General features: G+C 70.7%; 60 protein-coding genes and 1 pseudogene (2 of these 61 only partly in view). 31 read left to right on the plus strand and 30 right to left on the minus strand.

Features of this window, described 5'->3' with window-relative positions; all coding sequences use genetic code 11:
- Window positions 1–106, plus strand: partial view of a DUF302 domain-containing protein gene (locus EXE46_RS01745; protein ID WP_137686781.1) — the 3' portion only. 359 nt of this gene lie to the left of the window's left edge; only the last 106 of its 465 coding nucleotides appear in the window; the start codon falls outside the window, past its left edge; its stop codon occupies window positions 104–106.
- A 39-nt stretch (window positions 107–145) separates the two neighbouring features.
- On the opposite strand, the gene EXE46_RS01750 is transcribed toward EXE46_RS01745, so the two are convergent.
- The gene (locus EXE46_RS01750) at window positions 146–376 is read right to left on the minus strand and encodes a hypothetical protein (RefSeq protein WP_137686782.1); all 231 of its coding nucleotides are present in this window, start codon (window positions 374–376) and stop codon (window positions 146–148) included.
- Window positions 377–490: 114 nt separating this feature from the next.
- On the opposite strand from EXE46_RS01750, the gene EXE46_RS01755 reads away from it, so the two are divergent.
- Together EXE46_RS01755 and EXE46_RS01760 are read left to right on the plus strand one after the other, a co-directional pair.
- A complete protein-coding gene (locus EXE46_RS01755; RefSeq protein WP_137686783.1) occupies window positions 491–2386 on the plus strand; it encodes a helicase C-terminal domain-containing protein in 1896 nt (631 codons plus the stop codon).
- A gap of 278 nt (window positions 2387–2664) precedes the next feature.
- Window positions 2665–2856, plus strand: a complete 192-nt coding sequence (locus EXE46_RS01760) for a UPF0175 family protein (protein ID WP_121562855.1) — start codon at window positions 2665–2667, stop codon at window positions 2854–2856.
- A gap of 175 nt (window positions 2857–3031) precedes the next feature.
- Here the strand turns inward: EXE46_RS01760 and EXE46_RS01765 are convergent, their stop codons facing one another.
- Entirely contained in the window at window positions 3032–4177 is a 1146-nt protein-coding gene (locus tag EXE46_RS01765; protein WP_137686784.1) for a 60S ribosomal export protein NMD3, read from the minus strand.
- A gap of 140 nt (window positions 4178–4317) precedes the next feature.
- Here EXE46_RS01765 and EXE46_RS01770 point away from each other — a divergent pair, with 140 nt between their 5' ends.
- The 5 genes from EXE46_RS01770 (at window position 4318) to EXE46_RS01790 (ending at window position 8378) form a co-directional block, all read left to right on the plus strand.
- The gene (locus EXE46_RS01770; RefSeq protein ID WP_137686785.1) at window positions 4318–4671 is read left to right on the plus strand and encodes a DNA-binding protein; all 354 of its coding nucleotides are present in this window, start codon (window positions 4318–4320) and stop codon (window positions 4669–4671) included.
- The gene (locus EXE46_RS01775; RefSeq protein WP_137686786.1) at window positions 4672–5265 is read left to right on the plus strand and encodes an asparagine synthase-related protein; all 594 of its coding nucleotides are present in this window, start codon (window positions 4672–4674) and stop codon (window positions 5263–5265) included. It begins immediately after the preceding gene.
- A gap of 48 nt (window positions 5266–5313) precedes the next feature.
- Complete coding sequence (locus tag EXE46_RS01780) at window positions 5314–5769, plus strand: DUF892 family protein (protein ID WP_137686787.1); 456 nt, start codon at window positions 5314–5316, stop codon at window positions 5767–5769.
- 128 nt (window positions 5770–5897) lie between these two features.
- Window positions 5898–7220 carry a histidine--tRNA ligase gene (hisS, locus tag EXE46_RS01785; protein ID WP_137686788.1) on the plus strand — a complete coding sequence of 441 codons (1323 nt, stop codon included), beginning with the start codon at window positions 5898–5900 and terminating at the stop codon, window positions 7218–7220.
- A gap of 81 nt (window positions 7221–7301) precedes the next feature.
- A complete protein-coding gene (locus EXE46_RS01790; RefSeq protein WP_137686789.1) occupies window positions 7302–8378 on the plus strand; it encodes a CNNM domain-containing protein in 1077 nt (358 codons plus the stop codon).
- Window positions 8379–8925: 547 nt separating this feature from the next.
- Here the strand turns inward: EXE46_RS01790 and EXE46_RS01795 are convergent.
- From EXE46_RS01795 to EXE46_RS16745, 5 genes are all read right to left on the minus strand, one after another.
- Window positions 8926–9345, minus strand: coding sequence for a DoxX family protein (locus EXE46_RS01795; RefSeq protein WP_137686790.1), 420 nt, complete (start codon window positions 9343–9345; stop codon window positions 8926–8928).
- Between the two features lie 69 nt (window positions 9346–9414).
- Window positions 9415–10200: a hypothetical protein gene (locus tag EXE46_RS01800; protein WP_137686791.1), complete on the minus strand. Its 786-nt coding sequence runs from the start codon at window positions 10198–10200 to the stop codon at window positions 9415–9417.
- A 45-nt stretch (window positions 10201–10245) separates the two neighbouring features.
- On the minus strand, window positions 10246–10815 hold the full coding sequence (locus tag EXE46_RS01805; RefSeq protein WP_137686792.1) for a DJ-1/PfpI family protein: 570 nt from the start codon (window positions 10813–10815) through the stop codon (window positions 10246–10248).
- Between the two features lie 402 nt (window positions 10816–11217).
- Window positions 11218–12153: an acyltransferase gene (locus tag EXE46_RS01810; RefSeq protein ID WP_137686793.1), complete on the minus strand. Its 936-nt coding sequence runs from the start codon at window positions 12151–12153 to the stop codon at window positions 11218–11220.
- A 65-nt stretch (window positions 12154–12218) separates the two neighbouring features.
- Window positions 12219–12395, minus strand: coding sequence for a hypothetical protein (locus tag EXE46_RS16745; RefSeq protein ID WP_158413919.1), 177 nt, complete (start codon window positions 12393–12395; stop codon window positions 12219–12221).
- Between the two features lie 146 nt (window positions 12396–12541).
- On the opposite strand from EXE46_RS16745, the gene EXE46_RS01815 reads away from it, so the two are divergent.
- From EXE46_RS01815 to EXE46_RS01825, 3 genes and pseudogenes are all read left to right on the plus strand, one after another.
- The gene (locus tag EXE46_RS01815; RefSeq protein ID WP_137686794.1) at window positions 12542–13615 is read left to right on the plus strand and encodes an aldo/keto reductase; all 1074 of its coding nucleotides are present in this window, start codon (window positions 12542–12544) and stop codon (window positions 13613–13615) included.
- Window positions 13616–13932: 317 nt separating this feature from the next.
- Window positions 13933–14664 (plus strand): annotated as a pseudogene (locus EXE46_RS01820) (helix-turn-helix domain-containing protein).
- 67 nt (window positions 14665–14731) lie between these two features.
- On the plus strand, window positions 14732–14923 hold the full coding sequence (locus tag EXE46_RS01825; RefSeq protein ID WP_137686795.1) for a hypothetical protein: 192 nt from the start codon (window positions 14732–14734) through the stop codon (window positions 14921–14923).
- Between the two features lie 177 nt (window positions 14924–15100).
- Here EXE46_RS01825 and EXE46_RS01830 read toward each other — a convergent pair whose 3' ends face one another.
- The 4 genes from EXE46_RS01830 to EXE46_RS01845 all read right to left on the minus strand — a co-directional run bounded on the left by EXE46_RS01830 (window position 15101) and on the right by EXE46_RS01845 (window position 18085).
- Window positions 15101–15367, minus strand: coding sequence for a hypothetical protein (locus EXE46_RS01830; protein ID WP_137686796.1), 267 nt, complete (start codon window positions 15365–15367; stop codon window positions 15101–15103).
- Window positions 15368–15528: 161 nt separating this feature from the next.
- Complete coding sequence (locus EXE46_RS01835; protein ID WP_137686797.1) at window positions 15529–16905, minus strand: M28 family peptidase; 1377 nt, start codon at window positions 16903–16905, stop codon at window positions 15529–15531.
- An 82-nt stretch (window positions 16906–16987) separates the two neighbouring features.
- Window positions 16988–17695 carry a DUF2270 domain-containing protein gene (locus EXE46_RS01840; protein WP_137686798.1) on the minus strand — a complete coding sequence of 236 codons (708 nt, stop codon included), beginning with the start codon at window positions 17693–17695 and terminating at the stop codon, window positions 16988–16990.
- 54 nt (window positions 17696–17749) lie between these two features.
- Window positions 17750–18085 (minus strand): hypothetical protein, encoded by a 336-nt coding sequence (locus tag EXE46_RS01845; protein ID WP_137686799.1) that lies wholly within the window; start codon window positions 18083–18085, stop codon window positions 17750–17752.
- Between the two features lie 113 nt (window positions 18086–18198).
- Here EXE46_RS01845 and EXE46_RS01850 point away from each other — a divergent pair, with 113 nt between their 5' ends.
- Window positions 18199–20076 carry an ATP-binding protein gene (locus tag EXE46_RS01850; protein WP_137686800.1) on the plus strand — a complete coding sequence of 626 codons (1878 nt, stop codon included), beginning with the start codon at window positions 18199–18201 and terminating at the stop codon, window positions 20074–20076.
- Between the two features lie 93 nt (window positions 20077–20169).
- Window positions 20170–20631: a universal stress protein gene (locus tag EXE46_RS01855; RefSeq protein WP_137686801.1), complete on the plus strand. Its 462-nt coding sequence runs from the start codon at window positions 20170–20172 to the stop codon at window positions 20629–20631.
- A 28-nt stretch (window positions 20632–20659) separates the two neighbouring features.
- Here the strand turns inward: EXE46_RS01855 and EXE46_RS01860 are convergent, their stop codons facing one another.
- Entirely contained in the window at window positions 20660–20947 is a 288-nt protein-coding gene (locus tag EXE46_RS01860; protein WP_137686802.1) for a transcriptional regulator, read from the minus strand.
- Between the two features lie 144 nt (window positions 20948–21091).
- Here EXE46_RS01860 and EXE46_RS01865 point away from each other — a divergent pair, with 144 nt between their 5' ends.
- Window positions 21092–21823 carry a DUF4013 domain-containing protein gene (locus tag EXE46_RS01865; protein WP_137686803.1) on the plus strand — a complete coding sequence of 244 codons (732 nt, stop codon included), beginning with the start codon at window positions 21092–21094 and terminating at the stop codon, window positions 21821–21823.
- Between the two features lie 53 nt (window positions 21824–21876).
- Here EXE46_RS01865 and EXE46_RS01870 read toward each other — a convergent pair whose 3' ends face one another.
- The 4 genes from EXE46_RS01870 to EXE46_RS01885 all read right to left on the minus strand — a co-directional run bounded on the left by EXE46_RS01870 (window position 21877) and on the right by EXE46_RS01885 (window position 25027).
- Window positions 21877–22353: a 50S ribosomal protein L11 gene (locus EXE46_RS01870; protein ID WP_004596863.1), complete on the minus strand. Its 477-nt coding sequence runs from the start codon at window positions 22351–22353 to the stop codon at window positions 21877–21879.
- A 332-nt stretch (window positions 22354–22685) separates the two neighbouring features.
- On the minus strand, window positions 22686–23966 hold the full coding sequence (locus tag EXE46_RS01875) for an MFS transporter (protein ID WP_137686804.1): 1281 nt from the start codon (window positions 23964–23966) through the stop codon (window positions 22686–22688).
- Window positions 23963–24661: a TetR/AcrR family transcriptional regulator gene (locus EXE46_RS01880; protein WP_137686805.1), complete on the minus strand. Its 699-nt coding sequence runs from the start codon at window positions 24659–24661 to the stop codon at window positions 23963–23965. Before EXE46_RS01880 ends, EXE46_RS01875 begins: the two co-directional genes overlap by 4 nt.
- Window positions 24662–24832: 171 nt before the next feature.
- A complete protein-coding gene (locus EXE46_RS01885; protein WP_004596869.1) occupies window positions 24833–25027 on the minus strand; it encodes a cold-shock protein in 195 nt (64 codons plus the stop codon).
- Between the two features lie 282 nt (window positions 25028–25309).
- On the opposite strand from EXE46_RS01885, the gene sdhC reads away from it, so the two are divergent.
- The 6 genes from sdhC to EXE46_RS01915 all read left to right on the plus strand — a co-directional run bounded on the left by sdhC (window position 25310) and on the right by EXE46_RS01915 (window position 30105).
- Window positions 25310–25735, plus strand: a complete 426-nt coding sequence (sdhC, locus tag EXE46_RS01890) for a succinate dehydrogenase, cytochrome b556 subunit (RefSeq protein WP_137686806.1) — start codon at window positions 25310–25312, stop codon at window positions 25733–25735.
- Between the two features lies 1 nt (window position 25736).
- Complete coding sequence (locus EXE46_RS01895; protein WP_004596874.1) at window positions 25737–26108, plus strand: succinate dehydrogenase hydrophobic membrane anchor subunit; 372 nt, start codon at window positions 25737–25739, stop codon at window positions 26106–26108.
- 7 nt (window positions 26109–26115) lie between these two features.
- The gene (locus tag EXE46_RS01900; protein WP_137686807.1) at window positions 26116–27006 is read left to right on the plus strand and encodes a succinate dehydrogenase/fumarate reductase iron-sulfur subunit; all 891 of its coding nucleotides are present in this window, start codon (window positions 26116–26118) and stop codon (window positions 27004–27006) included.
- A gap of 53 nt (window positions 27007–27059) precedes the next feature.
- Window positions 27060–28889, plus strand: coding sequence for an FAD-binding protein (locus EXE46_RS01905; protein ID WP_137686808.1), 1830 nt, complete (start codon window positions 27060–27062; stop codon window positions 28887–28889).
- 237 nt (window positions 28890–29126) lie between these two features.
- Window positions 29127–29354, plus strand: a complete 228-nt coding sequence (locus tag EXE46_RS01910; protein WP_137686809.1) for a helix-turn-helix domain-containing protein — start codon at window positions 29127–29129, stop codon at window positions 29352–29354.
- Between the two features lie 115 nt (window positions 29355–29469).
- Window positions 29470–30105 carry a uracil-DNA glycosylase family protein gene (locus EXE46_RS01915; RefSeq protein ID WP_137686810.1) on the plus strand — a complete coding sequence of 212 codons (636 nt, stop codon included), beginning with the start codon at window positions 29470–29472 and terminating at the stop codon, window positions 30103–30105.
- A gap of 53 nt (window positions 30106–30158) precedes the next feature.
- On the opposite strand, the gene EXE46_RS01920 is transcribed toward EXE46_RS01915, so the two are convergent.
- Window positions 30159–31334 carry an NAD-binding protein gene (locus tag EXE46_RS01920; protein ID WP_137686811.1) on the minus strand — a complete coding sequence of 392 codons (1176 nt, stop codon included), beginning with the start codon at window positions 31332–31334 and terminating at the stop codon, window positions 30159–30161.
- A 119-nt stretch (window positions 31335–31453) separates the two neighbouring features.
- On the opposite strand from EXE46_RS01920, the gene EXE46_RS01925 reads away from it, so the two are divergent.
- From EXE46_RS01925 to EXE46_RS01940, 4 genes are all read left to right on the plus strand, one after another.
- The gene (locus tag EXE46_RS01925) at window positions 31454–32728 is read left to right on the plus strand and encodes a potassium channel family protein (protein WP_137686812.1); all 1275 of its coding nucleotides are present in this window, start codon (window positions 31454–31456) and stop codon (window positions 32726–32728) included.
- Window positions 32725–34077 carry a TrkA C-terminal domain-containing protein gene (locus tag EXE46_RS01930; RefSeq protein ID WP_137686813.1) on the plus strand — a complete coding sequence of 451 codons (1353 nt, stop codon included), beginning with the start codon at window positions 32725–32727 and terminating at the stop codon, window positions 34075–34077. Before EXE46_RS01925 ends, EXE46_RS01930 begins: the two co-directional genes overlap by 4 nt.
- 22 nt (window positions 34078–34099) lie before the next feature.
- Window positions 34100–34372, plus strand: coding sequence for a ubiquitin-like small modifier protein 1 (locus tag EXE46_RS01935; protein WP_137686814.1), 273 nt, complete (start codon window positions 34100–34102; stop codon window positions 34370–34372).
- 73 nt (window positions 34373–34445) lie between these two features.
- A complete protein-coding gene (locus EXE46_RS01940; protein ID WP_137686815.1) occupies window positions 34446–35531 on the plus strand; it encodes a deoxyhypusine synthase in 1086 nt (361 codons plus the stop codon).
- A gap of 355 nt (window positions 35532–35886) precedes the next feature.
- On the opposite strand, the gene EXE46_RS01945 is transcribed toward EXE46_RS01940, so the two are convergent.
- The 5 genes from EXE46_RS01945 to EXE46_RS01965 all read right to left on the minus strand — a co-directional run bounded on the left by EXE46_RS01945 (window position 35887) and on the right by EXE46_RS01965 (window position 39614).
- Window positions 35887–36921 carry an LLM class flavin-dependent oxidoreductase gene (locus EXE46_RS01945; RefSeq protein WP_137686816.1) on the minus strand — a complete coding sequence of 345 codons (1035 nt, stop codon included), beginning with the start codon at window positions 36919–36921 and terminating at the stop codon, window positions 35887–35889.
- Between the two features lie 127 nt (window positions 36922–37048).
- Complete coding sequence (locus EXE46_RS01950; RefSeq protein ID WP_006112801.1) at window positions 37049–37225, minus strand: 50S ribosomal protein L37e; 177 nt, start codon at window positions 37223–37225, stop codon at window positions 37049–37051.
- The gene (locus EXE46_RS01955) at window positions 37222–37464 is read right to left on the minus strand and encodes an LSM domain-containing protein (RefSeq protein ID WP_137686817.1); all 243 of its coding nucleotides are present in this window, start codon (window positions 37462–37464) and stop codon (window positions 37222–37224) included. The genes EXE46_RS01950 and EXE46_RS01955 overlap by 4 nt, the downstream gene beginning before the upstream one ends.
- Before the next feature lie 168 nt (window positions 37465–37632).
- On the minus strand, window positions 37633–38961 hold the full coding sequence (locus EXE46_RS01960; RefSeq protein WP_137686818.1) for a hypothetical protein: 1329 nt from the start codon (window positions 38959–38961) through the stop codon (window positions 37633–37635).
- A complete protein-coding gene (locus tag EXE46_RS01965; RefSeq protein WP_137686819.1) occupies window positions 38958–39614 on the minus strand; it encodes a hypothetical protein in 657 nt (218 codons plus the stop codon). Before EXE46_RS01965 ends, EXE46_RS01960 begins: the two co-directional genes overlap by 4 nt.
- A gap of 275 nt (window positions 39615–39889) precedes the next feature.
- Here EXE46_RS01965 and EXE46_RS01970 point away from each other — a divergent pair, with 275 nt between their 5' ends.
- The 3 genes from EXE46_RS01970 (at window position 39890) to EXE46_RS01980 (ending at window position 43362) form a co-directional block, all read left to right on the plus strand.
- The gene (locus EXE46_RS01970; protein WP_137686865.1) at window positions 39890–41242 is read left to right on the plus strand and encodes a ribonuclease J; all 1353 of its coding nucleotides are present in this window, start codon (window positions 39890–39892) and stop codon (window positions 41240–41242) included.
- The gene (idsA3, locus tag EXE46_RS01975; RefSeq protein WP_137686820.1) at window positions 41239–42285 is read left to right on the plus strand and encodes a geranylfarnesyl diphosphate synthase; all 1047 of its coding nucleotides are present in this window, start codon (window positions 41239–41241) and stop codon (window positions 42283–42285) included. Before EXE46_RS01970 ends, idsA3 begins: the two co-directional genes overlap by 4 nt.
- A gap of 162 nt (window positions 42286–42447) precedes the next feature.
- On the plus strand, window positions 42448–43362 hold the full coding sequence (locus EXE46_RS01980; protein WP_137686821.1) for a DMT family transporter: 915 nt from the start codon (window positions 42448–42450) through the stop codon (window positions 43360–43362).
- 45 nt (window positions 43363–43407) lie between these two features.
- Here the strand turns inward: EXE46_RS01980 and EXE46_RS01985 are convergent, their stop codons facing one another.
- The 4 genes from EXE46_RS01985 to EXE46_RS02000 form a co-directional block, all read right to left on the minus strand.
- On the minus strand, window positions 43408–44454 hold the full coding sequence (locus EXE46_RS01985) for a hypothetical protein (RefSeq protein WP_137686822.1): 1047 nt from the start codon (window positions 44452–44454) through the stop codon (window positions 43408–43410).
- Window positions 44451–45629, minus strand: coding sequence for a S49 family peptidase (locus EXE46_RS01990; RefSeq protein WP_241981483.1), 1179 nt, complete (start codon window positions 45627–45629; stop codon window positions 44451–44453). Before EXE46_RS01990 ends, EXE46_RS01985 begins: the two co-directional genes overlap by 4 nt.
- A gap of 136 nt (window positions 45630–45765) precedes the next feature.
- Window positions 45766–46899, minus strand: a complete 1134-nt coding sequence (locus EXE46_RS01995) for a hypothetical protein (RefSeq protein ID WP_137686824.1) — start codon at window positions 46897–46899, stop codon at window positions 45766–45768.
- A gap of 117 nt (window positions 46900–47016) precedes the next feature.
- The gene (locus tag EXE46_RS02000; protein WP_137686825.1) at window positions 47017–47484 is read right to left on the minus strand and encodes a peroxiredoxin; all 468 of its coding nucleotides are present in this window, start codon (window positions 47482–47484) and stop codon (window positions 47017–47019) included.
- A gap of 74 nt (window positions 47485–47558) precedes the next feature.
- Here EXE46_RS02000 and EXE46_RS02005 point away from each other — a divergent pair, with 74 nt between their 5' ends.
- Window positions 47559–49619, plus strand: a complete 2061-nt coding sequence (locus EXE46_RS02005) for a histidine kinase N-terminal 7TM domain-containing protein (RefSeq protein WP_137686826.1) — start codon at window positions 47559–47561, stop codon at window positions 49617–49619.
- A 7-nt stretch (window positions 49620–49626) separates the two neighbouring features.
- Here EXE46_RS02005 and EXE46_RS02010 read toward each other — a convergent pair whose 3' ends face one another.
- The gene (locus EXE46_RS02010; RefSeq protein WP_137686827.1) at window positions 49627–49944 is read right to left on the minus strand and encodes a CGCGG family rSAM-modified RiPP protein; all 318 of its coding nucleotides are present in this window, start codon (window positions 49942–49944) and stop codon (window positions 49627–49629) included.
- Between the two features lie 130 nt (window positions 49945–50074).
- Between EXE46_RS02010 and EXE46_RS02015 the strand changes: the two genes are divergently transcribed.
- The 3 genes from EXE46_RS02015 to EXE46_RS02025 all read left to right on the plus strand — a co-directional run bounded on the left by EXE46_RS02015 (window position 50075) and on the right by EXE46_RS02025 (window position 51914).
- Window positions 50075–50311, plus strand: a complete 237-nt coding sequence (locus EXE46_RS02015) for a DUF2249 domain-containing protein (protein WP_137686828.1) — start codon at window positions 50075–50077, stop codon at window positions 50309–50311.
- Window positions 50312–50454: 143 nt separating this feature from the next.
- A complete protein-coding gene (map, locus tag EXE46_RS02020; RefSeq protein WP_137686829.1) occupies window positions 50455–51363 on the plus strand; it encodes a type II methionyl aminopeptidase in 909 nt (302 codons plus the stop codon).
- The gene (locus tag EXE46_RS02025) at window positions 51363–51914 is read left to right on the plus strand and encodes an HIT domain-containing protein (RefSeq protein WP_137686830.1); all 552 of its coding nucleotides are present in this window, start codon (window positions 51363–51365) and stop codon (window positions 51912–51914) included. Before map ends, EXE46_RS02025 begins: the two co-directional genes overlap by 1 nt.
- A gap of 409 nt (window positions 51915–52323) precedes the next feature.
- On the opposite strand, the gene EXE46_RS02030 is transcribed toward EXE46_RS02025, so the two are convergent.
- The 3 genes in view from EXE46_RS02030 to EXE46_RS02040 are tightly spaced (at most 2 nt apart) and all read right to left on the minus strand, a layout consistent with a single transcriptional unit that may run on beyond the window.
- On the minus strand, window positions 52324–53073 hold the full coding sequence (locus EXE46_RS02030) for a phosphate ABC transporter ATP-binding protein (RefSeq protein ID WP_137686831.1): 750 nt from the start codon (window positions 53071–53073) through the stop codon (window positions 52324–52326).
- Complete coding sequence (locus EXE46_RS02035) at window positions 53073–53822, minus strand: ABC transporter permease (RefSeq protein WP_199234091.1); 750 nt, start codon at window positions 53820–53822, stop codon at window positions 53073–53075. The genes EXE46_RS02030 and EXE46_RS02035 overlap by 1 nt, the downstream gene beginning before the upstream one ends.
- A 2-nt stretch (window positions 53823–53824) precedes the next feature.
- Window positions 53825–54014: the 3' portion of a substrate-binding domain-containing protein gene (locus EXE46_RS02040; RefSeq protein ID WP_137686833.1), read on the minus strand. The gene runs 806 nt beyond the window's last position; the window shows 190 of its 996 coding nt (coding positions 807–996); the start codon falls outside the window, past its right edge; it ends in the stop codon at window positions 53825–53827.

Raw genomic sequence — 54014 nt, forward strand, 5'->3', positions numbered from 1 at the left:
GTCGGCGGCCGGGGTCGACGAGGACGCCGTCGAGGACCTCGTGGCGAAGACCGGCGAGCTGATGGCGATCGTCTGGGAGAACATCGAAACGCACGGGCAGGAGTGAGGTCCGCGCCGGACGCGCCCGCGCCGACGATCGGTGTCCTCACCGGCCCAGCCGCCAGCGGACGACCGCGGCGGCGACGAGAACCGTCCCGAACGTGACGGCGCCGGAGACGAGCGCGCCGCGGGCGCTCGTCGCCCCGGTCGCGAACGCGCTCGCCGAGGCGGAGCCGCCGATCACCGCCGCGCCGCCCGCTAGCCCGCCGAACCCGATACAACAGAGGCTCAGCAGGCCGACGGCGGACAGCGAGCCGAGAATGCCGTCGTCGCTCATCGCTTGGGGCTCTCTTCCGGCTCGGGCTACCAATAGCTGGCGGGGTCGGGCGCTCCGAGCGCGACACCGCCGCCCAAGCGAGGGTTTAATTCCGCCAGCGCGCGAGGGCGTCGTGTGGACCCGAGCCGGATCCCCGCCGAGTTCCCCGCGCCGAGCTTCCGCGGGGCGCAAGCGCAGGCCCTCGACGACATCCGCGACGCGTTCGCGGCGGGCAACCGGGTCGTGCTGGTGCGCGCGCCGACGGGCAGCGGGAAGTCGCTGCTCGCCCGCGCGATCATGGGCGCGGCCGCGACGGTGGACGAGACCGCCCCCAGCGAGGCGACCGGCGCCTACTACACGACCCCGCAGGTGTCGCAGATCGACGACGTGGAGGCCGACGACCTGCTCGACGATCTCGCGGTGATCCGCGGGAAGTCGAACTACGACTGCGTCCTCCCGGGAGAACACGACACGCCCGTAAACCGCGCCCCCTGCGCCCGCCAGCAGGGGTTCGACTGCTCGATCCGGCACCGCTGTCCGTACTTCTCCGACCGCGCCATCGCCTCCGGCAACCGCTTCGCCGCCATGACGCTCGCGTACTTCATGCGCACCGCCGGCTCCGAGGTGTTCCGGAAGCGCGACGTCGTCGTGATCGACGAGGCGCACGGGCTCGCGGAGTGGGCCGAGATGTACGCCACCATCGAGATCTCGCCCGAGCGCGTCCCGGTGTGGGACGACGTCGGCGTCCCGGACGTGGCGGCCGACGCCGGGCCCGAGGAGGACGCGCTCGACCGGACCGCGCGGTTCGTCGAGACGCTCCGCGACGCCGCGAACCGAGCGAAAGACGAGCTGGTGGGACGCCCGGAACTCGACCGCGAGGAGGTCGCCCGCCGCGACCGGCTCCAAGAGCTGATAAGCGAGCTCGGCTGGTTCCTCGAAGACTACCGCGACCCGGAGTCGCCGACCACGTGGGTCGTCGACCAGCCGGGCGGCGAGGGGTCGGCGCTCGACGTCAAGCCGCTCGACCCGGCGCGGTATCTCAAACACACCGTGTGGGACCGCGGGAACCGGTTCGCGCTGCTGTCCGCCACGATCCTCTCGAAGGAGGCGTTCTGTCGCGGCGTCGGCCTCGACCCCGCCGACGTCGCCCTCGTCGACGTCGAACACACGTTCCCGCTCGCGAACCGCCCGCTGTACGACGTGACGCAGGGGTCGATGACCTACGAACACCGCGACGAGACGGTGCCGAAGATCGCCCGACTGATCGTCCGACTGATGGCCGAACACCCCGACGAGAAGGGGCTGATCCACGCGCACTCGTACGACATCGCGGAGCGGCTCACCGAGCGCCTCGGCGAGTTCGGCGTCGCCGCGCGCGTCAGGCGCCACGACCGACGGAACCGCGACGCCGAGCTGGAGGCGTGGAAGGCGAGCCCGGACCCGGAGGTGTTCGTCTCCGTGAAGATGGAGGAGGCGCTGGACCTGAAGGGCGACCTGTGCCGCTGGCAGGTGGTGTGTAAGGCGCCGTACCGGAACACGAACGACTCGCGGGTCGCGCGCCGCCTCGAAGACGGCCAGTGGGCGTGGTACCATCGGACGGCGCTGCGCACCGTGATTCAGGCCTGCGGGCGGGTCGTCCGCGCGCCAGACGACTACGGTGCGACGTACCTCGCGGACGACTCCCTGCTCGACCTCTTCGAGCGCGCGAAGGCGGACACGCCCTCGTGGTTCCGGGATCAGGTCGACGCGATGACGGTCCCGTCGCTGCCGGCGGTCGACCCCGAGGCCGCGCTCGCGGGGATCGACGCGTCGCCGCCGAGCGGCGCGGGGGCCGGACGCCGACGGAGCCGTCGCTCGGACGGCTCGGAAAGCGCGGCGGACCGGTCGGATCGCGGTTCCGCCGGTCGCGACACCGGCGACGCGAGCGCCGACAGCGGACCGACCGGCGACGAGTCGGTTCAGACGCGCTCCGAGCGGGACGCGGAGCAACGACAGAACCACCCGCTGTCGGACGTGTGGGGCGACGGCTGACGAGGAGCTATCGCGCCGCGGCCGTCACAGCAGCGAGACGCCGTACGCGACCATGGAACTCACCATGAGAAACGCGAAGAACAGCGCCATGAGCTGTTGTCTGTCCATGTCGGCGTGTCGACTACAGAGCGGTATAACTCCTGCGGGCGAGCGCGGATCGCGTGCGGCTCATATTATCTCCCCCGCACCGATCATCCGTCAATATATATCGTATAAGGTGTATCAGGCCCCTGAATGAAGTAGTAACCTTCATAATCCCTCACGCGCCTACTGGATGTATGGCCACGAACGGGCTGTCGAGTGCGCTGACGCTGTACGGTGCGCGAACCCTGACACTGTCGCAGGCGGCCGCACAGGCGGGGCTCAGCGAAGCCGAATTCATCGATCAACTCGAACGCCGCGGCATCGAGGTAACCGAGTCCGAACGCGCCGCGGCGCTCGGCCGCGAACAGCCCGCTCGCGCCGACTGAGGTGTAACCCCTTTCCGCTGACGCTTTCCGACGAACGATCAGTTCCTCCGCCCGTCAGCTCCTCCGCCCGTCAGCTCCTCCGTCCCTCTGGTTCCCTCCTCTCTATCTCACAGTCTCCCGCCTTTCTTTCCGCCCCGCCGTCCTTCGAACGGTCCGCCTCGGACGCGGAGTGCCGTCAGTCCCGCTGTTCCGACGCCGCCACGGTCGGGTCCGTTCCCGCCTCCGGCACGAGGTGGACGTCACCGCCGTGTTCGAACGCGAGGACCGAGTCGGCGTCGTCGTCGACGAAGGCGGGGTTCGGCACGGTCTTCGCCTCGTAGGTGACTGGGTCGAGCACCTGGATCGCGTTCTCGTCTTCGACCGTCACCACGGTCGTCTCTGCCGCGTCCGCGCGGGTGCCGAGCCGGGTCGCGTCGGGCGCCTCGCCGTCCGCGAACGCGGACGCGTACGGCGCGCCGCTCGCGAGGCGCACCCCTTGGAGGCGGCCGGAGACGCCGGTGACGAGGACCGGCCCGTCGCCGTCCTCGGGGTCGACGATCTCGCCCTCCGCGTACTTCGGGAGCCGAACCGCGAACGTGACGCGGTACACCTCGTTGCCGTCGCCGTCCTCCGTGACCAAGGTCGGGTACGACTCGAAGCTCCCGCCGAGCGACTCCGTGATCCGCGTCGCGACGTTCTGCGCGAGGCGGTTCGAGGAGAGCTTGACGTCCGGGCCGTCGTCGGTCTCTTTGACCTCCGTGATGAACGCCTCCCGGTCGCCGTCGGCCTCTTGGTCGGCCACGTACGACTCCGCGATGTCGAGCGCCTCGGCGCGCTCCGCCGGGGTGAGGTCGCGCTCGTCGGCGCGGACCTGAACGATCCCGGCGTAGTAGCCGCCGGCGATGCGTCCGCAGCGGTCGCAGGTCCCCCGCGATATCTTCACGGGGACCGTCACCTCGGCGGAGCGGAGGGTGCCGCGCACCACGCCGGAGAAGCGGCAGTGCATCCGGACCGTGTTCTCGTCGACCTGCTCGGGCTCGACGCCCCACTCGACGTCCTCGGCGTCGACGTGGACCCCGAGCGCCTCCGCGACCTCGTCGACCGCGACGTCGGTGTAGTCGCGCGCGCCGACGTCGCGCCACGACTCGCCGCGCCTGACGGCGCCGCAGCCGGAACAGACCAGCACCTCGATCCGGTCGGGCGCGTCGACTAAGTCGAAGTCCTCGAAGTAGCAGTCGTCACAGAGCAGCGCGTCTCGCCCGCGCGGCTCGCCCGGAAGGGGGTCGCGCCGCTCGGGGACCGGGTCGCCGCAGCGCGGACAGAACTCCCGCGAATCGCTCATTGGCCGCCGCTACGCCGAGGATCCGTTTAAACGGCGCGGACCGTCCCGTCGACGTCGGCGGGCGTGAGACCTCGTCCGGCCGCTCCGCGCGGGTCCCGACCTCCGAAATGGTTTTTCGCGCGGACCGAGAACGGGCGGGTATGAGCGGCAACCCCGACGACGAACGGCTCGAGGAACTGCGCGAACAGAAGATGGAGGAGCTCCGCGAGCGACAGGGCGGCGAGGGCGACGCCGCCGAGGCCCAACAGGAGGCCCAAGAGCGCGCCGAGGCCCAGCAGGAGGCGGTGTTGAAACAGTACCTCACCGACGGCGCGCGCCAGCGGCTCAACGCGGTCGAGATGTCTAAGCCCCAGTTCGGCGAGAAGGTGAAAAAACAGGTCGCCGCGCTGGCACAGAGCGGCCGGATTCAGGGCCAGATCGACGAAGACCAGATGCGAGACCTGCTCAAAGAGCTCCAGCCCGAACAGAAGAGCTTCGACATCCGGCGGCGGTAGATGGAGCTCGCGCTGCTGTACAGCGGGGGGAAAGACTCCTCGCTCGCCGCCCACCTGCTCGACCGGTTCTACGACGTCCGCTGTGTCACCGGGAGCTTCGGGCTCACGGACGACTGGGAACACGCCGAGCGCGCGGCCGCCGAACTCGGGTTCCCGTTCGAGCGCGTCGAGCTCGACCGCGAGGTGGCAGAGAGCGCGGCCGAAACGATGGTCGCGGACGGCTACCCGCGGAACGGGATCCAGCGCGTCCACGAGCACGCCCTAGAGACGATCGCCGCGCTCGACGTCGACGCCATCGCGGACGGCACCCGCCGCGACGACCGCGTTCCGACGGTGTCGCGGGCGCAGGCGCAGAGCCTCGAAGACCGCAACGGCGTCGACTACATCTCCCCGCTCTCCGGGTTCGGTCGCCACGCCGTCGACCAGCTCGTCGACGCCACCTTCGACGTTCAGCAGGGGCCCAGCGAGGAGGTCCCGAAGGCGGACTACGAGGACGAGCTCCGAACGCTCATCGCCGACGAGTACGGCGACGCGACCGTCGGCGACGTGTTCCCCGACCACGACCAGACGTACGTTCACGGCCGGACCGACTGACCGGGCGCCGCCGGAACGCCTTTCGACCCCGGGGGCGTAGCACCGGGCATGTCATCCGACCGCGTCGTCGAGCTGCTCCGAACGGCGTACGCCGACGAGATCGAGACCGTGATGAACTACCAGACCAACGCGATCGTCCTCGACGGCGTCCGCGCCGAGGAGATCAAAGAGAGCCTCAAACAGGACGTCCAAGAGGAGCTCGGCCACGCCGAACAGCTCGGACAGCGGCTCAAACAGCTCGACGCGCGGCCGCCCGGGTCCGCCGAGTTCACCGCCGGACAGGAGTCGCTCCAGCCGCCCGAGGACTCGACGGACGTGTTGGCCGTCATCAACGGCGTGCTCGACGCCGAGGAGGACGCGATCGCGACGTACCGAGACCTCATCGACGCCGCCGAGGCGGCCGACGACCCGGTCACCGAGGACCTCGCCGTGACGCTGCTCTCCGACGAGGAGGCCCACCGGACCGAGTTCCGCGGGTTCCAGAAGGAATACCAGCGCGACTGAGCGGGTCGAAGGGTCGCCTCCCCTCGACCGCCGCTGCGCGTCGAGCCCGCAACCGTCGCTGCGCGTCGAGCCCTCGATCTCCGCCCCGAAAGGATGCTTTCAAGCGGGGGCTCGTCGAAGCGACACGCATGTACGACGGCCTCAAGGGATTCCGCGACTTCTACCCCGGCGAGCAGTCCGCCCGCCGCGAGGTGACCGACGCGATCGAGGACGCGGCGGCCGGACACGGCTTCCGCGAGATCGCGACGCCCGCCTTAGAGCGGACGGAGATGTACGTCGACAAGTCGGGCGAGGAGATCGTCGAGGAGCTGTACGCCTTCGAGGACAAGGGCGGCCGCGGCGTCGCGATGACGCCCGAACTCACGCCGACGGTCGCCCGGATGGTCGTCGCGAAGGGACAGGAGCTGTCGAAGCCGATCAAGTGGGTGTCCACCCGCCCGTTCTGGCGCTACGAGCAGGTTCAGCAGGGCCGGTTCCGCGAGTTCTACCAGACGAACATCGACGTGTTCGGCTCGTCGGCGCCCGAGGCTGACGCCGAGGTGCTCGCGGTCGCCGCCGACGCCCTGACGGATCTCGGTCTCACCGGCGACGACTTCGAGTTCCGCGTCTCGCACCGCGACATCCTCGGCGGCCTCGTCCGGTCGCTCGCGGCCGACCCCGACGCGGTCGACACGGCCGCCGCGATCCGCGCGGTCGACAAGCGCGCGAAGGTCGACGACGGCGAGTACGTCGGGCTGCTCTCCGACGCGGGCCTCGCGCGCGACACCGCCCGCGAGTTCGACGACCTCATCGCCGACGTGGAGACGGTCGACGACCTCGACGCGGTCGCCGAGGCGGGCGACGAGGACGTCGAGGCCGCCGTCGAGAACCTCCGGAACGTGCTCGCGGCGGCCGACGACTTCGGCGCGGGCGAGTTCTGTGAGGTGTCGCTGACGACCGCCCGCGGGCTCGACTACTACACCGGCGTCGTCTTCGAGTGTTTCGACTCCACCGGAGAGGTGTCCCGCTCCGTCTTCGGCGGCGGGCGCTACGACGACCTCATCGAGAGCTTCGGCGGCCAGCCCACCCCCGCGGTCGGGGTCGCGCCTGGGCACGCGACGCTCAAGCTGCTCTGTCAGCGCGCCGGCGTCTGGCCGGACGAGAAGCTCTCGACCGACTACTACGTCCTCTCGGTCGGCGACACGCGGAGCGAGGCGGCCGCGCTCGCGAGCGATCTCCGTGCGCTCGGCGACGACGTGGTCGTCGAGCAGGACGTCTCCGACCGCTCGTTCGGCGCGCAGCTCGGCTACGCCGACTCGATCAACGCCGAGACGGTCGTCGTCGTCGGCGAGCGCGACTTGGAGAACGGCGAGTACACCGTGAAGGACATGGCGAGCGGCGACGAGACGACGGTCCCGGTCGAGGAGTTCCCGCCTGAATCGGGGCTGCCGACGTACGAGGACTACGAGTAGCGACCTCCGACCCCTTCCCTCCGTCTGACCGCCCGCCGATCCCTCAACGCTTTTCAGTCGCGCGCCGGGACGCTGGGAACGATGATCCCGCTTTCGACGGCGATGCCTCCGACCGAGGTCGCCCTCCGCGTGGCCGCGGGCGTCGGCCTCATCCTGATCAACGCCTACTTCGTGGCGATCGAGTTCGGCCTGACGCGCCTCCGGCAGTACCCGGAGTCGGAGATGGACACCCCCGGACTGCGGCGCGCGTGGGAGATGACCGACGACCTGGAGTTCTACCTCACCACCTGTCAGGTGTGGATCTCCGGGACGTCGATCGCGCTCGGTATCGTCGCGGAGCCGGGGCTCGCGGCGCTTTTCGCCCCGCTCTTCGAGAACACGGCGCTCGCGTCCGCGGGCGCCGGCTCGCTGCTCGGCTTCTTCCTCATCAACATGGTCCACCTGACGCACGGCGAGCAGACGCCGACGTACCTCGGCGTCGAGCGCTCGAAGCAGGTCGCCGCGTACGGCGCTCGACCCCTCTACTGGTTCGCGTGGCTCATCTCGCCGCTGATCAAGGTGGGCGACTGGGTGGCGAAGGCGACGCTCGGGCTCTTCGGCGTCGAGATGACCGGCTCGTGGACCGAGGCCGAAGAGGAGGTGTTGGAGACGCGCGCGGAGCTCCGGAACCGCCTCGGCTCGATGATGGAGGAGGTCGAGCTTCCCGAGGAGCGCCGCGAGGAGGTGCTGAACGCGCTCGACGTCGACGAGCTCACCGTCCGTGAGGTGTTGACCCCGGTCGACGAGATAATCTCGCTGTCGACGACCGCCACCGCCGCGGAGAACCTCGACCGGATCCGCGACACCCCGCACAGCCGCTTCCCGCTCGTCGGCGACGATCCGAACGAGTTCGAGGGGATCGTGTACGCGCCCTCGATCGTGAGCCGCTTCGACGAGCTCCGCGACGGCGACCTGACGTTCGCGGACGTCGCGGCCCCGCCGATGACGATCTCGGCGGACGCGAGCGTCAGCGACGCCTACGACCGGTTCCAGGCGGAGTCGCAGGAGCTCGCCCTGGTCATCGAGGACGGCGAGGTCGTCGGGCTGCTCACCGCGACCGACGCCATGGAATCCGTGATGGGGCAGCTGGAGGACCCGCTCGACGCCGGGAATTTATAAACAAAGATTGGCGGTGGCGCGTGCCTGCGAGCGGCGCGAAGCGCCGTGAGACAGCACGCGCGAGGGAGTCGCTGGCGGTCGAGCAAAGCGAGGACCGCCAGCGACGAGGCTGGGGAGGCGTGAGGTGCGGTGCTGTGCGGGGCGGGACTCGAAGGGGCAGCCGTGAGGCGGCCGCAGACGACGTAAGCACTGGAAGGAGCGAGCAACGCGAGCGACTGAAGCGCGCAACGAGGGTGCGGCCGCCTCACGGCTGGGGCTTCGGCGGCGTTCGTGTCGATCAGCTATTTATAAGCAGAAACGACCTTGTACAGCCGAGCGACTGGGGCTTCGGGAGTGTCCGTGTCGATCGGCTATTTATAAGCAGAAACGACCTTGTACAGCCGAGCGACTGGGGCTTCGGGAGTGTCCGTGTCGATCGGCTATTTATAAGCAGAAACGACCTTGTACAGCCGAGCGACTGGGGCTTCGGCGGCGTTCGTCGTCGCTCCGCTCGCAACGGCTTATAAATAACCGACTGCGGCGCCGGAACCGTCCTCCCCGCCCCCGTTCACTTCTTATACGCCTCGCGCAGGAACACCAGCGCGCCGCCCAACATCGCGAGGTTGCCGAAGAAGGCGAGCCGCTCGCCGCTCTTGTCGTCCTCGTCGGCGTTCCAGAAGTCGTGCATCGTCCCGGTGACGACGGTCAGGAACGCGACCGCGGCCCCTGTCGCGATCCGGGGGAGCCGCCAGAGCGCGATCCCGGCCCCGGCGACCACCATCATGCCGGAGGCGAACGGCGCGGCGAGCTCCGGCAGCGGGACGCCCGCCGACTCGGCGTACTCGATCGTGTCGTCCATGTCGCGGAAGTCCTCGGAGGCCTGCGCGGCGAGGCCGACGCCGAGCAGGACGCGGCCGAGCCGGGAGGGCGCGCCGCGACCGCCGTCGCCGTCCGACGCTTCGGTCGTCGCTGTGTCTTCGTCGCTCATACCGCACGCAACGGCGGCGCGCCTCATAAATCGCGGTGGCGGGGCGACCCCGCCAGCCCCTCGGCTTCCTCACTCCCACTCGATCCGTGCCAGCACCCGGCTCGTCGCCGCCTCGTCGAAGGCCATCGGGCGGCGCCACCACGGTCCCTTTCCGGAGTCGCTCGACAGGTCGGTCACCAGCGAGTTGGCCTCGGTCCCGGCGTCGGGCGCGCTCAGCGGGACGACGCGGTCGAAGAGCCCGGAGGCGTCCGCGTCCCCGACCGCGATCACGCGGGCGTCGAAGGGGTCGCGTTTCAGGTGCGCGTTCGTCGGCGCCGCGTCGGCGGCGGCCGCGCGGTCGACGACGCCGTCGCCGTCCTCGGCCGCCGAGAGCACCCGCTCGACCCGCATCCCGGCGAAGAGGTACGCGCCCCAGTCGGGCGCGAGGTCGGCGTCGGCGCGCACGCCCCCCTTATCCCCATCCGATCCCTGGCTAGGGCCCGCCCAGGCGTGCGGTCGCAGCGACAGCGTCGCGTAGAAGAGCAGCCAGTCGCCCGGCCCGAGCGCAGCTATCCGACCGGCCTTCACGCCGTGGGGGTCGCCGTAGCTCGCGCGGTCGCGGCCGTGGACGCCGGGGAACTCGGGGTCGGCGTGGACCGGCGTCTCACGCAGGTCGTCGGGGACCGCGAAGGGGAGGTCGAGGTCGGCGTACGTCGGCAGCGGCTCGTCGGCGGGGAACCGGTCGCGAGGGAGCGTCGCGGCCGACTCGGGTATCGGGACGTACGCGAAGGAGCCGTCGGGGAAGACGGGGCCGCGGAACCCCGGCTCGTTCGTGTTCGCGGCGACGTTGATCGCGACGGCGCGGGGGTCGCTCACGGAGACCGAATCACGAACGGGTCAGTCCGCCGCCGCGGCGGGCCCCTAGTGTTCGATCTCCGTCCCGAGCAGGTCGAGGAACTGCGCGATCCACTCGGGGTGGTCGGGCCACGCCTGCCCGGTGACGAGGTTCCCGTCGGTCGTCACGCCGTCGACCCACGAGCAGCCGGCGGCCTCGACCTCGGGTCTGACCGCGGGGTACGCGGTGATCTCGTAACCGTCGAGCACGCCCGCCGCGGCGAGGATCTGCGGCCCGTGACAGATCGACGCGACCGGCTTGTCGGCCTCGAAGAAGTGTCTGACCGCGTCGAGCACCTCGTCGTACCCGCGGAGGTACTCCGGGGCGCGCCCGCCGGGGACGACGAGGGCGTCGTAGTCCGCGGGGTCGACGTCGTCGAACCCGTGGGTGAGCTCGAAGTCGTGGCCGCGCTCCTCCAAGTACGTCTGGTCGCCGCGGAAGTCGTGGATCGCGGTCTTGACCGTCTCGCCGCCCTCTCGCTCCGGGCACACCGCGTGGACCTCGTGGCCGACCGCTTGGAGCGCCTGGAACGGCACCATTATCTCGTAATCCTCGCCGAAGTCGCCGACGATCATCAGTATCCGTTGTCCTGTCATGTGTACGACACCGCGTGGTCGTACGTGTCGCAATCGCATAACGATACTGGCGAGCGGTGACATACCACGAGCTATCCGCGACAATCGACCTCGGCCGCGGTTCGCGGCGGCGCGCGCCTCCGAGGCCGCACCGCGGCCGAGGAGCGCGTGCGAGGGAGCGGCGACCGGAGGGAGCCGCGAGGTTGGGGAGGCGTGAGGGCGGGGCGGTGCTGTGCGGAGTGGGACTCGAAGGGGCAGCCGCGAGGCGGTCGTGTTCTCGAAGCGAGTCGCGTTGTAGTAAGCGGCTGGGGCTCCGGCGGTCGCGACCCACGCCGTAACTACGTAGCGCCGAACGGCCGACGGTTCGGCGACGGACGCGACACGCCGACCGCAGTCAGCGGTCCCGAAACCGGAGAGCTCGTCTCACCGCTCCGACGAGGGCGGCGAGGGGTTCTCGACGTCCGGGGGTCGCAGGTCCCGCTGGAACTCGTCGAACTGCTCCAAGTCGTCCGGTAGCTCGTACTCGATCTCGCGGTCGTCCTGATTGTCGGGGAGCCGCCCGTCCTCCAGCTCCTCGGCCGCGGACTCCCACCCCGGCTTCACCCGGACGGAGCGCGCCGGCGAGCCGACGACGACGTGGTGGTCGGGCACGTCGCCCTGAACCACGGAGCGCGCGCCGACGACGCTGTTCTCGCCGACCCGGCAGCCCGCCCTGACCATCGCGTCGTAGGTAACGCGCGCGTCGTCCTCGACGATCGTGTGGAAGTTCCGGACCTCGGTCTGGTCGACGATGTCGTGGTCGTGGCTGTAGAGGTGGACGCCGTCGGAGATCGACGCGCGGTCGCCGATCGTCAGCTTCCCGCGGTCGTCGAGGTGGACGTCGTCGTGGATCACGACGTTGTCGCCGACCTCGATGTTGTGGCCGTAGGTGACGGAGATTCCCTTGAAAAAGCGGCAGCCGTCCCCGCACTCGGCGAAGAGGTGGTTGCCGAGCATCTGGCGGAAGCGGAGCGCGAACTCGACGTTGTCGGCCATCGGGGTGGCGTCGAACTGCCGCCAGAGCCACTGGAGATGTTTCGAGCGCTGGAAGCGCTCCTCGTCCTTCTCGGCGTAGTACTCCGACTCCAGCGTCGCGTTACACGGGTCGTACCCTTGGAGGCGGACGCGCTCGGCGCGCGACACCGACTCGCCGTTCTGCCACGCCTCCCACGCCTCGCGGTCGCCGTGGAGGTCGACCAGCACGTCGCGGACGACCTCGCAGGTGTCCTCGTCCGAGGAGAGGCGCTCGTCCACCTCGTCGATGAACCCTCGGACCCCGGCCTCGGCGCCGTCGGGCAGGGACACGTGTCGCTTTGTCATCGGCCGCCTTTCGTCGCCGTCCCTCAAAGGGATTCGGTTGTGCGAACGCGACGCGCGGGCGCCGCTCAGTCCAGCCCGGCGGAGACGAATATCCCGGCGACCACGCCGACGAACAGGATCACGCCGACCACCACGACCGCGCCGGCGCCGAACGAGATGAAAAGCGCCGTGAGGGCGACGGCGGCGATGACCGTGAGCAGCGCGACGACCGCGTCGAGACGGCGGCGGAGGGCGTCGTCCATGCCCGTCTGATGCCCCACTGGCGAGTAATATCCACCGATGTGGGCCGTGACGCGGCGCCGCGGTCGGTCGCGGCCCGGACCCCGTCGATTCCACCGGTCCGAGAGCGACCGCGCCCGATAAGTGCCCGGACCGCCAACCGACGGGCATGCAACACCGCGAACTCGGTAACTCTGGCGTCGAGGTCTCGGAGATCGGCTTCGGCGCGTGGGTCGTCGGCACCGACTGGTGGGGCGACCGCTCGGACGAACAGGCGGTCGGGATGGTCGAGGACGCGCTCGACGCGGGCGTCACCTACGTCGACACCGGCGACGTGTACGGCCACGGCGACAGCGAGGAGATAATCGGGAAGGCGATCGACGGCCGCCGCGACGAGGTGACGCTGTCGACGAAGATCGGCTACGACTTCTACGACAACCCGCAGGCCGGCCACGGCGAACTGCCGAAGGAGCTGAACCGCGAGTACCTCACCGAGGCGTTCGAGGCCTCGCTCGACCGGCTCGACACCGACTACGTCGACGTGCTCCAGCTGCACAACGCCAACGTCGACGAGGTCACCCCCGAGGTGCGCGACCTCCTCCGCGAGTGGAAGGCCGACGGCCGCGTCCGCGCGCTCGGCTGGGCGCTCGGCCCCTCGATCGGCTGGCTCGCCGAGGGCGACGCCGCCGTCGAGTACGAGGAGTTCGACGCGGTCCAGACCGTCTTCAACCTCTTCGAGCAGGAGCCGGGCCGACACTTCGTCGAGACGATCCGCGAGCGCGACTCGGACACCTCCGTCATCGCTCGCGTCCCGCACTCCTCCGGCCTGCTCAACGAGCAGGTGACGCCCGACACGGTCCTCGAAGACGGCGACCACCGCTCGCACCGGCCGAAGGAGTGGTACGAGACGGGCTGGGAGAAGGTCGAGGCGATCCGCTTCCTCGAAGACCCGGACGGAGTCGAGGGCACGCGCACGATGGGGCAGGCCGCGATCCGGTGGCTGCTCGCGCACGACGAGGTCGCCTCGGTCACGCCGACGTTCCGCGACGGCGACGACATCGCCGAGTGGAGCGCCGCCGCCGACGTGCCGCCGATCTCCGACGCCGAGTACGACCGCCTCGAAGAGCTGTACGCCCGCAACTTCGACGTCGACCGCGACGACGGGATGGACGTCCTCCGCACTTCCGTCGACGGCGACGACATCGAGGCCGCCGGGCTCGACAAGCGCGCGGCCTCGTACTGAGCGGCGACCACCCCGGGCTCGCGACGACCGCGATCCCCGACGACCGACCCTCCGATTTCGCGTCGAAACCGCACGACAGCGACGCCTCAAGACTGCCTGAAACCACTTTCACCGCGCTCCGGACGCAACCGCGAGCGGCGGCCCCGAGGCTGGCGGGCGTCGAAACGGTGGCTCGGTGGAAACCCGTCGTCACAAGGGGCTCAGTGGGGGTAACCGACTCGTCATCGCCACCACGCCGACGGTAGCACGGTCCCGGGTATAAATCGCTCGCGACGGGTCCGGAACCCGTTTGAACCTCGGCGCCCTCCGTTTCTTCCATGCGGGAAGTGACGTTCCGGATCCACCACGCGGGGGAGCCGGAGTGCGAGGTGAGCGCGCGCCACCCGGAGGTGCGGTACCGGTCGGTCTCCTCGATGACCGGGAGCGGCCCCGAGCGCAAGCGGATCGCGGAGCTCACCGGACCGCCGGCGGAGATCGACGCGTTCGTCGAGGAGTTCCGCGAGTTCGACCTGATCGTCTCCGCGGAGCCGCTCGCGCCGATCGAGGGCACCCACGCGTACGTCGCCCTGACGATCGACGCGTCGGCGGCCGACTGGGACGGGATCGGGGAGCGGTTCTCGCGGATGGGGATCCACTACCGAACGGGGACGACCATCTCCGGCGGGGTCGAGCGCTGGACGGCGTACCTGGAGGACGACGACGACCTCTCGGCGGTGATGAGCGAGCTCGAACGCGGCGGCAACGACGTCGAGCTGGCCCGGAACGTGGAGCTCGCGTCGATCGAGCGCTCCCCGTAGCTCCCCGCCTCGGGGCTCCTCGACGGCCTCACCGACAGGCAGCGGGAGGTCCTTGCGACCGCGATCGCCGCGGGCTACTACGACCACGGCGGCGGCGTCGGCGTCGAGGAGGTCGCGGCCGAGCTGGGGCTCGGCTCGACGACCGTGTGGGAGCACCTCTCGCGCGCCGAGTCGGCGGTGATGAACGCGCTGTTCGACCGGTTCGCCGAGGGAGAGCCGGTCGGCCCCGCGCGCGAGACAGACCGGTCGTGAACCCGACGGAGCCGACCTAACCCGACGCAGACCAACGCTTTTGTAGCTTGGGGACGGAGCGCCGCGCATGGACGAGGGAACGGTGTCCGTGCCGGACGAGCAGTACGAGCGGCTGGCGGCCCTCGCCGCCGCCCGCGGCGTGAGCCCCGAGACGCAACTGGCCCGGCTCATCGACGACGCGTACGCCGGCCTCGACGCCGACGGCGACGTCCCCGAGTCGCTCCCGCTCGGCGTCTGCGACGGCTCCGACGAGGAGTGAGGCGGCGTCGGCTCGGGGCGCGCCGGCGAGTCGCCGGTGAGCCGCCGGGCGCGACGCCGTCGGAGTCGATCGGTCTCGCAGTTTCTTCGAATTCTGGTACGAACCGCTTGCCGAACACGGAGGGCAGTCGACCCGTCGACTGCGGCACCGCGGATCTCGGTGAAACGTCGGGAATCGCTACTCCCAGTAGGAGTCGACCGATTCCCCAGCGAGCCGTGCGCGGACGAACAGGTACGCGAAGTGAACCGGGACGTAGCCGAGACAGAGCAACCAGCCCTGTGGATTCGAAACCAAGTCCCACGTGCGTTCAACGCCTCTCGTGGTTTCCACGGAGAGCGTTTCCAAACCAGTGAGCGATTCGAGCGTCGGTCCGACTACCGCCACGAACACGGAGATGTAGAGAATCCCCACGACGAGGATTTCGAGCGATCGGTTGGAGTTCATCGTTCGGCAAGCGGGGACCGGTACACGTACGCCGCAACTGATGCCACACAGTGGCGGGTTGACGGATTCACGGTGTCCGTCGACGAGAGACGCGTCTGTAATAGCTACGCTTTCGCCCGTCCTACGGACAGTCAGTCCGCGACCGCCCTACCGCGCCGCGATCACTCCTCGTAGGGCCACCGCCCGCCCGTCTTCAGCTCCTCGACGTACCCCTCGTCGATGGCGTCGCGGATCGACTCCCGCGACCGGTGTTCCGGCTCTGTCTCTCCGGTCGCGAACCGGTACACCGCGGCCGCGACGAGCGTCGCCACCTCGCGGAGGTCACGCGAGTCGAGCTTGTCGAGGGTGTCGGCGTGGGTGTGGCCCCAGCCGCGCCCGGACTGGTCGCTCGTCGTCGAAGCCATCACCGCCGGGATCCCCTCCTGAACGAACGCCCACTGGTCGCCGTGCGGCGAGATCGTCTCGCTCGTCGTGATCGGGGCGTCGAACGTGTCCGCCACGTCCTCGAAGACCGCGCGCATCCCGTCGAAGCCGTTCGTCCCGACGCGGAGGGTCCGCGAGCTACACGCGCCGTCGAGGTTGACCACGCAGGCGATCTCCTCCCGCGGCGTCGTCTCCGCGGCGTGGTACGCCCCCCACAGCCCGATCTCCTCGGAGCCGAACGTGACGAGCCGGACCCGCGTGTCGAGGTCGCCCTCGACCGTCGCGAGCAGGCGGCCGACCTCGGCGACGAGCGCCGACCCGGCGCCGTTGTCGTTGGCGCCGTCGCTCACGTCGTGCGCGTCGACGTGCGCGGTGAGGTACACCGCCTCGTCGGTGTCGGGACCGACCTCCGCGACCGCGTTCACCGAGGTCGTCGGCTCGTTCCGGCAGTCGACGTCGAGCGAGACGGTCGGGCCGTCGCCCTCCGCGAGGCCGTCAGCGTCGGCGGCCTCGGCCAGCCGCGCGAGGCGGTCGCCGACCTCCTTCGAGACCCCGACCGCGGGGATCGGGCCCGGTCGGTTGTGGTAGCCGATCTCGCCGGTCGGCGGGAGCGCCCCCTCGATGTGGTTCCGGAAGACGAAGCCGACCGCGCCGCGCTCCGACGCCGCGACGTACTTCTCCATCCGGTGGATCCAGCGGTCGCGGCTCTCCGGCGTGCGCGAGGATGCCATCGCGACCGCCCCCTCCAGCGTGTCGCCCGCGGCCGCGAACTCCTCGTCCGTGCCGTCGCCGACGTCGACGAGCGGCGCCGTCACCTCGCCGCTCGGCGTCCCGGGCAGCGCGATCACCTCGTGAGAGTCCTCGTGGTGCCGCTCCACGGCGCCCGACACCGACAGCGACGACTCGCCGCGCCACCAGCCGGGGATCTCGAACTCGTCGAGGCCGGCGTTCCGCAGGCCGGCCGCCTCGAACGCCTCAACGACGCGCTCGGCGCCGCGGCGCTCGCCGGTCGACCCCGCCATGCGGTTCCCGATGTCGGTCAGGTCTGTGAGGAGGTCCCACCCGAAGTCGCTCGTCCGCGCGTCGCCGGCGACGCGGTCCGGTAGCTCGGTCATACGGTCCGGTCGGGCCGGGAGCGAAAAGGGGTTGCGGGAGTCGCGGGTCGCCGCGTCGCGCTTCGAGGGGACGACCGTCTGGTCACTTCCACTCGTCCGCGGTCTCGGCGGCCTGCATCTCGCCTTTGGCCCGCCGCGGGGCCCGCCGGAGCGTCAGCGCCAGCGCGACGAGGGAGAACGCGGCGACTCCCGCGAGCACGAGCGCGCCGGGGACCGCGCCGACCGCCGCGGTCGCGACGACGCCGTTCCCGGAGGGCGTGAACACGGTGAGCCTGACGACCCACGCGGCGACGAGGACGGCGAAGAGCGGGGCGTACACCCGGCGAAGACGCCGGGACACCGCCTCGACGGTCGGCATCTTGATTGTGGGCTCGCGGAGGTCCTCGCTCAGGAGTCCGCGCCAGTTCGACTGCTCGACGCCCTCCGGGTCGAGCGCGTTCGCGAACACGTTCTCCTCTAAGAGCCGCACCCGCGACCGCCAGACGTCGAAGGTGCGGTACCGGCGCGTCTCGATCCCGAGGAAGACGCTGAGCATGACGAGTCCGATGAGCAACACGTAGTGCGGCCGCGACTCGCTGGAGAAGGTCCACGTGAGCAGCGACGCGGTCACCACCACCGCCCAGTTGGTCGTCCGGTCGATGCGGGTCCGCCACGAGCTCGTCCGGCCGAGTTCGCCGCGGTAGGTGTGGGCCATCAGCGAGAGGAAGTCGGAGCGGTCGGTCGCGGCCTCGGCGGCGACCTCGCGCTCCTCGCGCGACCCGGGGTCGAACTCCTCCGACGGATCTGTCATACGACCCCGTACCGTGGCGAGGCTGGTAAAACCACGAGGGGGTTCCGCGGGCGCTCAGGCCGGGTCCGCCGCGGTCACCTCGACGTCGACGTCGTCGGGGTCGACGCCGATCCGGGCGAACTGGGTCCGGACGTGTTCGCGGGCCGCCTCGACCGCCTGCTCACGGGTGTCGAACCCGCGGGGCATCGGCTCCTCGAAGGCGACGCGGATCTCCTCGCCGTCGACGACGAGCGGCGACCCCCCGCTCTCGACCTCGTAGAACGAGTCGCACACCCACACGTACGGCGCGTCCTCGTCCGGCGCGCCCTTGTACGCGGGGGGCTCCTCGCCGCGCTCGAACACCGTTCCGGTGAGGTCCGTCCCGCCGCCGCTGCCGCGAACGAGTATCATGCCACGGGTACGGTGTCGAGCGGGATAAGGGCGCCGCGACCGTCGAGTCGGGGTCGGGAATCGCCCGCGCCGCGAGGGCAAACGCTTTCGGCCCGGCGACCGGTGAGTAGGCCATGACGCTGGAGGATTTCACCGAATATACCGGTGACGGTGACGCCGCGGATGAGGGCGATGACGCCGCCGCCCCGGACGAGGTCGACCCCGCCGAGCACGCGGGCGAGTCCGCGGCCGACGGCGGGAGCGCGGCCGAGGTCCCGGCCGAGACGGCCGAACGCGACGCCGAGGACGACGCGTTCGCCGACTACGAGGCGACGCCGGCGGGCACGGATTCGGGTCTCGGCGTCGTGTCGGTCTCGCAGGGGCTCCGCGTCGCCGAGGAGGAAGACGAGACGTCGCTGAAGGCGTTCGTCACCACCGGGAACCGCGAGTCGGTGCGGCTCGGGAAGTACCTCCTGATCCCGTACCCCGACGGCGAGCGGCTGTTCTGCCGGATCACGGGGTTGGAGTACGCACAGGAGTTCCAGTCGGACGACGCGACCGAGATCCACGCCCGCCGGCAGATGCGTCGCGACGAGTTCGCCGAGCGCGACTACAAGTTCGTCGCCGACCTCGAACCGATGTCCGTCGTCTACGGCGAGGGCGACGAGATGAAACGCCGGATGACGGACCGGGTGCCGAAGCCCGGCGCCGTCGTCGAGGAGGCGGCCGACGACGCCGAGATCAAGACGGGGCTGAAGATCCCCGACGACGGCGTCTTCCTCGGGCACCTCTCCGTCGGCGGCGAGAAGGTCCGGACCGCGGCGGAGCCCCCCACGGTTGACTACCGGGTGAAGGACGACTACGCCGACGGCGACCCCCTCGCCTTCCGCCACACGCTCGTCGCCGGCGGCACCGGCTCCGGGAAGACCCACGCCTCGAAGAACGTCCTCCGGCAGTACCTCGATTCCGACCGGACGTACCCGATGGGCGACGGCCGCGAGTCGCGGATGGCGGTCGTCCAGTTCGACCCGCAGGACGAGTACGCGCAGATGCACGACGACAACGACGACCTCGACGACGCGTTCGCCCGGCGGTTGGAGCGCGAGGGGATCGCCCACGGCGGCCACGACGACACCGTCGCCCTGGTCCCCCGGGTCGCGAACGCGACGTACCCCGGGGAGGGCCACCGCGCCGAGCGCGTCGAGTTCACGATCCCCTTCTCGCTGGCGCGGGAGATGCCGTGGCTCGTGGCGGGGTCCGGCCTCAACGACAACCAGTACCCCGCGCTGCTGACGCTCATCAACCGGTTCTTCGACGATTACGGCGACTCGGGCACCTACAGCCAGTTCCTCTCGTTCCTCGACGACCCGGCGCTGAAAGAGGAGCTCCACGAGAGCGGTCGGATCCACGAGGCGACCTTCGACGCCGTCAAGCGACGCGTCCGGGGCGTCCCGAGCGGCGTGTTCGACCAGGACGCGAAGCCGATCACGGAGCTCGACCACACCCTCGTCCGCCCGGGCGGACTCTCCGTGATCCCGACCTACCACCTGCCGACCTCCCGGCAGAAGGAGATCGTCGTCCTCGCGGTCGCGGGGCTGCTCGTCGACGACAAGCTCTCGAACGACCCGGAGAGCGACCGGATCAAGGAGACGCCGCTTCTGGTCGGGATGGACGAGGCGCACAACTTCCTCGCCGACGCCGACAACGTTCAGGCGCAGAAGGTGGTCCAGAAGTTCACGGAGGCCGCCAAGCAGGGCCGCAAGGAACGGCTGGGCCTGTTCCTCATCACGCAGGACCCCCAAGACGTGGCCGAGTCGGTGTTCAAACAGGTGAATACGAAGATCGTGTTGAACCTCGGCGACGAGGACGCGATCTCCAGCGTCAACATCCCCGCGAACCTCGCCGGGAAGGTCCCGTACATGGAGAAGGGTCAGATGGTCGTCTACTCGCCGGACAACTCCGAGCCCGTCGAACTGATCGGGCTCTCGGAGTGCGTGACGCGCCATGACTGACCGGCGGCGAGCAAATTCACGGCGCGTCCGGCGGATTACCACCCGGCCGGAGCCGTCGTCGGCATTTTTACCCCGGCGGGCGAACCGCGGCGTATGAGCAAGCGAATCCTCGTCGCGGTCGACGGCTCGGCGGAGGCCGCCGAAGCGCTCTCGTTCGCCGCAAACGAGTGGCCCGACGCCGACCTGACGGCCCTGTACGTGGTCAACCCGGCGGACTCGACCACCGGCGCGGAGGGGGGATTCCCCGGCGCCGCGGACCAGTGGTACGAGGGCGCGACCGCGCGCGGCGAGCGAATCTTACGCGAGGCGGCGAAGTCACTCGACCGCGAGATCGACACGCGCATGGAGGTCGGCCGCCCGACGAGGACGATCATCGACGTCGCCGCGGGGGAGGCGGAGCCGACCACGGACCGCGACCAGCCCGCCGACCCCGCCCCGTTCGACCACGTCGTCGTCGGCAGCCGCGGGCGGACCGGGCTCTCGCGCGTGCTCCTCGGCAGCGTCGCGGAGGGCGTCGTCCGCCGCGCCGAGATGCCCGTCACGGTCGTCCGTTGAGCCCTCCTCCGGCGGCGACGCGACCCGGCTACTCCTCGGCGCGCTCGGCCGCGACCACCTCGCCGACCATCGACCAGCCCTCCTCGTCGGGACCGGACCGGCCGAGCAGGATCGTCTCGTAATCCTCGGAGCTGATCAGTCGGAACTCGGCGTCCGGGTCGGCGTCGGTCCGAACGCCCTCGCCGCGGAACTCCCGCTGGAAGAACTCCGTCGACGAGAACTCGAAGACGCCGGTCTCGCCGCCGTCGAGTTCGAGCCGCACCGGCCGCGGTTGGACGTTGTGGATCCGCTTCGCGATCGGATGTAGATCCGGCATACCGTCGTGTCGGACCGAGTCGGATAAAAGCCGTCGGCTCCGCCCGTCGCGGGCCGCGACCGAACCGCGGTCACCGACGGTTGTCGCGGATCGCCGTCGTACTACTTTAATAGCGCACGCCGCGTGGAGAGCGTGAGAATCACCATGATAGAAGCATCGCTCACCTACCTCCGCGACGGCGACGACGCCGTCACGACCGCCGTCATCGGCGGGCTCCTGCTGTTAGCGAGCCCGCTCGTCATCCCCTCGATCCTCGTCTTCGGCTACCTGACGCGGGTCCTGCGGCGGACCGCCGACGGCGACGACGACCCGCCGACCTTCTCCGCGTGGGGCGACCTGTTCGTCGACGGGCTGAAGGCGTTCGCCGTCGCGTTCGTCTACTCGCTGCTGCCGCTCGCGGTCGCCGCTGCCGCCGCGGTAGTGAGCCTCAGCGCGTTCGTCGTGGTGCCCGGGACCGGCGACGGCGGCGCGGGGACCTTCCTCGGCACGTTCGTCGTCGGCGCGTTCGTCCTCGTCGCCGGGCTGGTCGCCCTCCTCGTCTCGCTCGTCGGCCTCTACGTGACGCCCGCGGCGCTGGCCGCGGTGGCGGACTCGGGGCGGGTCGGCGACGGCTTCGCGCTCGGCGCGCTCTGGGGCGTCGTCACGAAGCGGGCGTACGCGACGGGGTGGCTCACCGCGGCGGTGGTCGTCCTCGCCGGCGCGCTCGCCATCGGCGTCCTCTCGGTGGTCCCGGTACTCGGGACGATAGCGGGCGTGTTCGTCCAGTTCTACGCGCTCGTCGCCGCGGCGGCGATCGTCGGCTGGACGTGGGCCGACGTGCGGCCGGTCGGTGCGGAGCCGCCCGAGCCGGAGCCCGCTGAGCGGCCCGCGGTGTAACCGGTCGGAATCGAAAGCGACGCTGAAAAAGCGGAGAACCGCGGAACGGAGCGTTACTCGTCGAGGACGTCGTCGTACTCGCCGGCGTCGACGCGGTCGTCGAACGTCCGGGCGTCCTCGCCCTCGATGGTGACGCCGAGGGAGGCGCAGGTGCCGCCGACCTCCTTGGCGGCGGCCTTCGTGTCGTACGCGAGCAGGTCGCTCGACTTCTGCTCGGCGACCGTCTTCACCTGTTCGATGGACATGTCGGCGACGAAGTTCTCTTGGGGCTCGCCGGAGCCGGTCTCGAAGCCGGCCTCGTCCTTGATGAGCTCCGCGGTGGGCGGCACACCGACCTCGATGGTGAAGGAGCCGTCGTCGTCGTACTCGACGGTGACGGGTACCTCCATGCCGTCGAAGGCGGCGGTCTCATCGTTGATCTCCGCGACGACGTCCTGAACGTCCACCGGCGTCGGTCCGAGCTCGGGACCGAGCGGCGGGCCGGGGTTGGCCTGCCCGCCGGGGACGAGCGCTTCGATAGTTCCAGCCATGTCCGTACAAACCCGTTGCCGACTTTTAACGGTTGTTCTTTCGGGTAGGGGGAGTCAGCGATTCGCACACCTCCGAACTGGGTCGCGTCGCGGTCGTCGAGCGGAGTGACGATTTATAAGGACGGGTTGTCGGATAGCGCCACGGGCAACCGGCTGCGAAGCCGCCGGTGACTGCCCCTTCGAGTCCCGCCCCGCACGGCACCTCACACCTCCCCAACCTCGTCGGCCTCCCTCCGGTCGGCCGACTCCCTCGCGCGGTGCTGTTCGCGGTCGCCGGGGGCGACCGCTCACAGGCACGCACCGCCGTCTATTTATAAGGGCCATCGTCGCGTCTACGGATCCGCCGCGTTCGACCGCTGGTTCGGGGCGGTCTCGTCCGCGACGCGCCCGGGGAGGAACGTGCCGGTCTCCCGACGGACGCCGAAGAGGAGGACGACACCGGCCAAGAGCGGGAGGGCGGCGCAGGCGGCGTAGATCGGCGTGAATCCGATCGCCTCGATCAGCGGGAGCGACACCATGGGCCCGAGGCCGCCGCCCACGTCGCCGAGGACGTTGTTCGTCCCCGACGCGCGCCCCATCCGCTCGTCGGGCGTGAGGTCCGCGAGCAGCGCCATCATCGGACCGCTCGTCCCGCCCTGCCCGGCGCCGATGAAGACGCAGGCGAGCCCCAGAGAGAGGACCGAGCCGGCCCGCGCGAGCAGCAGGAACCCGACGAACGAGACGACGAGGAACGTCACGAGGATCGGCGTCCGCGACTCCCGGGTGTCGGAGATCCGCCCGCCGACGAGCATGAAGAACGCCGCCGAGAGGACCGTGCCGGCCATGAACAGCCCCGAGGTGCCCTGCGGGGCGAGCCCGAACAGCGAGATGTCGTTCGCGCCGAGGAACAGCACGAGCGTCGAGAACAGCGCGCCGATGTACGCGAACATCAGCCCGAAGTTGACCAGCCCGACCGTCACGGCGGGGACGGCGGTGTCGACCTCCCACGGCTTGATCGAGTCGCCGGAGCGGTCGCCCGTGACGTGCGTCTCCGGCACGTACCGGTACGCGACGACGCTCGCGGTCAGCGCGAAGGCGGCGGCGACGGCGAACGCGGCGACGTTGCCCGCGACCGCGGAGACGACGCCGCCGAGGACCAGCCCGGCCGGGAACCCCATCGTGATCCCGCCGCGGACGATCCCCATGTTCGTCCCGCGATCGCCGCTGTCCGAGAGGTCGGCCGCGATGGTGTAGGCGGTCGCGAACACGGCCGCCGACCCCAACCCCCAGAGGACCCGCGCGAGCAGGAACCAGACCTCGGGCGCGATCCCCGCCGGGACGGCGAGCGCGACGACGTAGCCGAGCGTGGCGACCCCCTCGACGAATAGGCCGACGACGAACGGCGTCCGCGTCCCGTACCGGTCGACGAGGGCGCCGGCGGGCGCGTTCGCGACGAGCCGCACCCACCGGTTCGCCGAGAGTATCACGCCGACCATGAACGCCGAGATGCCGAGGACGGCGCCGAGATTCGGGAGGATCGGGAAGACGACGCCCCCGCCGAAGCCGACGAAGAAGGTGCTCGCGATCACCGCGAGCAGCACCGGCGGCGGCCGCTCGAACCCGAGGCGGCTCATTCGGTGGCGTCCGCGCCTCCGTTCGCGTCCGAGTCCGGATCCCGCCGGAGCGCCTCGATCGACGCGTCGAGCGGTGGTAGCTCCACTCCCTCGACGAGCAGCGGCTCGACGATCCGCCGCAGGGTCGCCTCGGCCACGGTGCGGGTGTAGCCGTCGTCCCCGTCGTCGCGCACGGAGTCGGCGAGCGTGATCTGCCGAGTTCGCGCGCCGTCGAGCGTCGCCACGATCATCGCCGCCGTCTCCTCGACGTCGACCTCGCGGAAGACGCCGGCCTCGATGCCGTCCGCGAGGATGTCGGCGACGGTCCCCCGGAGCAGCCGGTCGCTGCGCGCCAGCTGCTCGCGGATCCGCTCGTTGAACGGCCCCTGTGTCCGAAGCTCCTGTAACGCGATGTGGAACGCCTCAAGGTCGGTCTCGTCGGGGGCGAAGACGAACCACCCGATGAACTGGACCAGCCGCTCGACGGGCGGGTCGTCGGCGCGGGCCGCGATCCGCTCCTCGGAGTCGGAGACGATGTACTCCATGAAGGCGACGAGCAGGCCCTCCTTCGTGTCGTAGTGGTAGTGGAGCAGCGACTTGCTCTTCGAACACTCGTCGGCGATGTCCTGCATCGTCAGGTCGGCGTAGCCGTGAGCGCGGAGGGCGCTGTACACCCCGTCCATGATCTCCGCTGCCGCGCTCGGCGAGTCGCTCATTGACTGACCGGTCAGTCAACGAGCGGTAAATCCCTATCGGTCGGGTCGCTCGACGGCGCGTCCGACCGTCGCCGACGCGGTCCGTCGCTTACGGCGGAACGCGGTTCGGCGCCGCCGCTCGGGGAACGAGAACAGTCGAAAAGCCGATTCGCCTCGGGTGCCGTCGCCGACTTACAGACGGGTGACGTTCGACGCGCGCGGACCCTTGTCCGCCTCCTCGATGTCGAACTCGACTTCCTGACCCTCTTCGAGGTCCGGGCCGCCGACGTCCTCCATGTGGAAGAACACGTCCTCGTCCGCGTCGTCAGTCGAAATGAAACCGTAGCCGCCAGTGTCGTTGAAGAAGTCAACTTCGCCTTTCGCCATTGCGACCGAAGAAGCGTGACTGGCACATATAAGGCTTCCGCGACGACTCGCGGCGTGGAACCACGTCTCACGGGGCGGCTCTGGGGCGACCCCACGGCGCGGCTCTGGAGCGACCCCACGGCGCGGCTCTGGAGCGACCCCACGGCGCGGCTCTGGAGCGACCCACGATGCGGCTCCGGAACGACTCGTCTCGGTCGCGAGCCGCCGCCGAGTTCCCGGACGTGGGAGCGAGCGCCGCCGTGTTAGTAACTACTATACGACCCCGGTTCAGAACCGTTAGGTATGAGTCAGTCGTACAATCGAGGCCTCATCGAGGACTTCGGCCGTTGGCGGGAGTTCGAGGCGGGGATGTGGGCGTGGATCTTCCACAAGTTCACCGGATGGGTGCTCATCGGGTACCTGTTCACGCACATCGCCGTGTTGAGCACGGGGATCCCGGCGGCCGGTGCCGGCGAGGCGGCGATCGCTGCGGGAAACGACGTGTACACCCAGACGATCGTCTCCTTGGAGGGACTGCTGCTCGTTCGCCTCCTCGAGGTCGGCCTGCTCGCGGTGGCGGTCTTCCACATGCTCAACGGGACCCGACTCCTCCTCACCGACCTCGGCGTCGGGCTGGACGCACAGGACAAGAGCTTCTACGCGTCGCTGATCTTGACCGGAGCGATCACCGTCGCGTCCGTGCCGACGTTCATCGCGGGGGCGTTCTGAGATGGCCGAGCGCTACTCCTCGTTCCAGTCCGGCGGCCGGATGTGGTTCCTCCAGCGGGTCACGGCGGTCTTCCTGCTGGTCGTCCTGGCGTTCCACTTCTTCCTGCTCCACTTCGTCCACCACGCCGACGAGGTGTCGTTCCTCGCCAGCTCGGCGCGGATGGAGCAGCTGAGCTACTACTCGCTGATGATCCTCTTCCTCGTGACCGCGACGTTCCACGGGGTCAACGGCGTCTACAACGCCTTGGTGAACCAGGGGCTCACCGGCACGAAACGCACCGTGATCAAGTGGACGCTCGTCGCCGCGAGCGTCGTGCTGATCGCGCAGGGAATCCGCACCGCGAACGCGTGGGCGGGCATCGGACTCTACTGAACCGACCATGAGCACGCAAATTCCGAAACAGACCGAGGAATCGACCGAGACCGACGCCGAGACGGAGCCCGCCTCGAAGGGCGACGAGCGCCGCGCCGAGAAGCGGCGCCGCGCGGCCGAGCGCCGCGAACAGCGGCAGGAGGAGGAGGCCGAGAAGGCGGCCGCCGACGAGAGTACGGTCGAGCTGAAGGTGTTCCGCTACGACCCGCAGGTCGAGGGGAAACAGGAGCCGCGGTTCGACACGTTCCACGTCCCGTTCACGAAGGGGATGACCGTCCTCGACGCGCTGATGTACGCGCGCGACACGTACGACTCCTCGCTCACGTTCCGGCACTCCTGCCGGCAGGCGGTGTGCGGGTCCGACGCCATGTTCGTCAACGGCGGCCAGAAGCTGGCGTGTAAGACGCAGATCTCGGACCTCCAACAGCCGGTCCGCGTCGAACCGCTCCCCCACGCCGAGGTGACGAAGGACCTCGTCGTCGACATGGAGCACTTCTACGACCAGATGGAGGCCGTCGAGCCGTACTTCCAGACGAACGAGTACCCGGACGGCGAACTCGAAGAGCAGCGACAGGACCGGGAGAACCGCGAGAAGATCAAGATGTCCACGCGCTGTATCTGGTGTGGCGCGTGTATGTCCTCGTGTAACATCGCCGCGGGCGACAACGAGTACCTCGGGCCGGCCGCGATCAACAAGGCGTACCGGTTCGCGATGGACGAGCGCGAGGGCGAGGAGATGAAACAGAAGCGGCTGGAGATCATCGAGCAGGAGCACGGCGTCTGGCGGTGCCAGACCCAGTTCTCCTGTACGGAGGTGTGTCCGAAGGACATCCCCCTCACCGAGCACATCCAGGAGCTGAAGCGCGAGGCGGTCAAAAACAACCTGAAGTTCTGGTAATCCCGACAGACAGTATCAAGGGACTCCGGAACCTACGAAATTACATCCCAACAATGTACGAACACGACGTCGTCGTCGTCGGGGCCGGCGGGGCCGGACTCCGGGCGGCGATCGCGGCACAGGAAGCGGGCGCGGACGTGGCGATGGTGTCGAAGCTCCATCCCGTCCGGTCGCACACGGGCGCGGCAGAGGGCGGTATCAACGCGGCGCTGCGCGACGCCGACTCCTGGGAGGACCACGCGTACGACACGATGAAGGGGTCCGACTACCTCGGCGACGCGCCCGCGGTCGAGGCGCTCTGTCAGGAGAGCCCCGAGGAGGTCATCCGCCTCGAACACTGGGGGATGCCGTTCTCCCGCGAGGACGACGGACGCGTCTCCCAGCGGCCGTTCGGCGGCCTCTCGTTCCCGCGCACGACGTACGCGGGCGCCGAGACCGGCCACCAGATGCTCCACACGATGTACGAGCAGGTGGTCAAACGAGGAATTACGGTGTACGACGAGTGGCACGTGATGGATCTCGCCGTCACCGACGAGGACGACCCCGCGGAGCGGACCTGCCACGGCGTCGTCGCCTACGACATCCAGAGCGGTGAGATCAACGGGTTCCGCGCCGAGGACGGCGTCATCCTCGCGACCGGCGGGATGGGGCAGGTGTTCGACCACACCACCAACGCGGTGGCGAACACCGGCGACGGCGTCGCGATGGCGTACCGCGCCGGCGTCCCGATGGAGGACATGGAGTTCATCCAGTTCCACCCGACGACGCTGCCGTCGACCGGCGTCCTCATCTCCGAGGGCGTCCGCGGCGAGGGTGGTATCCTCTACAACGAGGACGGCGAGCGGTTCATGTTCGAGCACGGCTACGCGAACAACGACGGCGAGCTCGCCTCCCGCGACGTGGTCTCCCGCGCCGAGCTCACCGAGGTCAACGAGGGCCGCGGCATCGAGGACGAGTACGTCCACCTCGACATGCGGCACCTCGGCGAGGAGCGGATCCTCGACCGGCTGGAGAACATCCTCCACCTCGCGGAGGACTTCGAGGGGGCCGACGGGCTGACGGAGCCGATGCCGGTCAAGCCCGGCCAGCACTACGCGATGGGCGGCATCGAGACGAACGAGTTCGGCGAGACCGTCATCGACGGGCTGTACGCCGCCGGCGAGTGCGCGTGCGCCTCCGTTCACGGCGCGAACCGGCTCGGCGGGAACGCCCTGCCCGAGCTCATCGTCTTCGGCAAGCGCGCCGGTCGCCACGCCGCGGGCGAGGAGATGGGCGAGGCGGAGATCGAGACCGGCCGCTCCGGCGACTGGCAGCCCGCCGACTACGAGTTCGGCGTCGAGGTCGGCGAGACCGGCGACTCGGGCCCCGCCGCGGCCGACGGCGGCGCCGTGGCGACCGACGCCGAGAGCGTCGTCGGCGGCGCCGTCGGCCGGGCGAAGGAGCGCGTCGAGGAACTGCTCTCGCGGGAGGGCCGCAACCACGCGGAGATCCGTTCCGCGGTCCAGGAGACGATGACGGCCAACGTCAACGTGTTCCGCGAGGAGGACCGGCTCGGGGAGACCCTCGAAGACCTCCGCGAGGCGCGCGAGGCGTACAAGGACGTCGCGGTGTCGGACCCGTCGCGGACGTTCAACACCGACCTCATCCACACGATCGAGACGCGTAACATCTTGGACATCGCGGAGGCGCTGACGATGGGCGCGCTCGCCCGCGAGGAGTTCCGGGGCGCCCACTGGCGCAAGAAACACCAGGAGCGCAAAGACGACGAGTGGCTGAAACACACGCTCATCTCGTGGAACGACGGCGAGCCGGAGCTGTGGTACAAGCCGGTCGTCCTCGAAGGCGAGAACAAGACGTACGAGCCGAAGACCCGCTCGTACTGAGCCGGTTCGGCGCGCGGCGTCGCGGTCCGGCGCGTCCCACCGGATCGTTCACGATTCCTTATCCGACGACGGTCGAAATATGGCGTCGATACGCGTCGACACGCCGTTCGTCGATCGACGTCTCCTGTGCGAAAACCTCTATATCGGCGTCGTTTTGCTCTCTCCGACGCGTTCGGCGTGTTTCGACGACTGTTGAATAGGGGATTTATTATCGTCGAACTCAACGGATCGGACAAGATGATCGAGACGGAACCCGCGTCCGCGGCGGCTCCGGCGTTACCCCGGGAGCTCCAGTCGCCCCGCGCCAAGCTGGTGTACCTGTACCTGACGACGAACGGCGACGCGACCGTTTCCGAGATGGGCGAGTCGCTCGGGATGAAGAAGCTCTCCCTGTACAGCATCCTGAAAACCCTCCGCAGCGAGGGGCTCGTCGACTGCGACGGCGACTGTTACGTCCCCAACTGACGCGAGCGCGTCGCTCTTCTCCCCGCTCGCTTCGTCCTCCTCGCTTTCCCCACCGCTCTCTTCGCCCCCGGCCGCGCGCCGGAGCGTTTAGGGGTGCGCGGCGTCCACTCCGACCGTGGACGCGAACCAGACGGAGTTCGAGAACCCGTTCGGAATGGACGCCGACTGCGAGAACTGCGACGAGCTGTGCGGCGCCCGCGACCGCGTCGTCCACGGCTACGGCGACGTCGGCGCCGAGTTCCTCGTCGTGGGGACCGCGCCGACGGCGGCCGCCGAGCGCAACGGCGTCCCCTTCACCGGCGACGATGGCGGCGAGCGCGTCCAGTCGATCTTCGCCGACCTCAGATTCGTCCGGTCGGCGCCCGACGCCGCGGAGCCGGACGTACAGAACCTCTTCGTCACGAACCTGACGCGCTGTCGACATCCCGACCGCGATCCGACGGACCGCGAGGTCGACACCTGCGAACCGTTCCTCAACGCGGAGATCCGGATGATAAACCCGCAGATCATCGTGCCGGTCGGCGACCGACCGCTCCGCGAACTGGCCGTCGAGTACACGACGCGCCGGCCGGACTCGTTCGACGTCGACGCCGAACACGCGACGACGATCCGCGGCCGCGGGTTCGAGCTCGTGCCGATGAAAGAGCCGGTCGAGATGAGCGACGACGAGGCGGACGCCTTCCGCGATCACATGCGCGAGAACGTGTTGAGCCGAGATTACCGCCAGACGAAGGGTCGCCGGAGCCGCTGAGCGTCACCGGCGAGGTGGGGTTCGGGGGCCGCCGCGCTCGGCGTCGCCCGCGCTCAGTCGTCGAGGTCGACGTCGTCGAGGATTCCCTCGGTCGCGTCCTTGCTGTCGGCGCCGAACGCGCAGTCGACGAGGATGTGGCCGCCGAGCGTCGACGGCGATATCACTTGGTCGGCGCCGGCCCGGCGGAGCTTGTCGACGTTCTCCCGTTGGGTCGCCGCCGCGACGATCCGCACGTCCGGGTTGAGCTGCCGGGCGGTGAGGATCGCGAGCGCGTCCCGCGCGTCGTCCTCGGTCGCGGCGACCACCGCGCTGGCGCCGGCGAGGTTCACTCGTTCGAGCGGCTCGACGTCGCTCGGGTCCGCGGTGTACACCGGGATATCGCGGTCGGCGAGGCGGCGCGCGACCGTCTCGTCGGGCGTCACCACGGCGTACTCGACGCCGTCGCGGGCGGCGAGCTCTTCGAGAATCGGTTCCGTCAGGTCCCCGTAGCCTAACACGAGGACGTGGTCGTCGAGGAGGTCTATCTGTCTGTCTGTCATCTTTCCGAGCGCCTTGGAGAGCTGCGCCTCGATGGCGGGCGTGAGGAGGACCCCGAGCGCCACCGCGAAGGCGGCGACGTTCACCACGAGCGAGGAGAGCGCGAACAGCTGTGCGATGTCGGAGGCCGGGCCGGCCGCCGGGTGTACGTCCCCGTACCCCACCGTCGAGGCGGTGACGACGGTGAAGTAGAACGCGTCGACGATCGTCTCTATCCCCTCGAACTGGTCGCGGAGCGCGTACGACCCGACCGTCCCGTACGCCACCGCTCCCACGAGCGCCGCGCCCGCGGCCAACTGCGTCGGCGACGGGCTGAACGAGCGGTCGAACCGCCCGCGGTTGATCACGAGCGTCGGCGCGGACAGGACGGACAGCGCCACGAGCGGGAACGACAGGACCGACGCCTGCATCAAGCCCTGAAGCGCCGTCAGCGGCAGCAACACCGCCGCCGAGTACCACCCGACGCGGTACCCGTTCCGCAGCGCGAAGCCGCTCCCGAACATCGCGAAGCCGGTGATCGTCCCCGTGAAGCCGACCGTCTGCCGGACGACGCCGGGCACGTACGGGGCGAGCGGCCCGTCGACGCCGAGCCCGCCGATCTGGGCGAGCCCGGCGAGGATCGACAACACCGCGACCGCGAACGTCAGGAGGATCGACGCTCGAACGGTCACCCAGTCCCGGGTCAGCTCCATACCCCCGGGTCGCCGAGATCGAACTTAAACCCCGCGAGGCCGATCGAGTCCGGGCCTTCCCCGAGCCGCCCGGCTCTCGCGCCGATACACGTTTAACCGACCCGTCGGTTGACACGGGTATGTCGCTGCCCGTCGAGATCGTCTTCGGCGTCTACCTCGGCGTCATCACCGGGATCGTCCCCGCGCTGGTGGCCGGGACCCTCGGGTTCGTGTTCAAGTACGTGACCGACGTGACGATCCCCGGGCTCGGGGTGGTCGTGCTGTCGCTCGCGATCGCCGGCGTCAACGGCGGCCTGCTCGCGCTCAACGACGAGACGATACGGTCATCGGAGCGCGCGCCGGCGATCCTCACGGCGATCGTCGTGGTGTTGATGATCTCGATGTACGCCCACGCGCAGGGCGACCGGCTCGGCGCCAGCGTTCCGAAGCGAATCTCGCTCAAGCAGCTCCGCGACCGGACGCTCTCGACCGACGTGATCGAGCTCGTCGGCGGCCGGGGGCGCGTCTCCGTCGAGGTCGCCGGCGAGGTGAACGACATGGAGGGGTACCCGCCGCTGCCGGCCGACACGCGGCGCGCCATCCTCGACGGCGACTGGACGTTCCCCGCCGACCTCCCGCTCGCGGAGCTCGAAGACCGCTTCGCGGAGCGGCTCCGGACCGAACTCGACCTCGCCGACGTGGCGGTCCGGATCGACGAGCAGGCCCGCGCGACGGTCTCCGCCGCGCCGCCGACCGGTGCGCTCTCGAAGCGTGTCCCGGCCGGGAAGCGCGCAGTGTCGGTGTCGGCGCTCGTGCCGACCGGCATCGCCCGCGGCGACGTCGTCCGCGTGGTCACGCCCGACCTCGACGCGGAGGGCGCCGTGATCGCCGCCCGGTCGAGCGGAGAGCCGGAGCCGGGCGCCGGCGCGCCGCCCGCGCCCGACTCTCCCGGCGGCGACGGCGCGACTCCGGACCCGGACGAGGACGCTCGGACCGACGGCGGCGAGGCCGAGGTCGCCGCCCCGCCGGCGGCGACCGCGCCAACGACGACCGGCGGCGAGGGACGGGTGACGCTCGCGCTCGACCGCTCCGAGGCGGCGGCGCTCCTCCGCGCCGACCGCGGGCGCGTGCTGGTGCTGTCGCGGGGCACCCGCCGCGAGTACGAGCTCACGGCCCTCCTGCGGCGGGCCGGGAAGCGGTTCAGGAAGGTCTCCGTCGTCGCTGACGGTCCGTTGGACGGCCACACGATCGGCGAGGCGGAGGTCCGCGAGACGTACGACGTGGCCGTCCTCGCCGCCCGTCACGACTCGTGGCGCGTCGCGCCCGACGGGTCGCAGCCCCTGTCGGCGGGCGACGACCTGTTCGTCGTCGGGAGCCGAGACGCGCTCGACCGGTTCGCCGAGGTGGCGGCGTGACCCCCGCGCTCGCCGTCCTCGCCGCCGTCGACGCGGCCCTCGCTTCCTTCACCGCCGTCGACGCGGTCCCCGTCGTCCTCGCCGCCGTCGACGTCGGCTTCGCCCAGCCGCGGCAGGCGGCGGTCACCCTCCTCACGTTCGCGGTCGTCGCCGTCCTCGTCGCCGGGGGCGCGGCGCTGGCGTACCGCTGGTACTTCCGGACGGAGATCCCCGAGGGAGTGACCGGCCTGCTCGGCGTTTCGGTCGTCGCGCTGTACCTCAACACGACCTCGCTGGGGTCGGTCGCGGTCGGCGACAACCCGGCGCTGTTGGCGCCGGAAAGCGTCTTCTTCAACCTCGTCTCGCTCGGCGTCGCGGCGGTGCTCGCTCCCGTCGGTCGGTACGCGGGCGATCGCCTCGCGGTCGACGTGTTCGCCCTCTCCGGCGCCAAGCAGCTCGAAGGGGAACTGAGCGGCGTCGTCCGCGCGGTCGGACGGTTCACCGCGGTGACGCTCCCGCCGGCCGACGAGATCGGCGACATGGACACGTACGACCCCGTCTCGCCGGAGAAGAAGGCCGAGCTCGCGGAGACGACGCTGCTGTTCCCGCGGAAGCTCTCGGAGGCGGACCTTCGGGAGCGACTCGTCGGCCGACTCAAAGACGAGTACGGCGTCGGCTACGTCGACGTCGACCTCGGCGCGGACGGAGCCGTCGACTACTTCGCGGTCGGCTCCCGCGCCGCGGGGCTCGGCCCGACGCTCGCGCCGGGGTCGGCGGCGATCGCGGTGTCGGCCGACCCGCCGAACAACGCCACCGTCGGCGACACGGTTCAGCTGTGGCGCGACGAGCCGGAGCCGGAGCGCGTCGCGACCGGCGAGCTGCGCGGCGTCGCCGGCGACGCGGTCACCGTCGCGCTCGACGAGTCGGACGCCGAACGGCTGACGGACGAGGAGGGGTATCGGGTCGTGACGCTTCCCGCGGAGCCGCAGGCGGACCGAGAGTTCGCCTCGCTGCTGCGGAACGCGGACGAGACGATGGCCTCGGTGACAGTCTCGGCCGGGAGCGACCTCGACGGCAGCACCGTCGGTGAGGTCGGCGCCGTCGTCGCCGCGGTCCGCCCGTCGGGGGGGTCCGTTCAGCCGATCCCGCCGCGCGCGTACGCCTTCGGCGCCGACGACTTGGTGTACCTCGTCGGGCGCCCGGACGCGATCCGGTCGTTCGAGGCGGCCGCCGCGGCCCGGCGAGGGGAGGACATCGACGGCCGGTCGGCGACGGGCGACGGCGATCCGGACGACCCCGACGGGGGAGCCGACCCCCTCGACGGCGAAGCGACCCGCTCGGACGCCGCCGACGGGACGCAACGCTCTTGAGCCGCGCGCGCGGCGATCCGCCATGGAGTGGAAGCTGTTCGCCGACCTCGCCGAGATCGCGGGCGACCGGGTCGTGACCGTCGACGCGGAGCCGGGCGAGACGGTCGGCGACGCGCTCGACGCGCTGCTGGACGCGCATCCCGACCTCAGGGAGCGCGTCATCGAGGACGGAACCGTCGCGGACCACATCAACGTCCTCCGGAACGGGCAGAGCGTCCGCCGCGACGACGGGCTCGACGCGACGCTGGAGGCCGGCGACGAGCTGGCGCTGTTCCCGCCGGTGAGCGGCGGGTAGCAGAGCCGCGACGTCGCGGGCGACTCACGCCCGGATCGGTCGTTTCAAACGCGCGCCGGCCCCATCCGGAGCCATGACCGACAGCGACGATGGGGCGCGGGACGACGCCGACCACGACCACAGCGACGACGCGCACGACGGCCACGAGCCGCACCGCGAGGAGTTCGGCGAGGACCCGGTGGGGCACACGCGCGCGACCGCCGGGATGACGGTGAGCGAGCTCGTCGAGGGCTACGGGGACGCCGGGATCGGCGCCGCCGCCGTCAACGAGGCGGGCGACGTGCTCGCTGAGATGTTCGAGAACGACGACTGTACCGTGTTCCTCTCGCTCGCCGGCGCGATGGTGCCCGCGGGGATGCGCCGGATCGTCGCCGACCTGATCCGCGACGGCTACGTCGACGCGCTGGTGACCACCGGGGCGAACCTCACGCACGACGCCATCGAGGCGATCGGCGGCAAACACCACCACGGGCGGACTCACGACCCCGAGAAGAGCCTCCGCGAGCACGACGAGGGGCTCCGCGACGAGGGCGTCGACCGCATCTACAACGTCTACCTCCCGCAGGAGCACTTCGCGGAGTTCGAGGGCCACCTCCGCGAGGAGGTGTTCCCGGCGCTGGAGGCCGACCCGGACGCGGACGGCACCGACGCCGTCTCCATCGCGGACCTCACGCGGGAGCTCGGCCGCGCGAACGCTGAGGTGAACGAGCGCGACGGCGTCCCGGAGGGGCCGGGCGTCGCGGCCGCGGCCTACGAGTGCGACGTGCCGGTCTACTGTCCCGCGGTCCAAGACTCCGTGTTGGGGCTTCAGGCGTGGATGTACGCCCAGACCGCGGACTTCACCCTCGACGCGCTCGCCGACATGACGGAGCTGACCGACCTCGCGTTCGAGGCCGACGACGCGGGCTGCCTGCTCGTCGGCGGCGGCGTCCCGAAGAACTTCACGCTCCAGACGATGCTCGTGACGCCGCGCGCGTACGACTACGCCGTCCAGATCACGATGGATCCCGAGGCGACCGGCGGGCTCTCGGGCGCGACCCTCGAAGAGGCGCGCTCGTGGGGGAAGCTGGAGAAGGACGCGCGCAACGCCTCCGTCTACGGCGACGCGACGGTGATGCTCCCGATGCTCGTCGCCGCCGCCCGCGACCGCGTGGAGTAGGAGCGCGAGTGCGGCCCTGACCGCACAACTGTTTATAAAACAATCCGCGGTGGCGCGTGCCTGCGAGCGGCCGCCGGGGGCGGCCGCGAGACAGCACGCGCGAGGGAGTCGCGAACGGAGTGAGCGACGAGGCTGGGGAGGCGTGAGGTGCGGTTGCGGTGCTGTGCGGGGCGGGACTCAAAGGGGCAGTCGCGAGCGCACCGAGCCGTCGCGGCTGGGGCTTGGGCGGTGTTCGCAGTCGATCCGTCAGCAACCATTTATAAATAAACCGCTGGGGTTTTGCGGTGTCCGTCACCGTCGGTCGACTTCTCCACCTAACTGAGCAATTGAGAACGTCCACCGCCCCCAAACCGACCTACTCTCGCCCGTCCAGATCCATCGCCTCGGCGAGCAGCGCGTGCGACTCCAAGGCGCCCTCGTGATCGGGCACCGTGTGCTGGATCATCATCTCGTCGACGCCCACCCGGTCGGCCAACTGCTCCAGCAACCCGCGGATCGTCTCCGGGCTCCCCGAGATCGAGCGCGGCCACTCGTCGGCGTCCAGCGTCGCGGGCGTCGGCTCGGGGGCGCCGCCGAGCTCGTCGACCGCCTCCTCGACGGTCGGTGTCTCGTCGCCGAGTTCGCCGCGCTGCATCCGCCGGAACGTCGCCTCGGCGGGCGCGCGCCGCCGAGCCGCCGCCTCGTCGGTCTCCGCGGCGACCGCGTTGACCGCCACCATCCCCCGCGGTTCGTCGAGGCCGCTGAGCCCGGTCTCGGGGTCGAACGCCTCGCGGTAGGCCGCGAACGCGCGCTCGGCGAACCCCGGGCGGATGAACCCCGCGAAGCAGTAGCGGAGTCCCAACTCCCCCGCGATCTCGCCGCTCGACGGACTCGATCCGAGCACCCACGGGACGGCCGGCCCGTCGGCCGATCCCGGCACCGAGAGGTCGCCGTACGGGTGGTCCGCGGGGTAGTCGTCGCGGAGGTGGTTCACGACCGCGGTGATCCGCTCGCGGTGGTCCTCGTTCGGGTTCTCGACGCGGCGGTCGGTGCCGAGCGCGCGGTCCGACGCGGGCGAGCCGTTCGCGCGCCCCATCCCGATGTCGACGCGGCCGGGCGCCAGCCCGTCGAGGACGCCGAACGACTCGGCCACCTTGAACGGCGCGTAGTGGTTGAGCAGCACGGCCCCGCTCCCGAGTCGGATCGAGTCGGTCGCCCCCGCGAGCCGCCCGAGCAGCACCTCGGGCGTGGTGCCCGCGAGTCGGTCGCCCATCCCGTGGTGTTCGGCGACCCAGAACCGCTCGTACCCCAGCCGCTCTGCGTGTTTCGCGGCCTCGACGGTGTTCGCGAACGCGTCCGCCGCGGTGCCGCCGCGGGGGACCGGCGAGAGGTCGACGACAGACAGGTCCATATCTCCGGTCGGCGACCGCTCCGGGAAACGGTTGGGGTCCCGGCGGTATCGTGGCGGAACGGGACCTCCAGATTACGAACGCGCTGCTACGCGAACGGAAACGAGAAGAACTCCGAGAAAACGCCGTTCAGTTGTCGCCGGTCTTCGACTGCCACGCGTAGTCGCGCCGGGAGGCGGACTCGCCGAAGCCGCACGAGGAGCAGCGCTCCTTCTTGACGTGGTAGGACTTCTCGCCGCAGCGTCGACACTTCACGTGAACCGTCTTGTTCTTTTTCCCCTGAGAGGGCGTACCTGCTCCGGTCATGCTTTGATGGTGACGACGTTATCGCCGCGTATAATCGTTGTGTCTTCGATCGCGACCGCGAACTCGCCGTCGAGGTCGTCGTCGACGCGGTCGTCCACGTCGCTTTCGGGCTCGATGACGACGTTCATGTGCTGGTCGTAGCCGCCCAAGATTCCGTAGTAGGTCGTGCCGTCCTTCAGGTGAACCGTCACCGGCTCCTCCAGCGACGCTTCGAGCACGTCGAGGGGTCGTCCACTCATTGTCCGTATCGCCGCCCGTCGCGGTAATAAAAATACCGGGACGACGACTCCGACGGCGCTCGCCGCCACCGACCGCAGTCGCCCCGTGAGGTCACGGCCGCCCACACCGACCGATCGCAGACTCACTCCCGCGGGTCGCCGTCGCTCACTCCCGCGAGTCGCCGTCGCTCACGCCAGCCGCTCGCGCACGAACGCCGTCGTCGCCGGAACGGCGCCCGCGTACAGGTCGACGTACGCCAACTCCGCCTGCGTCCGACGCGGCGAGGCGTACCCCTCTTCGATGCGGTCGGCGACGTACGCGAGCGTCTCCACCCCGGGTCGGACGAGCCGCCTCGCGAGCGGCCCGCCCCTCTCGACCGCGTCGCGAACCGCCGTGTGCGCCCGCTCCGCGGCCGATCGGACTGACGACTCCGAGGGTACTTCCCGGAACCGCCCGTCGCCGATCTCGGCGACCGCCCGGCGGCGCGCCTCGATGTCGGCCAGGCCGGTGCCGGCCTCGATCACGGCGGTCGCGTGTTCGCCGGCGTCGGCCGCCCGCTCCGCGTCCGTCACCGCCGACTCGGCCCGTCGCCCGCTCACGGCGAGCAGCTCCTGTGCGACCGTTCCGCTCAGGTCCTCGTCTCCCGACGGCGTTCCGTCGTTAGTCCGCCGCCGAACGGCCGCGCGCGTCCGGCTCACCGACCCCCGTAACTGCCCGGCCGCCGCGACCAGCGACGCCCACTGCGAGGTCGCTCCGTCGCGCCCGTCGAGGTACGCGTCTCGGAGTCCCTCGGCGTCGCTCGCGGCTGCCCGTGCGCGCTCGACGTGACCGACGACCTCGCCGGCTCGGAAGGGCTCGGCGATCGGGTCGTCCGGATACGTCACCCGCGGCTCGACGTGTCTCGCGCACTCCGCGAGCAGCGACTCGACCGGCTCGTACGCCAACACCGCCGCCGCGGGCGACTCGGCCCGGTACTCCAGTCCCGACGCGAGCGCCCCGCGGTCGTCGCGGACCGCGCGGCGCCGGGCGGCGAGGTCCACGCCGTCGTCGGTTCCGGTGGCGGCCCGGTGCGCGCCGCGGACCGCCGCGGCGTCTTCTCGACGGTGACGCCACGCGGAGAGGTCGTCGACCGGCCAGCCGTCGGGTATCTCGGCGTTCGCGCGCCGACTCGCCCGCTCGCGGTCGTCGCCGATCGCCGCGGCGACCGCCTCGTTCGGGATCGACGCCTCGGCCGGGACGGCGTCGAGCAGCTCGCGGGTCCGCGACTCGTGCGTCGATGCGAGCGACTCGGGAACGGTCACGGGGAACGGCGACGCCGGCCACTCGACCGGGCCGACGGCGTCGGACGGGAGCGACGCGGGCGCCTCCCGACGCTCCTCGCCGCCGGCGAACGGGACCCCCGAACACCCCGCCGTCGCCGCGGCGCCGGCCGCCGCGATCCCGGCGAGGAACCCGCGACGCGACCGCGATTCGCGACGCGGCTCGGACTCGCGATGCGACTCGGACTCGCGGGTCACGCGTCACCACCGCCGGAGCCGGCCGCGGCCGACGCGTTGAACACGGTCGGCGGCTCTCCTCGCCGACAGGACCCGCTCATCCCGCTGCCGCTCCCGGTCGAGCGGTCGGCGGCGACGGGGAGGCGGATCGCGAACCCGACGGTGTGGATCGCGTCCGCGTCGCAATCGACGTCCGCCGGGCGGTACGCCTGACAGAAGTCGGCGTGGGGGTGGAGGTCACCGTTCGCGAGCTCGTCGGGCTCGACGGACACGGACCGGAACCGGATCTCCCGACACGCCCGCACGGGCATCGCGAGGAGGTACGCCGACGCCGACTCGAAGTCGGTGGCAGCGAGGAACGTCCGGAGCCGCTCGCCCGCGCCCGTCCCGGCGAACGTGAGTTCGTCGATATCCGTCGCCGTGACCAACACGCGCCGCGTGCTGCGACGTTGGACCGCGCGCTCGTCCGTCGACAGCGACGGGAGCTCGTCGCCCTCGGCGACCAGCGCGCCGCCGCGCTCGTCGCGCGCCTTCTCCAGTTCGTAGTCGTCGATCCGTCGTTCGTCGCTGCTCGGGTAGCTGTTCGACGCGGAGTCGCTGCCCGAGCAGCCGGCGAGGGCGGCGAGACCTGACGCGGCCGCGAGGAGGGCTCGGCGGCGGGGAACGTCTCCCATCGGCGGCGATTCGGCCGAGAGCGGGAAACGCTTTGTGGGAAACGCCGCGCCTCGGCCCCTCGGCGTTCGGTTCGGACGCCGCTCCGGGACCGAACCCGGGAGTTTTTAACGTGCGCGGGAGTACGCCGAGGTACCACACTCCCGCGGGACACGGTGAGTCGCGGTGGCTCGGCCGTAGCGGGGCCTTCAACGACGCGCGGTAGGACGCAGCGCTGACGGCTCCTTGCGGGGTTTCAGTGACCGACGCCGACCACGGCGTCAGACACGACAACACCATGGAAATCGAAATTGCGACACTCGGCGGTTACGAAGAGGTCGGTCGACAGATGACGGCGGTTCGCGCGGGCGACGACATCGTCATCTTCGACATGGGCCTGAACCTCAGTAAGGTCCTCATCCACGACAACGTGGAGACCGAGAGCATGCACAGTCTCGACCTGATCGACATGGGAGCGATCCCGGACGATCGGGTGATGAGCGAACTGGAGGGCGACGTTCAGGCGATCGTCCCCACCCACGGTCACCTCGACCACATCGCGGGCATCCCGAAGCTCGCCCACCGCTACGACGCGCCCATCGTCTCCGCGCCGTACACGATCGAGCTGGTCCGCCAGCAGATCGAAGACGAGGGGAAGTTCCAGGTCGACAACGACCTCGTGAAGATGAAGCCGGGCGCCTCGATGGCGATCGGCGACTCCGAGCAGGTCGAACTCGAGTTCGTCAACGTCACCCACTCGATCATCGACGCGATCAACCCGGTCCTCCACACGCCCGAGGGCGCGGTCGTCTACGGTCTCGACAAGCGACTCGACCACGACCCCGTCATCGGCGACCCGATCGACATGGAGCGGTTCCGCGAGATCGGCCGTCAGGACGAGGGCGTCCTCGCGTACATCGAGGACTGTACGAACGCCGGGAAGAAGGGCCGGACGCCCTCCGAGTCGTACGCGAAGAAGCACGTCGAGGACACGCTCAAATCGATGGAGGACTACTCGGGCGGCATCATCGCGACCACCTTCTCCTCCCACATCGCCCGCGTGAAGACCCTCGTCGAGTACGCCCGCGAGATCGGCCGCCAGCCGGTCCTCCTCGGGCGCTCGATGGAGAAGTACTCGGGCACGGCCGAGCGGCTCGACTTCGTCGACTTCCAGGGCGACGTCGGCATGTACGGCCACCGGAAGTCCGTCGACCGCGCGTTCAAGCGCATCATGAAGGAGGGGAAGGGGAACTTCCTCCCCATCGTGACGGGCCACCAGGGCGAGCCGCGCGCGATGTTGACCCGCATGGGCCGCGGCGAGACGCCGTACGAAATCGACGACGGCGACAAGGTCGTCTTCAGCGCGAGCGTCATCCCGGAGCCCACCAACGAGGGGCAGCGCTACCAGTCCGAACAGCTGCTTCGGATGCAGGGCGCGCGCCTGTACGACGACATCCACGTCTCCGGCCACCTCCGCGAGGAGGGCCACTACGAGATGCTGCAGGCGCTCCAGCCTCAGCACCTCATTCCGGCGCACCAGACGCTGAAGGGCCGCTCGCCGTACGTCGACCTCGCGAAGTCGCAGGGGTACAAGCTCGGACGTGACGTGCACGTCACGCAGAACGGATCCACCATCCAGCTCGTCGAATGACGAGCGAGACGAAGGAGGCGCGGGTGCTCGACGCCATCCGCGAGCGGCGCGAGCTGGTCAACGCCGCTATCGACGAGGAGCTGCCGGTCCAAGAGCCCGAGCGGCTGTACGAGGCGACCCGCTACATCCTCGAAGCGGGCGGGAAGCGGCTCCGCCCGACGGTGACGACGCTGGCCGCGGAGGCCGTCACCGGCACCGAGCCGATGGGCGCCGACTTCCGTTCGTTCCCGTCTCTCGGCGGCGACGACGTCGACGTGATGCGGGCGGCGGTCGCCATCGAGGTGATCCAGTCGTTCACGCTGATCCACGACGACATCATGGACGAGGACGACCTGCGCCGGGGCGTTCCCGCGGTCCACGAGGCGTACGACGTCTCGACGGCGATCCTCGCGGGCGACACGCTCTACTCGAAGGCGTTCGAGTTCATGACCGAGACGGGCGCGGACCCGCAACACGGGCTCGAAGCGATGCGGATGCTCGCGTCGACCTGTACCGAGATCTGCGAGGGGCAGGCGCTCGACGTCGCCTTCGAGAGCCGCGACGACATCCTCCCGGACGAGTACTTGGAGATGGTCGAGCTGAAGACCGCGGTGCTGTACGGCGCCTCGGCCGCGACCCCCGCGTTGCTGCTCGGCGCGGACGACGAGGTGGTCGACGCCCTCTACCGGTACGGGATCGACTCCGGGCGCGCGTTCCAGATACAGGACGACGTGCTCGATCTGACCGTCCCGTCGGCGGACCTCGGCAAGCAGCGCGGCTCCGACCTCGTCGAGGGGAAGGAGACGCTCATCACGCTCCACGCCCGCCAGCAGGGGGTCGACGTCGACGGGCTCGTCGACGCCGACACGCCCGCGGAGGTGACGGAGGCGGCGATCGACGACGCGGTCGCCGCCCTAGAGGAGGTCGGCTCGATCGAGTACGCCCGCGAGACCGCCGAGGACCTCACCGCGCGGTCGAAGGAGCACTTGGAACTCCTCCCCGAGAGCGGCTCCCGTAGCCTGCTCGAAGACCTCGCGGACTACCTCATCGTCCGCGGCTACTGAACGGCCCCTCCGCGACCCCCGGCGACGGGCGGGTTCGCGACGCCGACACCGTAGCCCGAACCGCGACGGGCGGACACCGGCGGTCCGGGACGCGACGGGAGGATACCGGCCGTCCGGGCCGCGACGAACACCGCTTTACCCCCGGCTCTCGTTCGGTCGACCGTGTCACGGTACCGAGACGTCCTCCTGTTTTTCACCCTCGCCCTGCTGTGGGGCGGCTCCTTCGTCGCCATCGAGGTCGGCCTCGACTACTACCCGCCGGTGTTGTACGCCGCGTACCGGTTCTACGTGGCGGCGCTGGCGCTGATCTCGTACGTGCTGCTCACGCAGGAGGAGCCGTTCCCGCGGACTCGCGGCGACCTCGCCGCGATCGGGTTCAGCGGCGGGCTGTCGGTGGCCGCGAACAACAGCCTGCTGTTCGTCGGGCAGCAGTACACGACCAGCGGTATCGCCTCGATCACCTACAGCCTCGTCCCCATCGCGACCGCGGCGGTCGCCGCCCTGTGGATCGGCGGGGCGGACCTCGACGCGCGCGGCGCGGTCGGGGTCGTCTTAGCATTCCTCGGCGTCGGGCTCGTCGCGCAGCCCGACCCCGCGAACCTCGGCGGCGGCGTCGCGGTCGGCGTCGGGCTGATCGCGGTCGGCGTGATCGCCGTCGCGGTCGGCAGCGTCGGCCTTCGGACCGTCGAGACGTCCTTTTCCAGCGTCGCGCTCACCGGATGGGCGATGGGGTTCGGCGCGCTCGCCATCCACGCGCTCAGCCTCGGGATTGGCGAGAGCCAGCGGCTGCCGGCCACGGCGCCGCGGGCGCTCCTCGCGCTCGGGTTCCTCGGACTGCTCTCGTCGGCGGTGGCGTACACGATCTACTTCACGCTGCTCGACCGGCTCGGTCCCTTCGAGATCAACCTCGTCTCCTACGTCGTACCGATCGTGGCGACCGTCGCGGGCGCCCTCCTGCTCGCCGAGCCGGTGACGGCGTTCACCGTCGCCGGCTTCGTCGTCATCGTCCTCGGGTTCGGACTGCTGAAGCGCCGCGAGATCGCCGACGCGGCCGCCGGGATCCGGTTCCCCGGGTAGAAAACATCGGCCGCGCGGCGACGCGCCGTTACGGGTCGGCGCCGGCTAGGCGGTCGCGTTCCCGGACGGCTCGGTCGGTTCGGGCGGCGGCGTCGCCCCGCCCGGCGGGACCGCTCCCCCCGGCGGGACCGCGCCGCCCGGCCCGAACGACACGTCCGGCGCCTCGCCCGTCACGAGGAAGTCCGCGACGTTTCCGATCAGGACGCCGTTGTCGGCGCGGCCGGCGTTCTCCGGTTCGAGGAAGCTCGAATCGCCTATCACCGCGAGCGAGTCGCTGCGGACCGCGACGCCGTACGAGCCGGCCTCGCGGGTCGTCGACAGCCGCGACGTCTCCGCGGTGGCGAGCGTCGCCGAGCCGTCCGCGACCCCCACGGGTGCGGCGCCGCGGAAGACGACCCGCTCGACGCCCTCGGTCAGCGACCCCGTCTCGGTCGGCTCGACGAGGACGCTGAGGTAGTTCGCGTCGTTGTTCTCCATGTCGTACACGTAGCCCGCCTCGCCGTAGACGCCGAACGGCGAGCCGAAGTCGGTGAGCGCGCCCGCACCGCCCGGATCGCTCGTCACCAGCGTCCGGCCGCCGGCGTCGACGAACGACTCCACGGCGTCGGCGTCGGTCGCGGACAGGGCGCCGGGACTGGTGGTGACGAACGCGTCCGCGTCCGAGAGCATCGACGGCAGCGTCTCGCCGCTCGTGATGCCGCCGTAGAACCGCACCTCGTGTCCGTTCTCGATGAGCGCGGCGGTGAGCGGCGTGACGCCGCGCCGGACGCCACCGAGGGTTCCGATGTCCGCTTCCGCGGGCGCGTCGCCGTCCTCGATCGGGAGGATCGACGTGCCGCCGCCGAGTCCCGTGGTCCCGCCGCCGAGGTGGACGACGACGACGTTCGACGGCTCGGTGCTCTCCATCTCGACCGCGCCGCCCTCGCTGACCGTCTCGGGCTCGACCGAATCCAGCTGCCAGTGGTCGTCCGCGACCGCGTCGGTCTCCGGCGGCCCGCCGTCGAGGACGACGCCGCCGACGGCGGCGACGCCGACCACGGCGAGGAAGACGAGCGCGAACGCGCCGACCGTCGTTCGGAGGTCGACGCTCACGCGCCCTCACCCCCGTTCGTCGCGGCCGAATCCTCGTCGCTCGTCGTCTCCGCGGCGGCGCCGTCCGCGGGCAGTCGCCCGGTGTAGCTCGTCATCACCACGTCGTCGCCGACGGTCTCGTCCCACGCCTCCGGCGCGACCGCGAGGACGAGCCCGTCGCCGAGTTCCTCCTCGCCCCCGTCGGCGACGACGATCGTCCCGTCGTCGCGTTCCAGCAGCGGAATGCCGGCGGGCACGGGGCTCTCCGTGCGGCGCGTGTCGACCGCGTAGTCTTCCATCCCCGCCTCCGCGGCGGCGTCGGCGACCGCGCCGTCGACGAAGCCGAACCGGTCCGCGAAGCCGTTCGCGACCGCCTCGGTGCCGAGGTAGGCGTCGGCGTGAGCGATCGCCTCGCGGTCGAGTTCGATCTCGTCGCCGCGCTGCTCGATCACGTTCTCGATGAAGAGGTTCGCGAGCGTCTGTCGCCGCTCGCGCTGCGTGTCGGGGTCGCTCCCCCGCTTGTCCGGCCCGGTCGTCCCCGCGTTGGGGCCGCTCGGGGCCGGCGCGGTGCCGGCGACGCCGACGCTGCCGACCGCCTGCGCCGAGGGCGCGACGTAGATCCGGTCGGCCGGCGCGATCGCGAGGTAGGCGCCGGACGCGCCGAGCGTGTCGACCGCGGCGTACACCGGCATCACGGACGCGGTGCGGTCGACCGCGGCGTACATCCGCTCGCTCTGCGCCGGGAGGCCGCCCCCGCTGTCGACCTCCAGCACGACCGCCTCGATCGAGTCGTTCATGCGGGCGTCGCGGAGGTTGTCCTCGACGTGCTGGGCGGTCCCGGAGTCGATCGTCCCGTCGATCTCGATCACGGCGACCGTCCCGTCGGGCCCGGTCACGGCGCCGTACACGCCGGGCGCGACGAGCAGCCCCGCGGCGACCGCGAGGACTGCCGCGACGCCGACGGCGTGTCGGGTCCCGATCCGGTCGAGGACCGACGCGGACGGGTCTGTCGCCGTCGGTCGGTCGGTCGCTGTCGGTCGGTCGGTCGCTGCCGTTCGCTCGGCCGTCGGCGCCGACCGATCCGCGGGGGCCGACGATCCCGTTGGGGTCGTCGGATCGCCGTCGTCCGTCGGTTCGTCTATTGGCTCGTCCGTCGATTCGTCCGGCGGTTCCGAAGGCGGGTCTTCGGAGCTCATCCGGCCGTCCTCGTTCGATACCGCTGTCGTGGCGTGTGGTCTGTCGTCGTCATCGTGTGTTCGCTCGCGCGTCGGTCTCCGCTCGATACGTTCGACTGTTCGCCCACGTCGGGCGCTCCGGCGGTGGCGGCGTCGCTCACGCGTTCGCCACTCCGATCCGGTCGCCGACGGTCGTTCCGAACAGCGAGGCGTGGGCGGCGAAGAGGTCGCCGTCGGCGGCGGCGTCGACGATCACGGTCCGCCCGTGTCGAGTGACCGTCGCGTCGGAAAGCGAGGTCTCTCCCTCCCTGGCGGCCCGGGCGATCGCCTTCGCCGTCTCCCTGTCGAGGCGCCGCGGGTCCGCGACCGCGCCGTACCGCAGCGCGACGCTCGGCCCGTCGGACGCTCCGGCCGTGCCGCCCTCCTCCGAGTTCCCGTCGGTCACGCGCAGCGCCGCCCCGACCGCGCCCGCGGCGTCGAGCGCGGTGCGGAGTTCGTCCGGCGCGTCGGCGAGCGCGCTCCGGAGGTGATCGCGTGCGTCCGGCCCGAGGTCGACGCACACTGTTGCGTCGCCGCCGAGCAGCGAGGGGAGCGGGCCGTAGCTCGCGGTCGCTCCCGCCCGCCGTCGCGTTCCGTCGCCGGCTCCGTCGCCGACTCCGGCGTCGCGGTGCGCGGCGGCGACGGCGGCGGTCGGGCCGTACGCGGCGACGAGTTCGCCGGGCGCCACGGCGACCGCGGAGCCGAGGCTCCGCGCCCGGAACCGGGCGAACCCGCTCCCCTCGTCCGCCTCGCGAGTCACCTCGGGGTCGGCGTCCAGTTCGGCGGCCAGCGCGGCCGCGTCGACGTCGCCGACCGCCACGGCGCACCCCTCCGGGCCGTCCGCGGTGAGCGCGGCGCCGCCCGTCGCCCGCCGCATCGCGGCGAGCGACACGCTCTCGTACCGGTCGAGCAGTTGTCGGAGCCGGCCGCCGACCCCGCTCGGGAGGCCGGTCGCGGTCAGGACTGCGGGGTCGAGTCGTCCGGTGACGACGGTGTCGACGGCGTTCGACGCTTCCGCGGCCGGATCGTAGGTCCCGGCGGCGACCGCCGACCGCGGCTCGTCGGATTCCGGGGCTGCGCCGCCGCTCGCCGGCTCGCCGTCGGTCGCGCCGCCGCGGGTCGCGGTCGGCTCGATCCCGAGGGTCGCGTCGGGCGGCGGTTCGGCCGTCAGGGCCTCGATCGGTCCGCCGACTCCCAGCCCGGTCGCCGCGAGCGCCGCTAGGCGCTTCGCGAACGTTCGCTTGGAGGGCATCGTTTCATGTGTTTCCTGTCGCGTAATAATACTACCGGGTGACCATCGACGGGGCTCTCCAATCTCGCCGACGACCGGTCCGGTCTCGGCCATCGCGGGCCGACGACCCGCCGGTCCTCAGTCGTCGAGCGCGCGGATGTCGTCGAGTATCTCGACGGCGTGGTCCTCGGGCGAGACGCCCTCGTAGGCTAAGACGACGGCGCCCTCCTCGTCGAGGACGTACGTGTTCCGGAACACGCCGTCGAAGGTGTTTCCGAACATCGACTTCTCGCCGTAGGAGTCGTAGGCGCTCGCGACCGCGCCGTCCGGGTCGGAGAGCAGCGTGAACGGGAGGTCGTACTTCTCCGCGAACGGTTCGAGGTCCGCGACCGGATCGTCGCTGATCCCGACGACGGCGACGTCCGCGTCCTCGAAGGCGCCCCACTCGTCCCGGAAACCGCACGCCTCGGCGGTACAGCCGGGGGTGTCGGCGCGGGGGTAGAAGTACACCACCGTATGGCTGGCGGCGGACGGATCGACGGTGACCGTCTCGCCGCGGTGGTCGGTGAGCGTGATCTCGGGGGCGTCGTCGCCGGGGTCGAGCATACGGATCGACGCCGCTCGAACCTGTTAGAGGATTCGGTCCCTTTTTACCGGCTACTCGCATCCTACCGGTATCGATGGCGTGGCAACCGACGCCGTACACGGCTCCGTTGCTCGTCGCGGCCGTCGCGTCGTTCGGCTTCGCCGCGTACGCGTTCGCCAACCGGTCCCGCCGCGGCCACGGCCTGCTGTGGAGCTTCGTCGGCGTCGCGGGCACCGCCGGCGTCTGGTCGCTGGCGTACGCGGGCCAGCTGTCGTCGGCCACGCTCGGCACAACGCTGTTCTTCAACCGGTTCGTCTGGCTCGGCTCCGCCGGGCTGGCGGTCGCGTGGCCCGCCTTCGTCCTCTCGTACGTCGACTGGACCGCGTGGCTCGATCGCCGTCGCTTCGCGCTCCTCTGGGTCGTCCCCGTCGCGGTCGCGGTCGCCGTCTTGACGCTCGGCGTCGATCCCCTGTTCTACGCCGATCCGGTCCTCGCCGACGCCGGCGGCTACCGCGTCCTGATGTTCGAGCCGACGCCCGCCCTGCTCGGCTTCATCGGCTACTCCTACGCGGTCAACCTGTTCACCTTCGCCGTGCTCGGCCACGCCGCGCTCTCCCGCGACGGCGTGTTCCGCCGACAGGCCGTCGTCCTCTTCGTCGCGGGGGTGACGCCGCTGTCGCTCGGCGCGGCCGGGATCGCGGGCGTCATCGGCCCCGAGACGGGGTTCGTGGACTTCACCCCGATCGCGTTCAGCGCGACCTCGGCGCTGCTCGCGTGGCTCGTGTTCCGATACCGACTGCTCGACGTCTCGCCGATCGCTCGTGACGCGGTGTTCGCGAACCTCTCCGACGGCGTCGTCGTCTGCGACGCCGACGGTCGGGTGGTCGACCGCAACGACCCGGCGGAAGGGCTGTTCCCGGACGCGGAACTCGGCGCGCCCGCCGACGAGGCGTTCGACGAGGTCCCCGCGGTCGCCGACGCGGTCGCGGACGAGCCCTCGGACGACGAGTTCCGCGTGACGGTCGACGGAGAGGACGGAGCGCCGCAGTTCCTGACGGTCGACGCTCACGACATCACCGGTCCGGGAGCGACCCGCGGCGGGACCGTCCTCCTGTTCCGCGACGTCACCGAGCAGGAGACGCTCCAGCGGCGTCACCGCGCGCTCATCGAGCAATCGCCGAACGTGATCGCCGTCTGCGGCGATGACGGACTGCTCCGGTACGTGAGCCCCTCGATCGATCGGCTGCTCGGCCACGAGCCGCGCGAGCTCGAGGGGCGACCGGTCATCGATCTGGTTCACCCCGAGGACCGACGCGAGGCGCAGCGGGCGTTCGAGCGGGCCTTCGAAGGCGCGGAGCAGCAGTCGATCACGCACCGGATCGCCCGCGCGGACGGCAGCTGGCGACGGTTCGAGACGGTGATCGAGCGGCTGTTCGAGGACGGGCGCGAGGTCGTCATCACCGCGACCGACGTCACGGACGCGAGGCGGTACGAACAGCGACTGCAGGTGTTGAACCGCGTGCTGCGCCACGACTTGAAAAACGACACCAACGTCATCGGCGGGTACGCGGACCTGCTCCGCGACCACGTCGACGAGGAGGGCGACCCGTACCTCGACATCATCGACCGGAAGGTGCGGACGCTGACCCACCTCAGCGATCAGGCCCGCGAGATCGACGTCGCGCTCCACAGCGACGCGGGGCGGGCCGACATCGACCTCGCCGAGCTCGTCGACCGGCTCGGCGAGTCGCTCGCGTCGTCGTTTCCGCGGGCGACGGTGTCCGTGTCGGTCCCCGAGTCCGCGGTCGTCTCCGCCGACGAGCTGCTGGAGTCCGCGGTCCGGAACGTGTTGGAGAACGCCGTCGTCCACAACGACGGCGACGACCCGCACGTGGAGGCGACGGTCGTCCCCGACGGCGACCGGTTCCGGATCGACGTGGCCGACGACGGCCCGGGGATTCCGCCGGTCGAGCGAACGGTGTTCTCGGAGGCGCGGGAGACGGCGCTCGAACACGCGAGCGGGCTCGGCCTCTGGCTCGTCCACTGGATCGTCACGGAGTCCGGCGGCGACATCGAGATCGACACCCGCGAGCCGACCGGGACGGTGGTGCGGATGTGGCTGCCGCGGGCGGACGGCGACTCCGCGAGCGAGTAGCCGCGGACTACGCGTGAACGCGAACGACGTGCCCGCCGCAGCCGCACTGCTCGACGTACTCGACGTCGAGGTCCCCACCGAGTTCTGCTTCGAGCGCCTCGAAGAGGTACTCGGCCGGGTGGCCGTGGTCGCCGTGGGTGACGAGGTTCACGTGGTTGCCCGCGGCCGTGTGCTCCACCGCCTCGATCGCCTGTCGCACGAGCAGGTCGCGGCTCGCGGCGTGCTCCGGGCCTTCGAGGTTCGCGGACCAGGAGTTCTCGTGGACGTGATCCGTCACCGGGTCCGCGCCGTGGTCGTGGTCGTGGTCAGAGGGTGTACTCGACATGAACGACCGTACGCGCCCCAGCCTCCTCCCTCTTCGAGCGAACATGTTCGAGCGGGACGCCGGTGTTCGACCGGGAGACCCGAACGGATTCGGGGCGAGCGTTACCACCGCGGGACCCGACGACCGATCTATGAGCTCCGACCCGTTCGACGACGCGGACGAGCGGCTGGACGCCCGCGAGATCGACGGCGAACCGTTCGGCGACATCATGGCCGCGCTCGACGAGCTCGACGACGACGAGTCGCTCTGTCTGGTGAACGGCTTCGAGCCGGTGCCGCTGTACGACGTGCTGGCCGAGCGCGGGTACGTCCACGAGACGGCGAACCCGGCCGACGGCGAGTGGCACGTCGAGATCACGCGCGCTTGACTCCCCGACGGGCGGCTCGGTTCGGCCCGATGCGGCCCAGTGCGGTCGCCGTTCCGGCCCGACGCGGCCCGGTGCGGCCGCCGTCCCGGACGCGCCGACCGCCCTCCGCAACCTCTTTGCGCGCGGTCGCCGAATCCGCGTCCATGAGTCACGGACCTCTGGACGAGGACGCGGTCGAGAGCTACCGCGAGGCGGGCGCGGTGCTGGTCGAGGCGATGAACGAGGCCCGCGAGATGGTCGAACCGGGGCGGACCCACCTCGAAGTCGCCGAGTGGACGGAGGACTTCGTCCGCGAGCAGGGGGCCGGCCTCGCGTTCCCCGTGAACATCAGCGTCGACCCGGAGGCGTCGCACGCGACCCCGGGCCGCGACGACGAGACGGAGTTCGGCGAGGAGATGGTGTGTCTCGACGTCGGCGTCCACGTCGACGGCTACATCGCCGACGCGGCGGTGACGGTCGACCACACCGGGACCCCCGAGCTGGTCGAGGCCGCCGAGATGGCCCTCGAAGCCGCGCTCGACGAGGCCGGGCCGGGCGTCGAGGTCGGCGTCGTGGGGCAGGCGATCGAGGACGTGATCCGCGGGTACGGCTACACGCCGGTCCTCAACCTCTCCGGGCACGGCGTCCAGCGCTACGACGCCCACACCGGGCCGACGGTGCCGAACCGCGGCGTCGACCGCTCGGTCGAACTCGAACCGGGGCAGGCGGTCGCGATCGAGCCGTTCGCCACCGACGGCCGCGGCAAGGTCGGCGAGGGGACCGACGAGCAGATCTTCGAACAGCAGGGCTCCGCGAGCGTGCGCGACCGGCGCGCGCGGCAGGCGCTCGAAGAGATCGAGGCGTTCGACGACCTCCCGTTCGCGGCGCGGTGGCTGGAGACGGACCGCGCCGAGATGGCGCTCCGCCGCCTGAAGCAGGCGAACGCGATCAAGGGGTACCCCGTCCTGAAGGAGGACGACGACGCCCTCGTCAGTCAGGCGGAGCACACCCTCCTCGTCACCGAGGACGGCGTCGAGGTGACGACCGCGGGGATCCACGGCTTCGACGACTGATGGACCGGATCTTCGCGCCGTGGCGGATCGAGTGGGTCGAGCGCGACGCCGACCCGATCGACGGCTGCCCGTTCTGCGTCCTGCCCGAGCGCGAGGACGCCCGCGAGGCGCGCGTGGTCGCCCGGAGCGAGCGCAACTACGTCCTGTTGAACAACGCGCCGTACAACCCCGGCCACGCGATGGTGATCCCGGACGCCCACGCCGAGGACCCGACCGACCTCGACGACGCGACCCTCCTCGACCACGCGAAGCTGAAGGCCGCGACGCTGGCCGCGCTGCGCCGCGACCTCGACCCCGACGGCGTCAACACCGGCCAGAACCTCGGCGGCGACGCCGCCGGCGGCTCGATCGACCACCTCCACACGCACGTCGTCCCGCGGTGGAGCGGCGACACGAACTTCATGCCCGTCACCGGCGACACGAAGGTGATCGTGGAGGCGATCGAGCGCACCTACGACCACCTCCACGCGGGGTTCGCGGCCGACGAGAACGTCGTCGACGCGGGCGACGCCGACGCGGGCGAGGCGGTCGAACTCGACTTCGACGTCTGAGCCGGTGGTGGCGATTACTTATAAATAAACGGCGCGGTGGCGCGTGCCTCCGAGCGCCCCTTGGGCGCGAGGAGCACGCGCGAGGGAGTCAGTCGCCGGAGCGAAGCGGAGGCGACTGACGAGGCTGGGGAGGCGTGAGGCTGCGGTGCTGTGCGGGGCGGGGACTCAAAGGGGCAGTCGCGAGGGCGAAGGCGGCCGCAGCAAGCACCGCAGCGAACGAAGTGAGCGAGGAGCGCAGCAAGGCCCCCGAGTCCTCGCGACTGGGGCTTTGGCGGTGTTCTCCGCCGATCCGTAGTCGATCATTTATAAGTGAACGATCGTGGCTCTGGGGGTATTCACCGCAGAGCCGTCGATAGCCTATTCAGATCGTCGGATTCCGGCCGGTTTTCCCACCCTCTCTCGACGCGAGTCAGTACACCAGCTCGCCCGAGATGAACTTCCGGGTGCGCTCGTCTGCCGGGTCCTCGAAAACCCGCTCCGTCGGCCCAACCTCGGTGATCCCCTCGTCGAGCAGCACCGCGACGCGGTCCGCGACGCGCTCGGCCTGATGCATGTCGTGGGTCGCGAGCGCGACGCCGATCCCCCGGTCTCGCGCCTCGCCTATCGCCTCCTCGATGACGGCTGTGTTCCGCGGGTCGAGGTCGGAGGTCGGCTCGTCGAGCAGCAGGGCGTCCGGCTCGTACGCCAGCGCCCGAGCGAACGACACGCGCTGGGCCTCGCCGCCGGACAGCGACGCCGCGTGGCGACCCGTCTCGTCCGCCAACCCGACGACGTCGAGCGCCTCGTGGACCGCGTCCGGCGCACTGCGTCCGAACAGCGAGCCGGCCCGGTCGGCCCACGACCGGCGGACCCGAAGTCCGTACTCGACGTTGCGAGCGACGGAGGCGTCGAAGAGGTTCGCCTCCTGGAACACGAAACCGACCCGGCGGCGCAGGGCGAGCCGCTCGGCCGCGTCGACGGCCCACGCCTCGGTTCCGTCCAGCGCCACCGATCCGTCGTCCGGCTCGTGCGACAGCGCGAGCAGGCGGAGCAGCGTCGTCTTCCCCACGCCGGAGGGGCCGATGACGGCGAGCACCTCGCCGGCGTCGACCTCGATCGACAGGTCCCGGAACACGGCCACCTCGCCGTACGACGCCGAGGCGTCGGTCGCCCGGAGCATCAGCCCTGCGCCCCCCGGCCGCCGAAGCGGACGACGACCGCGTTGACGGTCAACACGAGCGCGACGAGGACGGCGCCGAGCACCATGGCGGTCTCGTACTGGCCCTGTCTGGCCTCCAACTGGATCGCCGTCGTCAGCGTCCGCGTCTTCGAGATCCCGTCCGCGCCGGTGATGTTCCCGCCGACGATGAGGACGGAGCCGACCTCGCTTATCGCGCGGCCGAAGCCGGCGAGCACCGCGGTCGCGATCCCGTAGCGCGCCTCCTTGACGACGACGAGCGCCGCGTCGAGGCGCGTTCCGCCGAGCGCGCGCGCCGCGTCGCGGACGCCGTCGTCGACGCCGTCGACGGCCGCGAGGCTGATCGCCGTGATCGGCGGGGTCGCGAGCACGAACTGCGACATGATCATCGCCTCGCGGGTGAAGATGAGCTCCAGCGAGCCGAGCGGCCCCTGGTTCGAGACGGCGAACAGGACGACCAGTCCGACCACGACGCTGGGAAAGCCCATCCCCGTGTTGACGACGGACTTCACGAACCCCTTTCCGGGGAAGTCGGCGAGGCCGATCGCGAGCGCGGCCGGCACGCTGATGAGCGTGCTCAGCGCCACCGCGGTGAGGCTCACGTACAGCGAGACGGCGATGATGCTCCCGACGTACCCGTCCCTGAACGAGGCGCCGAAGAGCGACGTCCCGGGCCACGCGGCCGGATCGAGCAGGACCGGCAACAGCTGTGCGACCGGTTCGACTGGCACGCTCACTCGTCGTCGCTCTCGCTACTCCAACCCTCCGGAACGTACTGCTGGAAGTTCGGCTCCTCGGCGACGGCTTCGGGGAAGAACAGCTGCTCGCCGTTCACCTGGTACTCCGAGATGGACTCCTGGACGCCGGGACTGGTGATCCAGCCGATGTACGCCATCGCGAGGTCGTAGTTGGCGTTTTCGTGG

This window comes from Halorubrum sp. GN11_10-6_MGM, from assembly GCF_005435165.1.
Taxonomy (GTDB): Archaea; Halobacteriota; Halobacteria; order Halobacteriales; family Haloferacaceae; genus Halorubrum.

Bases quoted from the DNA above. Each gene is read 5' to 3' on its own strand.
- EXE46_RS01750 (WP_137686782.1), bottom strand. From the start codon at position 376: ATGAGCGACGACGGCATTCTCGGCTCGCTGTCCGCCGTCGGCCTGCTG.
- EXE46_RS01760 (WP_121562855.1), top strand. From the start codon at position 2,665: ATGGCCACGAACGGGCTGTCGAGTGCGCTGACGCTGTACGGTGCGCGA.
- EXE46_RS01765 (WP_137686784.1), bottom strand. From the start codon at position 4,177: ATGAGCGATTCGCGGGAGTTCTGTCCGCGCTGCGGCGACCCGGTCCCC.
- EXE46_RS01770 (WP_137686785.1), top strand. From the start codon at position 4,318: ATGAGCGGCAACCCCGACGACGAACGGCTCGAGGAACTGCGCGAACAG.
- EXE46_RS01775 (WP_137686786.1), top strand. From the start codon at position 4,672: ATGGAGCTCGCGCTGCTGTACAGCGGGGGGAAAGACTCCTCGCTCGCC.
- EXE46_RS01780 (WP_137686787.1), top strand. From the start codon at position 5,314: ATGTCATCCGACCGCGTCGTCGAGCTGCTCCGAACGGCGTACGCCGAC.
- hisS (WP_137686788.1), top strand. From the start codon at position 5,898: ATGTACGACGGCCTCAAGGGATTCCGCGACTTCTACCCCGGCGAGCAG.
- EXE46_RS01790 (WP_137686789.1), top strand. From the start codon at position 7,302: ATGATCCCGCTTTCGACGGCGATGCCTCCGACCGAGGTCGCCCTCCGC.
- EXE46_RS01795 (WP_137686790.1), bottom strand. From the start codon at position 9,345: ATGAGCGACGAAGACACAGCGACGACCGAAGCGTCGGACGGCGACGGC.
- EXE46_RS01805 (WP_137686792.1), bottom strand. From the start codon at position 10,815: ATGACAGGACAACGGATACTGATGATCGTCGGCGACTTCGGCGAGGAT.
- EXE46_RS01810 (WP_137686793.1), bottom strand. From the start codon at position 12,153: ATGACAAAGCGACACGTGTCCCTGCCCGACGGCGCCGAGGCCGGGGTC.
- EXE46_RS16745 (WP_158413919.1), bottom strand. From the start codon at position 12,395: ATGGACGACGCCCTCCGCCGCCGTCTCGACGCGGTCGTCGCGCTGCTC.
- EXE46_RS01815 (WP_137686794.1), top strand. From the start codon at position 12,542: ATGCAACACCGCGAACTCGGTAACTCTGGCGTCGAGGTCTCGGAGATC.
- EXE46_RS01825 (WP_137686795.1), top strand. From the start codon at position 14,732: ATGGACGAGGGAACGGTGTCCGTGCCGGACGAGCAGTACGAGCGGCTG.
- EXE46_RS01830 (WP_137686796.1), bottom strand. From the start codon at position 15,367: ATGAACTCCAACCGATCGCTCGAAATCCTCGTCGTGGGGATTCTCTAC.
- EXE46_RS01835 (WP_137686797.1), bottom strand. From the start codon at position 16,905: ATGACCGAGCTACCGGACCGCGTCGCCGGCGACGCGCGGACGAGCGAC.
- EXE46_RS01840 (WP_137686798.1), bottom strand. From the start codon at position 17,695: ATGACAGATCCGTCGGAGGAGTTCGACCCCGGGTCGCGCGAGGAGCGC.
- EXE46_RS01845 (WP_137686799.1), bottom strand. From the start codon at position 18,085: ATGATACTCGTTCGCGGCAGCGGCGGCGGGACGGACCTCACCGGAACG.
- EXE46_RS01850 (WP_137686800.1), top strand. From the start codon at position 18,199: ATGACGCTGGAGGATTTCACCGAATATACCGGTGACGGTGACGCCGCG.
- EXE46_RS01855 (WP_137686801.1), top strand. From the start codon at position 20,170: ATGAGCAAGCGAATCCTCGTCGCGGTCGACGGCTCGGCGGAGGCCGCC.
- EXE46_RS01860 (WP_137686802.1), bottom strand. From the start codon at position 20,947: ATGCCGGATCTACATCCGATCGCGAAGCGGATCCACAACGTCCAACCG.
- EXE46_RS01865 (WP_137686803.1), top strand. From the start codon at position 21,092: ATGATAGAAGCATCGCTCACCTACCTCCGCGACGGCGACGACGCCGTC.
- EXE46_RS01870 (WP_004596863.1), bottom strand. From the start codon at position 22,353: ATGGCTGGAACTATCGAAGCGCTCGTCCCCGGCGGGCAGGCCAACCCC.
- EXE46_RS01875 (WP_137686804.1), bottom strand. From the start codon at position 23,966: ATGAGCCGCCTCGGGTTCGAGCGGCCGCCGCCGGTGCTGCTCGCGGTG.
- EXE46_RS01880 (WP_137686805.1), bottom strand. From the start codon at position 24,661: ATGAGCGACTCGCCGAGCGCGGCAGCGGAGATCATGGACGGGGTGTAC.
- EXE46_RS01885 (WP_004596869.1), bottom strand. From the start codon at position 25,027: ATGGCGAAAGGCGAAGTTGACTTCTTCAACGACACTGGCGGCTACGGT.
- sdhC (WP_137686806.1), top strand. From the start codon at position 25,310: ATGAGTCAGTCGTACAATCGAGGCCTCATCGAGGACTTCGGCCGTTGG.
- EXE46_RS01895 (WP_004596874.1), top strand. From the start codon at position 25,737: ATGGCCGAGCGCTACTCCTCGTTCCAGTCCGGCGGCCGGATGTGGTTC.
- EXE46_RS01900 (WP_137686807.1), top strand. From the start codon at position 26,116: ATGAGCACGCAAATTCCGAAACAGACCGAGGAATCGACCGAGACCGAC.
- EXE46_RS01905 (WP_137686808.1), top strand. From the start codon at position 27,060: ATGTACGAACACGACGTCGTCGTCGTCGGGGCCGGCGGGGCCGGACTC.
- EXE46_RS01910 (WP_137686809.1), top strand. From the start codon at position 29,127: ATGATCGAGACGGAACCCGCGTCCGCGGCGGCTCCGGCGTTACCCCGG.
- EXE46_RS01920 (WP_137686811.1), bottom strand. From the start codon at position 31,334: ATGGAGCTGACCCGGGACTGGGTGACCGTTCGAGCGTCGATCCTCCTG.
- EXE46_RS01925 (WP_137686812.1), top strand. From the start codon at position 31,454: ATGTCGCTGCCCGTCGAGATCGTCTTCGGCGTCTACCTCGGCGTCATC.
- EXE46_RS01935 (WP_137686814.1), top strand. From the start codon at position 34,100: ATGGAGTGGAAGCTGTTCGCCGACCTCGCCGAGATCGCGGGCGACCGG.
- EXE46_RS01940 (WP_137686815.1), top strand. From the start codon at position 34,446: ATGACCGACAGCGACGATGGGGCGCGGGACGACGCCGACCACGACCAC.
- EXE46_RS01945 (WP_137686816.1), bottom strand. From the start codon at position 36,921: ATGGACCTGTCTGTCGTCGACCTCTCGCCGGTCCCCCGCGGCGGCACC.
- EXE46_RS01950 (WP_006112801.1), bottom strand. From the start codon at position 37,225: ATGACCGGAGCAGGTACGCCCTCTCAGGGGAAAAAGAACAAGACGGTT.
- EXE46_RS01955 (WP_137686817.1), bottom strand. From the start codon at position 37,464: ATGAGTGGACGACCCCTCGACGTGCTCGAAGCGTCGCTGGAGGAGCCG.
- EXE46_RS01965 (WP_137686819.1), bottom strand. From the start codon at position 39,614: ATGGGAGACGTTCCCCGCCGCCGAGCCCTCCTCGCGGCCGCGTCAGGT.
- EXE46_RS01970 (WP_137686865.1), top strand. From the start codon at position 39,890: ATGGAAATCGAAATTGCGACACTCGGCGGTTACGAAGAGGTCGGTCGA.
- idsA3 (WP_137686820.1), top strand. From the start codon at position 41,239: ATGACGAGCGAGACGAAGGAGGCGCGGGTGCTCGACGCCATCCGCGAG.
- EXE46_RS01990 (WP_241981483.1), bottom strand. From the start codon at position 45,629: ATGAGCTCCGAAGACCCGCCTTCGGAACCGCCGGACGAATCGACGGAC.
- EXE46_RS01995 (WP_137686824.1), bottom strand. From the start codon at position 46,899: ATGCCCTCCAAGCGAACGTTCGCGAAGCGCCTAGCGGCGCTCGCGGCG.
- EXE46_RS02000 (WP_137686825.1), bottom strand. From the start codon at position 47,484: ATGCTCGACCCCGGCGACGACGCCCCCGAGATCACGCTCACCGACCAC.
- EXE46_RS02005 (WP_137686826.1), top strand. From the start codon at position 47,559: ATGGCGTGGCAACCGACGCCGTACACGGCTCCGTTGCTCGTCGCGGCC.
- EXE46_RS02010 (WP_137686827.1), bottom strand. From the start codon at position 49,944: ATGTCGAGTACACCCTCTGACCACGACCACGACCACGGCGCGGACCCG.
- EXE46_RS02015 (WP_137686828.1), top strand. From the start codon at position 50,075: ATGAGCTCCGACCCGTTCGACGACGCGGACGAGCGGCTGGACGCCCGC.
- map (WP_137686829.1), top strand. From the start codon at position 50,455: ATGAGTCACGGACCTCTGGACGAGGACGCGGTCGAGAGCTACCGCGAG.
- EXE46_RS02025 (WP_137686830.1), top strand. From the start codon at position 51,363: ATGGACCGGATCTTCGCGCCGTGGCGGATCGAGTGGGTCGAGCGCGAC.
- EXE46_RS02030 (WP_137686831.1), bottom strand. From the start codon at position 53,073: ATGCTCCGGGCGACCGACGCCTCGGCGTCGTACGGCGAGGTGGCCGTG.